Annotated in this window: 49 protein-coding genes and 1 other annotated feature (1 of these 50 cut by a window edge); of the genes, 25 read left to right on the top strand and 24 right to left on the bottom strand. The window is 63.1% G+C overall.

Annotation, left to right across the window (positions count from 1 at the left end; translation table 11 throughout):
- The 3 genes in view from HOY34_RS17850 to ggt are tightly spaced (each overlapping or abutting the next) and all read left to right on the top strand, a layout consistent with a single transcriptional unit that may run on beyond the window.
- A protein-coding gene (locus HOY34_RS17850; protein ID WP_172365364.1) for a phosphotransferase crosses the window boundary here: on the top strand, nt 1-737 show its 3' portion. 331 nt of this gene lie to the left of the window's left edge; the window shows 737 of its 1,068 coding nt (coding positions 332-1,068); its start codon lies off the left edge, out of view; it ends in the stop codon at nt 735-737.
- Complete coding sequence (locus HOY34_RS17845) at nt 737-2,053, top strand: aspartate aminotransferase family protein (RefSeq protein ID WP_216654824.1); 1,317 nt, start codon at nt 737-739, stop codon at nt 2,051-2,053. The genes HOY34_RS17850 and HOY34_RS17845 overlap by 1 nt, the downstream gene beginning before the upstream one ends.
- Nucleotides 2,050-3,732 carry a gamma-glutamyltransferase gene (gene ggt / locus HOY34_RS17840; protein ID WP_172365360.1) on the top strand — a complete coding sequence of 561 codons (1,683 nt, stop codon included), beginning with the start codon at nt 2,050-2,052 and terminating at the stop codon, nt 3,730-3,732. Before HOY34_RS17845 ends, ggt begins: the two co-directional genes overlap by 4 nt.
- 9 nt (nt 3,733-3,741) lie before the next feature.
- On the opposite strand, the gene HOY34_RS17835 is transcribed toward ggt, so the two are convergent.
- Nucleotides 3,742-4,509 carry an IclR family transcriptional regulator gene (locus HOY34_RS17835; RefSeq protein WP_301538911.1) on the bottom strand — a complete coding sequence of 256 codons (768 nt, stop codon included), beginning with the start codon at nt 4,507-4,509 and terminating at the stop codon, nt 3,742-3,744.
- A gap of 168 nt (nt 4,510-4,677) precedes the next feature.
- On the opposite strand from HOY34_RS17835, the gene HOY34_RS17830 reads away from it, so the two are divergent.
- The 9 genes from HOY34_RS17830 to HOY34_RS17790 all read left to right on the top strand — a co-directional run bounded on the left by HOY34_RS17830 (nt 4,678) and on the right by HOY34_RS17790 (nt 14,176).
- Nucleotides 4,678-5,955, top strand: a complete 1,278-nt coding sequence (locus tag HOY34_RS17830) for an ArgE/DapE family deacylase (protein WP_366926980.1) — start codon at nt 4,678-4,680, stop codon at nt 5,953-5,955.
- A gap of 68 nt (nt 5,956-6,023) precedes the next feature.
- Nucleotides 6,024-7,244 carry an ABC transporter substrate-binding protein gene (locus HOY34_RS17825; RefSeq protein ID WP_172365356.1) on the top strand — a complete coding sequence of 407 codons (1,221 nt, stop codon included), beginning with the start codon at nt 6,024-6,026 and terminating at the stop codon, nt 7,242-7,244.
- A 109-nt stretch (nt 7,245-7,353) separates the two neighbouring features.
- Complete coding sequence (locus HOY34_RS17820; RefSeq protein WP_172365354.1) at nt 7,354-8,097, top strand: ABC transporter ATP-binding protein; 744 nt, start codon at nt 7,354-7,356, stop codon at nt 8,095-8,097.
- Nucleotides 8,087-8,818, top strand: coding sequence for an ABC transporter ATP-binding protein (locus HOY34_RS17815; protein ID WP_172365352.1), 732 nt, complete (start codon nt 8,087-8,089; stop codon nt 8,816-8,818). Before HOY34_RS17820 ends, HOY34_RS17815 begins: the two co-directional genes overlap by 11 nt.
- 13 nt (nt 8,819-8,831) lie before the next feature.
- Nucleotides 8,832-9,701 carry a branched-chain amino acid ABC transporter permease gene (locus HOY34_RS17810; protein WP_172365350.1) on the top strand — a complete coding sequence of 290 codons (870 nt, stop codon included), beginning with the start codon at nt 8,832-8,834 and terminating at the stop codon, nt 9,699-9,701.
- A 51-nt stretch (nt 9,702-9,752) separates the two neighbouring features.
- A complete protein-coding gene (locus tag HOY34_RS17805; protein ID WP_172365348.1) occupies nt 9,753-10,733 on the top strand; it encodes a branched-chain amino acid ABC transporter permease in 981 nt (326 codons plus the stop codon).
- A gap of 5 nt (nt 10,734-10,738) precedes the next feature.
- A complete protein-coding gene (locus HOY34_RS17800; protein WP_172365346.1) occupies nt 10,739-12,025 on the top strand; it encodes an ArgE/DapE family deacylase in 1,287 nt (428 codons plus the stop codon).
- Entirely contained in the window at nt 12,025-13,239 is a 1,215-nt protein-coding gene (locus tag HOY34_RS17795) for a Zn-dependent hydrolase (RefSeq protein WP_216654823.1), read from the top strand. Before HOY34_RS17800 ends, HOY34_RS17795 begins: the two co-directional genes overlap by 1 nt.
- 19 nt (nt 13,240-13,258) lie before the next feature.
- Entirely contained in the window at nt 13,259-14,176 is a 918-nt protein-coding gene (locus HOY34_RS17790; protein ID WP_172365342.1) for a DMT family transporter, read from the top strand.
- Nucleotides 14,177-14,230: 54 nt separating this feature from the next.
- Here the strand turns inward: HOY34_RS17790 and HOY34_RS17785 are convergent, their stop codons facing one another.
- Genes HOY34_RS17785 through HOY34_RS17775 form a run of 3 tightly spaced genes read right to left on the bottom strand, consistent with a single transcriptional unit; the run spans nt 14,231 to nt 17,861 of the window.
- Nucleotides 14,231-15,862, bottom strand: coding sequence for a GMC family oxidoreductase (locus tag HOY34_RS17785; protein WP_172365340.1), 1,632 nt, complete (start codon nt 15,860-15,862; stop codon nt 14,231-14,233).
- Between the two features lie 13 nt (nt 15,863-15,875).
- A complete protein-coding gene (locus HOY34_RS17780) occupies nt 15,876-16,376 on the bottom strand; it encodes a sugar dehydrogenase complex small subunit (RefSeq protein ID WP_172365338.1) in 501 nt (166 codons plus the stop codon).
- A 57-nt stretch (nt 16,377-16,433) separates the two neighbouring features.
- On the bottom strand, nt 16,434-17,861 hold the full coding sequence (locus tag HOY34_RS17775; protein ID WP_172365336.1) for a c-type cytochrome: 1,428 nt from the start codon (nt 17,859-17,861) through the stop codon (nt 16,434-16,436).
- Nucleotides 17,862-18,162: 301 nt separating this feature from the next.
- Here HOY34_RS17775 and HOY34_RS17770 point away from each other — a divergent pair, with 301 nt between their 5' ends.
- Nucleotides 18,163-19,110, top strand: coding sequence for a LysR substrate-binding domain-containing protein (locus HOY34_RS17770; RefSeq protein WP_172365334.1), 948 nt, complete (start codon nt 18,163-18,165; stop codon nt 19,108-19,110).
- On the opposite strand, the gene HOY34_RS17765 is transcribed toward HOY34_RS17770, so the two are convergent.
- Together HOY34_RS17765 and HOY34_RS17760 are read right to left on the bottom strand one after the other, a co-directional pair.
- Nucleotides 19,085-20,140 (bottom strand): Ldh family oxidoreductase, encoded by a 1,056-nt coding sequence (locus tag HOY34_RS17765; protein ID WP_172365332.1) that lies wholly within the window; start codon nt 20,138-20,140, stop codon nt 19,085-19,087. The two genes, HOY34_RS17770 and HOY34_RS17765, sit on opposite strands and share 26 nt — an antisense overlap.
- Nucleotides 20,141-20,142: 2 nt before the next feature.
- Nucleotides 20,143-20,841, bottom strand: coding sequence for an RraA family protein (locus HOY34_RS17760; protein ID WP_172365330.1), 699 nt, complete (start codon nt 20,839-20,841; stop codon nt 20,143-20,145).
- Between the two features lie 210 nt (nt 20,842-21,051).
- On the opposite strand from HOY34_RS17760, the gene HOY34_RS17755 reads away from it, so the two are divergent.
- The 6 genes from HOY34_RS17755 (at nt 21,052) to HOY34_RS17730 (ending at nt 26,408) form a co-directional block, all read left to right on the top strand.
- Nucleotides 21,052-22,158 (top strand): ABC transporter substrate-binding protein, encoded by a 1,107-nt coding sequence (locus HOY34_RS17755; protein WP_366926979.1) that lies wholly within the window; start codon nt 21,052-21,054, stop codon nt 22,156-22,158.
- Nucleotides 22,159-22,215: 57 nt separating this feature from the next.
- Nucleotides 22,216-23,931 carry an ABC transporter permease gene (locus tag HOY34_RS17750; RefSeq protein WP_172365328.1) on the top strand — a complete coding sequence of 572 codons (1,716 nt, stop codon included), beginning with the start codon at nt 22,216-22,218 and terminating at the stop codon, nt 23,929-23,931.
- Entirely contained in the window at nt 23,924-24,994 is a 1,071-nt protein-coding gene (locus HOY34_RS17745) for an ABC transporter ATP-binding protein (RefSeq protein WP_172365326.1), read from the top strand. The genes HOY34_RS17750 and HOY34_RS17745 overlap by 8 nt, the downstream gene beginning before the upstream one ends.
- A gap of 18 nt (nt 24,995-25,012) precedes the next feature.
- Nucleotides 25,013-25,777, top strand: coding sequence for an IclR family transcriptional regulator (locus tag HOY34_RS17740; protein WP_172365324.1), 765 nt, complete (start codon nt 25,013-25,015; stop codon nt 25,775-25,777).
- A 78-nt stretch (nt 25,778-25,855) separates the two neighbouring features.
- Nucleotides 25,856-26,098: a type II toxin-antitoxin system ParD family antitoxin gene (locus tag HOY34_RS17735; RefSeq protein WP_172365322.1), complete on the top strand. Its 243-nt coding sequence runs from the start codon at nt 25,856-25,858 to the stop codon at nt 26,096-26,098.
- Entirely contained in the window at nt 26,088-26,408 is a 321-nt protein-coding gene (locus HOY34_RS17730; protein WP_172365320.1) for a type II toxin-antitoxin system RelE/ParE family toxin, read from the top strand. The genes HOY34_RS17735 and HOY34_RS17730 overlap by 11 nt, the downstream gene beginning before the upstream one ends.
- Here the strand turns inward: HOY34_RS17730 and HOY34_RS17725 are convergent.
- The 3 genes from HOY34_RS17725 to HOY34_RS17715 all read right to left on the bottom strand — a co-directional run bounded on the left by HOY34_RS17725 (nt 26,390) and on the right by HOY34_RS17715 (nt 29,843).
- A complete protein-coding gene (locus HOY34_RS17725) occupies nt 26,390-27,352 on the bottom strand; it encodes a 2-hydroxyacid dehydrogenase (protein WP_172365318.1) in 963 nt (320 codons plus the stop codon). The genes HOY34_RS17730 and HOY34_RS17725 overlap by 19 nt on opposite strands.
- 101 nt (nt 27,353-27,453) lie before the next feature.
- Nucleotides 27,454-28,653: an MFS transporter gene (locus tag HOY34_RS17720; protein WP_172365316.1), complete on the bottom strand. Its 1,200-nt coding sequence runs from the start codon at nt 28,651-28,653 to the stop codon at nt 27,454-27,456.
- Nucleotides 28,653-29,843 carry a serine hydrolase domain-containing protein gene (locus HOY34_RS17715; protein ID WP_172365314.1) on the bottom strand — a complete coding sequence of 397 codons (1,191 nt, stop codon included), beginning with the start codon at nt 29,841-29,843 and terminating at the stop codon, nt 28,653-28,655. The genes HOY34_RS17720 and HOY34_RS17715 overlap by 1 nt, the downstream gene beginning before the upstream one ends.
- A 112-nt stretch (nt 29,844-29,955) precedes the next feature.
- Here HOY34_RS17715 and HOY34_RS17710 point away from each other — a divergent pair, with 112 nt between their 5' ends.
- The 4 genes from HOY34_RS17710 (at nt 29,956) to HOY34_RS17695 (ending at nt 36,804) form a co-directional block, all read left to right on the top strand.
- Nucleotides 29,956-30,855 carry a LysR family transcriptional regulator gene (locus HOY34_RS17710; RefSeq protein WP_172365312.1) on the top strand — a complete coding sequence of 300 codons (900 nt, stop codon included), beginning with the start codon at nt 29,956-29,958 and terminating at the stop codon, nt 30,853-30,855.
- 74 nt (nt 30,856-30,929) lie between these two features.
- Nucleotides 30,930-30,985, top strand: a sequence feature (sul1 is cis-regulatory element that is thought to sense ions involved in sulfur or methionine metabolism; They are found in Alphaproteobacteria).
- A 24-nt stretch (nt 30,986-31,009) separates the two neighbouring features.
- Entirely contained in the window at nt 31,010-32,419 is a 1,410-nt protein-coding gene (locus tag HOY34_RS17705; RefSeq protein ID WP_172365310.1) for a SulP family inorganic anion transporter, read from the top strand.
- Nucleotides 32,420-32,592: 173 nt separating this feature from the next.
- Nucleotides 32,593-33,690, top strand: a complete 1,098-nt coding sequence (locus tag HOY34_RS17700; protein ID WP_172365308.1) for an efflux RND transporter periplasmic adaptor subunit — start codon at nt 32,593-32,595, stop codon at nt 33,688-33,690.
- A gap of 3 nt (nt 33,691-33,693) precedes the next feature.
- Entirely contained in the window at nt 33,694-36,804 is a 3,111-nt protein-coding gene (locus HOY34_RS17695; RefSeq protein WP_172365306.1) for an efflux RND transporter permease subunit, read from the top strand.
- An 81-nt stretch (nt 36,805-36,885) separates the two neighbouring features.
- On the opposite strand, the gene HOY34_RS17690 is transcribed toward HOY34_RS17695, so the two are convergent.
- The 7 genes from HOY34_RS17690 to HOY34_RS17660 form a co-directional block, all read right to left on the bottom strand.
- Nucleotides 36,886-38,322, bottom strand: a complete 1,437-nt coding sequence (locus HOY34_RS17690) for a YncE family protein (RefSeq protein WP_172365304.1) — start codon at nt 38,320-38,322, stop codon at nt 36,886-36,888.
- 101 nt (nt 38,323-38,423) lie between these two features.
- Nucleotides 38,424-40,820 carry a TonB-dependent receptor gene (locus tag HOY34_RS17685; protein ID WP_216654822.1) on the bottom strand — a complete coding sequence of 799 codons (2,397 nt, stop codon included), beginning with the start codon at nt 40,818-40,820 and terminating at the stop codon, nt 38,424-38,426.
- Nucleotides 40,821-40,986: 166 nt separating this feature from the next.
- Nucleotides 40,987-41,949 (bottom strand): FecR family protein, encoded by a 963-nt coding sequence (locus HOY34_RS17680; protein WP_172365302.1) that lies wholly within the window; start codon nt 41,947-41,949, stop codon nt 40,987-40,989.
- Nucleotides 41,946-42,449: an RNA polymerase sigma factor gene (locus HOY34_RS17675; RefSeq protein WP_172365300.1), complete on the bottom strand. Its 504-nt coding sequence runs from the start codon at nt 42,447-42,449 to the stop codon at nt 41,946-41,948. The genes HOY34_RS17680 and HOY34_RS17675 overlap by 4 nt, the downstream gene beginning before the upstream one ends.
- 249 nt (nt 42,450-42,698) lie before the next feature.
- Nucleotides 42,699-44,264, bottom strand: coding sequence for an alkyl hydroperoxide reductase subunit F (gene ahpF, locus HOY34_RS17670; protein WP_172365298.1), 1,566 nt, complete (start codon nt 44,262-44,264; stop codon nt 42,699-42,701).
- 68 nt (nt 44,265-44,332) lie between these two features.
- Nucleotides 44,333-44,896, bottom strand: coding sequence for an alkyl hydroperoxide reductase subunit C (ahpC, locus tag HOY34_RS17665; RefSeq protein WP_172365296.1), 564 nt, complete (start codon nt 44,894-44,896; stop codon nt 44,333-44,335).
- A gap of 627 nt (nt 44,897-45,523) precedes the next feature.
- Nucleotides 45,524-47,002, bottom strand: a complete 1,479-nt coding sequence (locus tag HOY34_RS17660; protein ID WP_172365294.1) for an aldehyde dehydrogenase — start codon at nt 47,000-47,002, stop codon at nt 45,524-45,526.
- 169 nt (nt 47,003-47,171) lie between these two features.
- Between HOY34_RS17660 and HOY34_RS17655 the strand changes: the two genes are divergently transcribed.
- Complete coding sequence (locus HOY34_RS17655; RefSeq protein ID WP_172365292.1) at nt 47,172-48,134, top strand: LysR family transcriptional regulator; 963 nt, start codon at nt 47,172-47,174, stop codon at nt 48,132-48,134.
- A 42-nt stretch (nt 48,135-48,176) separates the two neighbouring features.
- Here HOY34_RS17655 and HOY34_RS17650 read toward each other — a convergent pair whose 3' ends face one another.
- The 6 genes from HOY34_RS17650 to HOY34_RS17625 all read right to left on the bottom strand — a co-directional run bounded on the left by HOY34_RS17650 (nt 48,177) and on the right by HOY34_RS17625 (nt 53,991).
- A complete protein-coding gene (locus HOY34_RS17650) occupies nt 48,177-49,307 on the bottom strand; it encodes a zinc-dependent alcohol dehydrogenase family protein (protein WP_172365290.1) in 1,131 nt (376 codons plus the stop codon).
- A 15-nt stretch (nt 49,308-49,322) separates the two neighbouring features.
- Nucleotides 49,323-49,997 (bottom strand): ABC transporter ATP-binding protein, encoded by a 675-nt coding sequence (locus tag HOY34_RS17645; protein ID WP_172365288.1) that lies wholly within the window; start codon nt 49,995-49,997, stop codon nt 49,323-49,325.
- Complete coding sequence (locus tag HOY34_RS17640; RefSeq protein WP_172365286.1) at nt 49,990-50,757, bottom strand: ABC transporter ATP-binding protein; 768 nt, start codon at nt 50,755-50,757, stop codon at nt 49,990-49,992. The genes HOY34_RS17645 and HOY34_RS17640 overlap by 8 nt, the downstream gene beginning before the upstream one ends.
- Nucleotides 50,754-51,713 (bottom strand): branched-chain amino acid ABC transporter permease, encoded by a 960-nt coding sequence (locus HOY34_RS17635; RefSeq protein ID WP_172365284.1) that lies wholly within the window; start codon nt 51,711-51,713, stop codon nt 50,754-50,756. The genes HOY34_RS17640 and HOY34_RS17635 overlap by 4 nt, the downstream gene beginning before the upstream one ends.
- Complete coding sequence (locus HOY34_RS17630) at nt 51,713-52,612, bottom strand: branched-chain amino acid ABC transporter permease (protein WP_172365281.1); 900 nt, start codon at nt 52,610-52,612, stop codon at nt 51,713-51,715. The genes HOY34_RS17635 and HOY34_RS17630 overlap by 1 nt, the downstream gene beginning before the upstream one ends.
- An 80-nt stretch (nt 52,613-52,692) precedes the next feature.
- Entirely contained in the window at nt 52,693-53,991 is a 1,299-nt protein-coding gene (locus HOY34_RS17625) for an ABC transporter substrate-binding protein (protein WP_172365279.1), read from the bottom strand.
- A gap of 227 nt (nt 53,992-54,218) precedes the next feature.
- Here HOY34_RS17625 and HOY34_RS17620 point away from each other — a divergent pair, with 227 nt between their 5' ends.
- The gene (locus HOY34_RS17620) at nt 54,219-55,196 is read left to right on the top strand and encodes an MBL fold metallo-hydrolase (RefSeq protein WP_172365277.1); all 978 of its coding nucleotides are present in this window, start codon (nt 54,219-54,221) and stop codon (nt 55,194-55,196) included.
- Nucleotides 55,197-55,276: 80 nt separating this feature from the next.
- Here HOY34_RS17620 and HOY34_RS17615 read toward each other — a convergent pair whose 3' ends face one another.
- Nucleotides 55,277-56,197, bottom strand: a complete 921-nt coding sequence (locus tag HOY34_RS17615; RefSeq protein WP_172365275.1) for an electron transfer flavoprotein subunit alpha/FixB family protein — start codon at nt 56,195-56,197, stop codon at nt 55,277-55,279.
- Entirely contained in the window at nt 56,197-56,958 is a 762-nt protein-coding gene (locus tag HOY34_RS17610; protein WP_172365273.1) for an electron transfer flavoprotein subunit beta/FixA family protein, read from the bottom strand. The genes HOY34_RS17615 and HOY34_RS17610 overlap by 1 nt, the downstream gene beginning before the upstream one ends.
- Nucleotides 56,959-56,971: the final 13 nt, after the last annotated feature.

Raw genomic sequence — 56,971 nt, 5'->3', positions numbered from 1 at the left:
CTGATGGCCGGACCTCTGCGATGCGGGTGTTCAGCTGGGTTGAGGGCCAGCCGCTGGTGCATGCCCCGTCATCTGCCCTGCAGCGGCGCAATCTGGCGCTTTGCCACGCCCGGCTGACCCGCGCCTTTCAGGGCTTCAGCCATCCCGGCCAGCATCTCTGGCTGCAATGGGACAGCAGCAATATCGACCGCTGCGCCGGGCTGATCGGCGATATCGAGGGCGAGGACAACCGCGCCCGCGTCGCAGCCGTCTTGCAGGATTTCGCGCAGATCGCAAAGCCCGCAATGGCGGGGATGCGGCGTCAGGTGATCTATAATGACCTGAATTTCCACAATGTTCTGGTCAATCCGGCAGCACCCGATCAGATCACCGGCATCATCGACTTCGGCGATATCGTCACCGCGCCGATGGTCAATGATCTGGCGGTTGCGGCCTCTTACCAATTCGGCACGACCGGCGATTGCCAGGCGGCGGGTGAGTTTATCGCCGTCTGGACCCAGGCCTTGCCGCTGACTGAAGCCGAGATCGACCTTCTGCCGCTTCTGATCGAGGCACGCCTTGCGCTGACCCTGCTGATCACCTTCTACCGGGCGCATCGCTACCCCGAAAACGCCCCCTATATCCTGCGCAACAACCAGCCCGCCCGCGCGGCACTGGCGGTGCTGCGCAACCGCCCGGCAGCGGAAAACGCCGCCTGGATCCGTTCCGTCACCCATACCGCTGAAAGGACCGCATGATGAGCACCGCTGACACCGCGATGGCCAATGCCTGGATCCGTGGCGCAGCACCGCTGCCCGCAGAAACCGAACATATGATCGGAAAGCGGGAAGGTCTGCTCGGCCCGGCTTACCGTCTGATGTATCAGGAGCCGCTGCATTTCGTGAAGGGCGAAGGCGCCTGGCTGATCGCAGCCGACGGGCGGCGCTATCTGGATGCCTATAACAACGTCACCTCGCTGGGCCATTGCCACCCGCGCGTGGTTGAGGCCATCGCCACCCAGGCCGCGACGCTGGCGACAAATACCCGCTATATTCAGGACGGTATCCTGCGTCTGGCGGAAAAGCTGCTGGCGACCATGCCGTCCGAGCTGGGCCATATGATGCTGACCTGCACCGGCAGCGAGGCCAATGATCTCGCCACCCGGATCGCCTGCGCCTATACCGGCGGCACCGGCATCATCGTAACCGAGACCGCCTATCACGGCATCACCGGCACGGTGGCGCAATATTCGCCCTCGCTGGGGCCTTCGGTGGATCTGGGGCCGCATGTCGCCCTGGTGCCCGCGCCCGGCGATCCCGGCGCTGAAGGCCCCGAGGGCTTTGGCAATGCGGTTCGGGCGGCAATCGCGCGGCTCCGCCGTCACGGCATCCGGCCCGCCATGCTGATCGTTGACACGATGTTCACCTCAGACGGGGTGCGGGCGGGGCCTGCGGGCTTCCTCGCCCCCGCCGTCCAGGCGATCCATGAGGCGGGCGGGATCTTTGTCGCCGATGAGGTGCAGCCCGGATTTGCCCGCACGGGCGAGTGTTTCTGGGGCTTTCAGCGCCATGGCGTGGTGCCCGATATCGTCAGCATGGGCAAACCCATGGGCAATGGCCATCCGGTCGCGGGCATCGCCATTCGCCCCGAAGTGGTCGCTGACTTCGGCAGGAACGCCCGTTATTTCAACACCTTCGGCGGAAATTCCGTGTCCTGCGCGGCGGCGCTGGCGGTGCTGAATGTGATCGCGGATGAAAATCTCCAGGACAACGCGCAAAAGATGGGGGCGCGGATGATGGTGCGGCTTCAGGATCTCTCAGCGCGCTATCCGCTGCTGGCAGACCTGCGCGGCGCGGGCCTGATGATCGGCGCCGGGATCTGCCGCGACGGCCAGCCCGATCGCGCCGCCACCGCCCGGATCGTCAATGATATGCGCCAGGCGGGGGTGCTGATCAGCTCCTGCGGACGCGATCACAACGTGCTGAAAATTCGCCCGCCGCTGATCGTAACTGAGGCTGAGATCGACCTTTTCGCCGATACGCTCGGCACTGTTCTTGAAGGGATTGCGCAATGACCGACGGCTGGCGCGTGCGGGCTCAGGCCCCGTTTGACTGTGAAAAGCAACCGGCGCGGGCGGCGGGGGGGATGGTGGTCTCAAACCATCCGCTGGCCTCGGCGGCGGGGGCAGAGATGCTGGCGGCGGGCGGCAATGCGATTGACGCGGCGATTGCGACGCTTTTCACCCTGACCGTGGTCGAGCCGATGATGGTCGGCATTTTCGGCGGCGGCATGGCCAATATCCGCATGGCGGATGGCACCCATGTCGTGCTGGACGGGCAAAGCCGGGCACCGCTTGGGGCGCGGCCCGACCTCTATCGCCCGACGGGCCTTGGCTATGAAACCGAGGGTCGCGCCAATACCCATGGCGCAACGGCCGTTGCCACGCCCGGCACGCTGCGCGGCTGGTGCGATGCGCTGAAGCGCTTTGGCACTATGGCGCTGGCCGATGTGATGGAGCCTGCAATCCGCCACGCGAAACGCGGTTTCACCGTCACGCCCTATCTGGCCGCCTGTCTGGCTGAGGCGCTGCCCGACCTTAACGCCGATCCTGCCGCGCGTACGGTGCTGACCCGTGACGGGGCGGCCTTGCAGGCGGGCGAGCGGCTGGTGATGGCCGATTACGCGGCAACCCTGGAAGAGATCGCGGCGCAGGGGCCGGATGCCCTTTACCACGGGGCGCTTGGCGCGAAGATCATCACGGCGCTGAAGGCAGCGGGCTCGGTCATGGATCAGGGTGATCTGGCGGCGGTCGAAACCATCACCCGCGAACCCCTGCGCGGCCAGTTCCGCGGGCATGAGATTATCGGCCCGCCGCCGCCCTCGGCCGGGGGGGTGCATGTTATCCAGATGCTGAACATCCTCTCGGGATATGACCTCGCGCAGATGGGGTTTGGCAGCCCCGACGCCGCCCATCTGACCGCCGAGGCGCTGAAGATCGCCTTTGCAGATCGCGCCGTTTCGACCGCAGATCCGGCCTTTGTCGATGTGCCGGTGGCGCGGCTGATCTCGGGGGAATATGCGTCGGAACGGCGGGCGCTGATCGACCAGGGCAAGACCCGGGCCTGGGTCGCGGGCGTAAGCGCCGGGGCAGCTGAAGCGCATACCACCCATGTCTCAACGGCGGATCGCTTCGGGAATATCGTCTCGACCACCCAGACCATCAATGCGCTGTTCGGGGCGCGGATGATCATCCCCGGAACCGGGATTATTCCGAACAATTACATGGCTTTGTTCGATCCCGTTCCAGGCCGCGCCAATTCCATCGCGCCCGGAAAACGGGTGACGACCTCAATGGCCCCGACCATTGTGCTGCAAGACGGCAAGCCGCGCTATGCCATTGGCCTGCCGGGGGGATTGCGGATTTTCGGCTCGGTGATGCAGGCGCTTTTGAACCTGCTGGAATATGGCATGAGTCTGCAGGAAGCGGTCGAGGCGCCCCGCCTCTGGACCCAGGGCGATGTGCTGGAGCTGGAAGAGGGTTTCCCCGCCGAAACCGAGGCCGCGCTGCAGGCGAAAGGCTGGCAAACCCTGCGCCTGCCGCATGTCGGCGGCGGCATGTGTGCGATCCGCTTTGACGCGGACGGGATGGAGGGCGCGGCCTGCTGGCGCGCGGATGGTGTGGCCCTTGGCATGGGCGGCGGGCTGGCGCGGGCGGGCACCCGCTTTTGGCCAGACAGCCCCGCGGGGCGCTGAGCGATGCGCCTAGCCGGTTGTCGCCAGCCCCGGACCAAGCCGCAAGCCGATCGCGCTGGCGGTTTCGCGCAGCGCGGTCAGCGTGGCCTGCAGGCGCTCTGGCGGGTCGAAATCACTGCTGCCGCTGGTGACCGAAATCGCGCCGACAAAAATGCCGCCCCGGTTCAGCACCGGCACACCCAGCCCCGCCATGCCGACGTAATAGTCGTTGAAGGCCAGCTCATAGCCGCGGTCCCGGATCAGCCGGGCCTCTTCTGCCAGCCGGATCGGGTCAGTCTGCGAAAACTGGGTGAATTGCGGTTGCGGCTGCGAAAGCCAGGCGGCGCGATCCGCTTCTTGCAGATGCGCCAGGATCACGCGCGGCCCGGCGGCCATGTTCAGGGGCACCACAGTTCCTGGCGTCGACCAGGGCACATCCAGAAACACATCCGAGGCGCGCACCCGCTCGATACAGATTGCGCCCTCTGGATCGGTCAGCCAGAAGAAAGAGGTCATCTTCGTGCGCTCGGCCAGGCCCTGCAAAAACGGGGCTGCGATTTCACGAATCGGTCGCGGACCGCGCACGGCCGGCTGAAATTTAAGCATTCCGATATCCAGCCCATAGCGGCCGTCATCCTCGAAACGCTGCACCAGCCCGGTCTGACACAGCGCCAGCAGCATCCGCCGCGTGGTGTTCTTATCAAGGCCCGCGCGCGAGGCGACCTCGGTCAGGCTAAGCATCGGTTCTCTTTGGGTAAATGTTCGCAATATCGCAGCGACCCGCTCGACAGCACGCATCGGTGCGGCGTCAGTGCTGTTTGTGGAGGTGCTGGCTTTGGCGCCAGGGCCTGAATCGCTTGTCATCTGTAAAAGTATCACCTGTTGATACAGTAAATTCGCTTATTGACTTAAGAAGATCAATAATCTTTCTTCAATCTTAACGAGAATAAAACAGGGAGACTGAACGTGAACGCTGAAACGCGTGCTGCAATCCTGCGCTCTGTCGATGAGGGTTTCGACGAACAGATCGCCTATACCCAGAAACTGATCTCTTTCGCCTCGCAGCGCGGGCAGGAATTCACCGTCCAGGATTTCATCTATAATGACTTCGCCGCGCGTGGTCTGAAGATGGATCGCTTTGAGATGAATGAGGCAGAGCTGATCGCCCATGAGGGCGGCGCGCCCTTCTCAAAAGATCATTCGCGGGCGCCGATCGTGGTGGGGATCCACCATCCGAAAGAGGAAAAAGGCCGCTCGCTGATCCTGCAGCATCACCTGGATGTGGTGCCGGTTGGCCCGGTTGATATGTGGGAATACGACCCCTATGGCGGTGAGATCGTCGGCGACCGGCTTTATGGCCGTGGCTCGGGCGATATGAAGGCGGGGGCTGCGGCCAATGTCTTCGCGCTTGAGGCGCTGAAGCGGATCGGGCTGCAACCGGCGGCGACGGTCTATCTGCAATCGGTGGTCGAGGAAGAATCCACCGGCAATGGCGCGATGCAGACTTTCCTGCGCGGCTATACCGCCGATGCCTGCCTGATCCCCGAACCCGAAGAGAACAAGCTGGTCCGCGCCTGCGGTGGCGTGTTGTGGTTCGAGGTCGAGGTGCGCGGTATTCCGGTGCACGTCCGCGAGATGGGCGAAGGCGCCAATGCCATCGACGCCGCCTACCGTGTGATCACATCGCTGCGCGAGATCGAGGCGAAATGGAACGCCGAAAAAGCCAATCATCCGGGCTTTGAGGATGAACATAAGCCGATCAATATGAACATCGGCATTATCGAGGGCGGCGACTGGGGCTCTTCGGTGCCGGCCTGGTGCCGCTTTCAGGTGCGGATCTCGATCTATCCGGGCCAAAAAGCGCAGGACAAGTTGCATGAGATCACAGATCACATATCATCCTTCGCACGCAGCGACCGATTCCTGGCGCAGAACCTGCCGAAGGTGACGCAGAATGGCTTCAACGCCGAGGGCTATTACCTTGAGCCCGGCTCTGAGGCCGAGGCGGTGCTGGCCACGGCGCATGAGGCGGCCTTCGGTGCACCGCTCGAAAGCTTTACCACCCCGGCCTATCTCGATGCCCGGGTCTATGCGCTTTACAACCGGATTCCGACCCTGTGCTACGGGCCGGTTTCCCGCAATATCCACGGCTTCGATGAATATGTGAGCCTGGAGTCTCTGCGCAGCGTCACCAAATCCATGGCGCTGTTCATCGCCGACTGGTGCGGGACCGAGCCGGTCTGAGAACCGGCCCATCCGCGCTGAAATCTCCCCCGGCGCAAGATCGGGGGCAAACAGACAGGGATAGAAAAATGAAAACAAGCTTTACCAGAACACTCGGCGCCGCATTGATGGGGGCCACTCTTCTGACGGCAGGCCTTGCCTCGGCGGAAGAAATGAAGATCGGCGTTGTCGGCCCGCTGACCGGCCCGGCCGCCACTTCGGGCATTGCGATGCGCGACGCCTATCAGTTCGTCGCCGATGAGGTGAACGCCGCTGGCGGGATCGAGATGAACGGCGAGAAAGTCACCCTGAACCTGATTTTTGAGGACAGCGCCTCGCGTCCTGAAATGGGTGTTTCGGCGGCGCAAAAACTGCTGACCCGCGACAATGTCGATCTGATGATCGGCGACACTTTCGCCTCGTCGGTCACCATCGCGCTGATGGATGTGGCGGCCTCTTATGGCAAATTCGTCATGAGCGGCCAGCCGGTTTCCTCGGAAATCGCCCGCAAAGTGGAAAGCAGCCCCGAGCAATTCGCCAATTTCTGGAAGGGCAGCTGGAACTCTGACGCCTATGCGGTTGCGGTTTATGAGGCGGTTGAGGGGCTGACCGAGGCGGGCAAGTTCGATCCGGGCTCGAAGAAAATCGCTTTCGTCTTCGAGGACACCGATTACGGCAAGTCGAACGCCGAATATGCGCTGCCGCTGTTCACCGAGGCGGGCTGGAGCGAAGTCGCCCATGAGGCCGTGCCGCTGGGCCATGCCGATTTCTATCCGCAGCTGTCGAAACTGCGGGCAGAGCAGCCCGATGTGCTGGTCTCGATCTTCACCTCGGTCAATTCCGGCGTCGCGCTGGTGAAACAGATCAAGGAAACCGGCCTCGATACGCTGCATGTGGCGATCTATTACCCGCTGCGCCCCGAGTTCCATGAAGGGGTCGGCAGCGATTCCGAAGGCATGCTCTGGACGCCGATGCTGTTCGACCCGGTGAACAACGAAAAGCACAAAGCGTTGGCCGAGCGTCTGGCTGAAAAGAACATCGTGGCCAATGGCGATCACGCGCAGGGTTACTGCCAGTTCGCGCTGCTGGTCGACAATCTGAAACGTGCGGGCACCTTCGATCCGGCACAGCTGTCCGAGGCCTTCGGCACCAGCGCCTTCGACTGCTATACCGGCCGTTTCGTCTATGACACCACCAACCACAGCCCGAAAATCGGCCCCGACTTCCTGCCGGTTGCCGTGGCTCAGGTCCAGGAAGGCGTCAGCCGCGCCGTCTGGCCCGCCACTTCGGCCACCGCCGAGTTCAAGTAAGCCCTGACCGGGGCGCGGGGCTGTCGGGATCTGGTCCCGACGGCCCCCACCGCTGCTTCGCATATCTTTGCGGGGCTCTTTTCCATCCGCTGAAACCGGAGTCTGACCCATGGTGAATCTGGCCGCGAAGCCGATCCTCCAGGTCGATGCCATTACGATGCGCTTTGGCGGCATCGTGGCGATCGACAATCTCTCTCTCGACGTGAAACAGGGTCAGATCCTCGCCCTGATGGGGCCGAATGGCGCCGGAAAAACCACGACATTTCATGTGATTGCGGGTGTTCACCGCCCCACCTCGGGGCGGATCCTGTTCCAGGGGCGTGACATCACCAATATGCGCCCCGATGGCCGCTGCACGGCGGGTGTTGCGCGCACCTTCCAGATCACCCAGCCGTTCGAGCAGCTCTCAGTCACCGAGAATATCATGGTGGGCGCAAGGCCCTTCCATTCCTCGATGGCGGATCTGCGCAAGGCGTCCGAGGTTTACGCCCATAAGGTGGGCCTCGGCGACAAGCTGGATGCGCCTGCGAAGGGGCTTTCGACCGGGCAGCGCAAGCGGCTTGAACTTGCGCGGGCCATGGCGACGCGCCCGAAACTGCTGTTGATGGATGAGGTGACCGGCGGCGTCGATATGAAGTCGATCCCCGGCATCATCGACCTGGTCAAATCCCTGCGCGATGAGGGTCTGACCATCGTGCTGATCGAGCACAATATGAAGGTGATCAGCGAGCTGGCTGATGAGGCCGTCTTTATGAACCGCGGCGCGCGGATGGTTTCGGGCACGCCGCATGAGGTGGCGACCGATCCGGGCGTGGTCGAACTTTACCTCGGGGAGGCGAAAGATGGCCACTGAACCCACGCCCAAACTCATGCTCGACGTCCAGAACGTCAATGTCATTTACGGCAATTACCAGGTGCTCTGGGATGTGTCGATGCAGGCCAATGCGGGCCAGGTGATGGCGGTGCTGGGGCCGAACGGCTCGGGGAAATCCACCATCCTCAAGGCGATCATGGGCCTGACGCCGGTGCGCTCGGGCAAGGTGATCTTTGAGGGCGAAGACATCACCAACCGCCCCGCCCATGAGATGATCGAGCGCGGTATCTCCATGGTGCTGGAGCGTCGTCGCCTGTTCACCGGCATGACCGTCTATGAAAACGTCATGCTGGGGGCCTATCACAAATCGGTCCAGAAATACGCGAAAGAGCGGCTGGAATGGGTCGAAAGCCTGTTCCCGATCCTGAAGGAACGCCGCGACCAGGTGGCGGGCAAGATGTCCGGGGGCGAGCAGCAGATGGTCGCCATCGCCCGCGCGCTGATGTCGAAGCCGAAGATGCTTTTGATGGATGAGCCTTACCTCGGCCTCACGCCGCGCATCGTCGGCCAGATCGCCGAGATCATCCACAAGGTGAATGCCGAGGGCATCGCGGTGATCTTCAATGAGCAGAACGTCAAGCTGTCCTTCGGCATCTCGAACTACGGCTACCTGCTGGAAAGCGGCCGCGTGATGCTGAACGGCACCGGGGAAGAGATGATGAATTCCGACGTGATCCGCCGCGTCTACCTTGGCGAATGAAGGGGCGCTGACGATGAACCTTGCAATCTTTATTGAGCAGATCCTGAACGGGCTGATCACCGGATCGATGTATGCGCTGATCGGCTCGGGCATCGCGCTGGTCTATGGCACCATGAAGGTGCTGAACCTCGCCCATGGTGAATTCTACATGCTGGGCGGCTATTTCACCTGGTATCTGGCGGTCTCGCTGGGGATCAACCCGGCGATTGCGATCCCGGCGGCGGTGGCGATTGCCTTCTGTCTGGGCATGCTGATCCAGAAGCTGACGGTCGAATATCTGATTCTGCGCGACAACTGGGCCTTTACCACAATCGCGGCCACCATGGGCCTGTCGATCATCCTGCAAAACGCCGCGCTGCTGGTCTTTGGCGCGAATTTCAACACTGTGCCCTCTTATGTTTCGGGGGTGATGGTGCTGGGCGATATCCGCATCTCCTGGCAGCGGGTGCTGATCTTTGTCGTGGCGCTGGCGACCATCGGCTTCATGACCTGGCTCTTGAAATACACAAGGCTGGGCTGGTCGATCCGCGCCACCTCGCAGGACCGTGACGCGGCCCAGGTCGTCGGGATCCCGGTCAAGCGCGTCTATATGATCTGCTTTGGCCTCGCCGCAGCGCTTGGCGCGCTGGCGGCAGCGATGCTGGCGCCGATCAATGCGATCAACCCCTGGTCGGGGATGCCGGTTCTGCTGAAGGGCTTTGTCGTCGTGGTGCTGGGCGGGCTTGGTTCGTTCCCGGGCGCGATCATCGGCGGTTTGCTCTTGGGCGTGGTTGAGGCGGTCGGCGTGCAGCTGACCTCATCTGAGTGGCGTGACGTGATCTCCTTCACGCTGATGATTGCCGTCATCTGGTGGCGGCCCTGGGGCCTTTTCGGGAAGAAATGACATGAAAAACATCCACTTCCCCCAAACCCCCCAGCCCGAAGGAGCAAATTGATGTTCAAGCCCCTTACCCAAAAATCCTGGGCTGGCATTGGTGCGGCGCTTGCGCTTGCGCTGGTTCTGCCCCTGATCACCCGCGACCCCTATGTGATGCATGTGATGGTGCTGGTGATGATCTTCGCGATCTTCGCCTCGGCCTGGAACCTTGTCACCGGCTTTGGCGGGTTGAAAACCTTTGGCCACCACGCTTTCTTCGGCCTTGGGGCCTATGGTTCCGCGCTTTTGGCGCTGAACCTTGGCCTTTCGCCCTGGATCACGCTTTGGCTTGGCGGGTTGATTGCCGCCGCTGCCGGTTTGCTGATCGGCACGCCCATTCTGCGGATCCGCTCGATGCCGCATGTCGCCATCGTGACGCTTGGCTTTGCCGAGATCGTGCGGATCTGTATCGCCAATTTCTCGGGCCTGACGCGCGGCGAGATGGGCCTTTGGGGGATCCCGCAGTTCGAGGGCTTCACCCTGCCGGGGATCGGCAAGGTCACCTTCTCGCCCGCAGACAAAGTGTCTTTCTACTATCTGGCGCTGGCGCTGCTGGTTCTGATGATGGTGGTGATCGTGCGGCTGATGCGCTCAAAAACCGGGCTGGCGATGCTGGCCATGCGCGATGGTGAGGACGCCGCCGAAAGCCTGGGCGTCAATCTGACCCGGATGAAGCTGATGGTCTTTGGCCTTTCCGCCTTTATCGTCGGTGTCGCCGGGGCGTTTTACGCGCATTACCTCTTGATCCTGACGCCTGCCTCGGCGGTCGGCGTTGATCTAATGATCTCGATCATTGCGATGGTGCTGGTCGGTGGCCTTGGCACTTTCGCAGGCCCCTTGGTCGGGGCGCTGGTTCTGACCGTGCTGATCGAACTGATGCGCGATCTCGAGAACTATCGCCTGCTGGGCTATGGCCTGTTGATCGTGCTGATCGTGATGTTCCTGCCGCGCGGCCTTGTGACGCTGCGCGAGCGCCTCTTCCCCCGCCCGCAGGAGTAAGCCCGATGGACGCAACCACCCGTCAACGCATCCTTGATGCGGTCGATGCAGGCTTCGCCGCGCAGCTGGAGTTCACCGCCGATATGGTGCGCTTTCCCTCGATGCGCGGGCATGAGGCTGCGATGCAGCAATTCATGGCTGATCAGCTGACTGCCCGCGGCTATAGTGTCGATCACTGGAAGATCGACGTGGGTGACATCAAAGACATGCGCGGCTTCGCGCCCGTCGAGTTCGTTGATTACGCCGAGGCCTTCAACGTTGTCGGCACCCTGACCCCGCGTGAGGTGAAGGGCCGGTCACTGATCATCAACGGCCATATCGACGTGGTGCCGCCCTGCGATGAGACCCGCTGGACGACGCCGCCGTTCGAGCCCCGGATTGAGGGTGGCCGCATGTATGGCCGTGGTGCGGGCGATATGAAATCGGGCCTCGCCGCCGGGATCTATGCGATCGAGGCACTGAAATCCGCTGGCTTCCGTCCCGCCGCCCCCGTTTACCTGCAATCCGTGGTCGAGGAAGAATGCACTGGAAATGGCGCACTCGCCTGTATCCAGCGCGGCTATAAGGCCGATGGGGCGCTGGTGCCGGAACCCTTTGGCGCCTCGATCATGCGGGCTGAGGTTGGGCTGATCTGGGCCTGCATCGACATTGAGGGCGATCCGCAGCATGCCTCGGCGGCCTTCAAAAATGTCGGGGCAAATGCGCTGGAAAAGGCGATCCATATCTGGCCCTTCATGAAGCGGCTGGAAGCGGAATGGAACGCCCGCAAGGTGGATCACCCGGTCTATAAGGACCACCCGCATCCGATCCGCGTCAATCTGGGCAAGCTGTCGGGCGGCGATTGGGTGTCCTCGGTCCCCGCGAAGGCGCGGATGGAGCTGCGGATCGGCGTGCTGGAAGGCGAGGATCTGGCGAAGATCCGTCAGGAAATCGCCGACCGTCTGGCCGAGGCCTGCGCCGCTGATCCTTACCTCGCGGAACACCCGGCGAAGCTGACCTTCCACGGCTTCATGGCCGATGGTTACGTCCTGCAGCCCGGCTCGGATATCGAGGCGGCGATGGGCACGGCGCATCAGGCGGTCTTCGGCGAGCCGGTCACCTCGACCATCAGCTCGGCGGTGACGGATGCGCGTTTCTTCGGCCTTTACCAGGACACGCCTTCGCTTGTTTACGGCGCGACCTGTGGCCTGCCGCATGGCATTGACGAATATGTCGAGCTGGACAGCCTGCAGCAGGTCACCCGTGTCTATGCGCTTTTCATCGCCGAATGGTGCGGGCTGGAGGCGATCTGATGCCAAAGGTTGATGAGGCAAGGCTCTGGGCCAGCCTGATGGAAATGGCCGAAATCGGCCCGGGTGTGGCGGGCGGCAACAACCGCCTGGCCTTCTCGCCCGAGGATGACGTGGCACGCGGCCTTTTTCGCAACTGGTGTCAGGCTGAGGGGCTGGCGGTTACTGCCGACGCCTTTGGCAATCAATTCGCCACCCGCGCCGGGGCTGAAGATCTGCCCCCCCTGCTGATCGGCAGCCATCTCGACACGCAGCCGACCGGCGGGCGATTTGACGGCGTGCTTGGCGTGCTGGCGGGGCTGGAGGTGATGCGGGCGCTGAACGCAGCCGGGCATCAGACGCGCCGCCCGGTGGTGCTGGTGAACTGGACCAATGAAGAGGGCGCGATCATCCGCCCGATGATGGGGTCTGAGGTTTTCACCGGCGCGCTTTCGCTGGAAGACGCCCGCGCGATGATCGATCATCGCGGCAACCGCCTTGGCGATATGCTGGATGCTTTGCAAAACGGCGCGGGCGATCTTGCGCCCGGTTTCCCCGTGTCCGCCTATGTCGAGCTGCATATCGAACAGGGCCCGGTGCTCGAAGCCGCAGGCGAGACAATCGGCGTCGTGAAAAGCGGCATCGGCTTTCGCCGCTGGCTGCTGACCTTCACGGGCCGCGACAGCCACGCCGGACCAACGCCGATGGAGGTGCGCCAGGATGCGATGGTCGCCGCCGCCCATGCCGTGCTGATCGCCGATGCCGAGGCGCGCGCGCTTCCCGGCGGGCGCGGCACCTGTGGTCGGATCGAAAGCCCCAATGGCTCGCAGGTCACTGTGGCCTCACGGGTCGAGCTGACGCTGGATCTGCGCCATGAGGATCTGGCAGAGCTGGACGCGCTTGAGGCCCGGGTGCTGGGCCGGATCCGGACCCAGGCGGCGGCACTGAACGTCGGATTTGAGGTGGTCAATACCGCCAATTCGCCGCCTGTCCCCTTCGCGCCCGAGGTGGTCGCGGCCGTTGATGCGGCGCGGCTGAAAAACGGGTTCAGCGGGCGGCAGATGGTCAGCGGTGCGGGGCATGACGCCTGCAATATCGCGCGGGTGCTGCCTGCGGGTATGATCTTTGTCCCCTCGGTGGATGGCATCAGCCACAATGAGGCCGAATATACCGCGCCCGGCGATTGTGCGGCGGGCGCGCAGGTCTTGCTGGATACGGTGATCGCCCTGGCAGGGTGATACCATCCCCTGGGTGGAGATGACGAATATGCTGGGTCGGGCGACAAATCCGGTCATCATCATTCTGATCGCGCTGTGCTGGGGGCTGAACTGGCCTGCAGTCCGCCTTGCGCTGCATGAGATCCCGCCCTGGACGCTGCGGGTGATCGGCATGGGGGCGGGCTCGCTGTTTCTGTTCAGCCTTGCGGCGCTGACATCGCGGCCGTTGCGAATGGCGCGGGCCGATTGGGGCGTGGTGTTCCTGGCGGGGTTTCTGTCGATCACCGCCTTCAACATCCTGCTTTCATTCGCGCAGCTTGCCGCGCCCACCTCGCGGGCGGTGATCGTCACTTTCACCATGCCGTTCTGGACGGTGCTATTTGCGCGGATCATCCTGGGCGAGCGGCTGGACCAGCGCCGCCGGATCGCGCTGGCGGTTGGCGGGGCTGGGCTGATCTGCCTTGGCTGGCCGCTGATCATGGCGGGCAGCTTCGGCTATGGGCTGATGCTGGCGCTGCTGGCGGGGATCTCCTGGGCGCTTGGCACGGTGGTGCTGAAGCGCTTTCCGGTCACCGCGCCGCCGATGACGGTCACGGCCTGGCAGCTGCTGGCGGGGGCGCTTGCCGCCCTCTGCGGTGTGGCCCTTTTCGAGCCAGCGGTCTTGCGCGAGGGCCTTGATCTGACGGCGCTGCATGCACCCACCTGGGGCGGGCTGGCACATCACATCCTGTTTTCGCAGGCGCTGGCCTATCTGCTTTGGTATGCGCTGCTGGCACGGATGCCCGCCGGGCGCGTCAGCCTGGCCACATTGCCGGTGCCCGCGATTGGCAGCATCAGCTCGGTCCTTTTGCTGGGCGAGCGCCCTACCCCTGCAGATGTCCTGGGCCTGATCCTTCTGACGCTTGGCGCGGCCATCGTCATGTTGCCCGCGCGGCAGACCGCCAAAGGTCAGCCATAGGGCGGCACGGTGCCTGCGCCCAGGGGATGCAGGCACCGTAAGGTCGGATTGCGGTCAGATCTCTTTCAGGATCTCTGCTGCGATCCGCACGCTCAGCGCCGCCCCGGTCAGGGTCGGGTTTACGCAGGACGAGGAGGGCATCACGCTGGTTCCGGCGATGAACATATTCTTGTGGTCATGCGTCCGGCAATCGCGGTCAACGACCGAATCCGCCGGATCATCGCCCATTATCGTGGTGCCCATGATATGCTGGCGGTTCTGGAAGCCCTCATCGACGGAAACCACATCGGCATCCAGCAACTCGGCAATCCGGTAGAGGTCTTTCAGCCCCTGTTCCTTGCCCGCATGCCAGTAATCATCAACATCATACCAGATCGCAGGCACCGGAATGCCAAGCGCGTCCTTCTTCTCGGGATGCGGCGTGACGCGGTTGTTGGGGTTCGGCAGGGTCTCAAAGTCGATCGCCCAGTTCAGCGAACGCGCCGACTGGCGCTTGATCTCGGCGTCGAGTTCCGAGCCCATCAGCCCCTTTGCCAGCAGCTTCTGCGTGGTCGAAAGAACCGGAGTCGTATTGCGGACCTTGATCTTATATTGCGGGAAATCACGGCGGAAATCGCCGTCGCGGTTGTTCACATAGGTCAGCAGCTGGGTCGGGCCCTGGCCCGGCCAGTAATCCTCTTTGGCCATCACATTCATCGAAATGCCGGTGTGGTCCATCAGGTTGCGGCCAACCTGGTCTGAAGAGTTCGCAATCCCGTTCGGGGCATTCTTCTGCTTGTTCAGAAGCATGATCTTGGGGCTTTCGATGGCATAGGCGGCCATCACATAGCGCGCGGCGGTCAGCTTGTGTTCCGACCCATCGGGGCGCTTGTACCAGATCGCCGAGATCTGCCTGTCATCACCCACGTCGATCTTATGGACAACCGCATTGTCCAGCACCTGGGCGCCGTAGCCCTCGGCCTCATCAATGCTCATCGAGCCGTCATATTTCGCGGCAATCGGGCAGACCGGGTTACAGGCGTTGTTCCCCGCACAGATCGGGCGCTTTTTCCACGGCACGGTGGCACGGGCCGAGGCCTCCAGCACCGGGTTGAAGCCGCCAGGCGTCAGCCGGTCCATCAGCTTTTTCATGAAATGGCTCGGCTTCAGCCCCGGCATCGGATAGGGGGCCGAGCGCGGCGGATAGGGCGCGCCGCCTTTGCCGCTTTCGTCCTGGCCATCGGTGCCGGTGACGCCGATATCCATCTCGGCCTGAAGATACCAGGGCTCCAGCTCATCATAAGAGATCGGCCAGTCGCGGCCGCGGCCGTATTTCGACTTCAGCGCGAAATCATTGGGGATCATCCGCCAGAGCGCCGAGCCGAAGTGCCAGGTCGTTCCACCCACCACCCGCAGGTAAGAGGTGTTGAATTTCACCGGCCCCATCTGCTGCAGATAATCGCCATAGGTCGAGGGAGAATGCGGCAGGCTGGGATAGGGCGAGCCCACGCCCTGCAGCTTCGCATTGGCCAGCGACAGTTTCACCGGCGCATTGCGATAGGTCTCGACGATATCGCGGCGTTTCACGCGCGGACCGGATTCGAGGATGATGACCTTTTTCCCGGCCTTGGCCACGCGGGCGGCAATGATGCCCCCCATCACGCCCGAGCCGATGACGATGACGTCTGCGTCAAAATCTGTTGCCATTTTTCGCGCCCTCTTACTTCGTCACGCCGGGAATGATGTCGGGGCCCCAGGTATGGGGGCCGGGACCATAGGTCGGAACCGGGATGTAGGGATTGGTGGGCACATACATCAGCGCATCGGCGTAGGCGATCAGCTCGGCCACCTCGGGTTCGCCCACCACGCCCAGATACCAGGCCGAAACGATCTTCAGCGCCGAGGCCTTCAGATCATCCGACAGATCCGGTGCGGCCAGAAAGGCATCCATATCGGCAAAGCCGTGCTGGTCGATAAAGCCCTGCAGCGCCGTGATTTCCCCATCAAGATCGGGGTTGTGTTTCGCCAGCGCCACCAGATAGCGCGCGCTCAGCGTCGGGTTCAGGCTCTTTCCGGTCAGGAAGGTCGAAAGTTTCAGAAAGGCGTCATCCGTGGCGGCAAGCGCCGGATTTGCCACGACACCGGGGGCAAGGGCGGCCAACGCAAGCACGGCGGCGCTGCCTTGCAAAAGCGCGCGGCGGCTGATCTGGGACGTGTTCATAGGGCTCTCCGCTCAGGCGAGAAAATTCTGCTGGTCACTGTTTTGTTCACCATCGGATCAGGCAGCCTGCCGCCGCCGTATCAGGCGCAACACGCCCCAGATCGCCAGAAGGAAAACGACGACCCCCACCGCAGCCGCATAGGGCGTATAGGGCGCGAGTTTGACGATCAGCGGTTTCGGCCCGCCGTTGCGCAGTTCAGTCACCTGGTCTGCCGTGACCTTCACCGCCGGATTGCCGAAGGTTGCGAAAACATAGTTCGAGACATCGGCGATTTCCTGATCGCTCAGGCTTTCGGTCGGATAGGCAGCGGGGCCAAAGCCCGGCATCATGGTGGCGACGCCGCCCGCATTGCGGTGCACGCCCTCAACGATGGTGGCGATCAGATTGTCAGGACGATCCGCGCCCGTAACCGCATTGTTGTAAAGCGAGGGGTAATCTTTCGCGCCCTGGCCGTTCACGCCGTGGCAGGCCGCGCAGGTGCCCGAAAACAGCCGGAAGCCCGGATCATCCGCGCCTGGTGCGCCGCGCAGAACCGCCTCGGTTTCATTCGGCGGCGCGTAATCAAAGCGCGAGACCGTCTCAGCCGAGCCAATCGCCGGCACCGATTGCACATAGGTGACGATGGCATTGATGTCGTCATCGGTCAGGTGCTGGAAGCTGTGCTCGATCGCCTCAGCCATCGCGCCCCCGGCCTGGGATTTGCCGATCACATTGCCGGTGCGCAGATACTGCGTCAGATCATCGCGCGACCAGCTGCCGATCCCGGCAATCTTATGCGGCGTGATATTCGGCGCATACCAAAGCCCAAGCGAGCCGCCCGCATAGGTCTGGCTGGCATCTTCGCCCATCAGCGCATTGCGCGGCGTGTGGCAGGTCGAGCAATGCGCCGGGCCCTCGGCGAGATAGGCGCCCCGGTTCCATTCCGCGCTTTGCGTCGCATCGGGCTGAAAGCGGGTCCGGTCGAGAAACAGCATATTCCACCCCGCCATCGAGGCGCGGACGCTGAAAGGGAACTCCAGTTCGGTCTTTACATTCGGCTTGTCGACCGGGGTGACCTCATGGATGAAATAGGCGTAAAGTGCCGCGATATCCTCATCGGTGATCTTCGCGTAAGAGGGGTAGGGCATCGCCGGGTAAAGGTGGCTGCCGTCTTTCGCGATCCCGTCCCGCACAGCGCGGGCGAATTCCTCTTCGCTCCAGTTGCCGATGCCGAATTCTTTCGAGGGGGTGATATTGGTCGCCCAGATTGCGCCCATCGGCGATTGCACGGCATAGCCGCCCGCGTATTTCTCGCTGCCGCCAGGTGCCGTGTGACAGGCCACGCAGTCGCTGGCGGTTGAGAGATAGCGGCCGCGCTCGATCAGCGTCTTATCTGCATCCTGCGCAAATGCCGCGCTGCCACCAGCGGCCAGCGCTGCAACTGCGATCATGCCGCGAAAGGCGTTGCTTTTGCGCGGCTCAGGGGCCCCGATCTTAAGGCGCATAGGTCTCGACCTTCCACATTTCGTGAAATCTAACCCCAGGGTGGCCCTGGGGCAGTTCTTCCCGATAGTGGACGAAACATCCATCTGCGGCTTAGCTTCGCGGGCATGGCGCGGCGGTTTTGCTGCCAGAATGTTGATCTTGCTGCGTATTAGTCCCAACAGACAAGGCCGCAAAATCAGGCCATCTGTCGCAGGGGCATTTCGTCGCACATCGTTATCATCGTGATAAGAGGCGCTTCAGGCGTTGTAAATTTACGTTATATGGATACATCATTCACCAAATGTGTAATCTGGGTGCGATATGAAGATCAGCCTCACCAATGCGGCCCTGTTCCTGTCGATCCTGGAGGCGGGCAGTCTGACCACGGCTGCGGCACGCAACAACCTTGTCGCGGCGGCGGTCAGTGCACGGATGAAGCGGCTGGAAGGCGACCTCGGCCTGACGCTTTTTGAGCGCGACCGCTATGGCATGCGCCCGACCCTGGCGGGCCTTGCGCTTGAGCCCCACGCCCGGCGCATGGTTGATACCGCAGGCCAGGCCGAGGCCGCGATGCAGTCTTTCCGGGGTGAGATGATCGGCCAGCTGCGGGTGCTCAGCAACAGCAATATGCTGTCAGAGCATCTGCCGCGCCTGTTGGGACAGTTCCTCGGCCGCTACCCCGATATCACTGTCGAGGTCGAAGACCGGCCCAGCCTGGAGGTGGTGGATCTGTTGCGCCGCGGGCTTTGGCACATTGGCGTGGTGGCGGCCTCGGCGGATCGTTCAGGGCTTGAGGCATTTCCCTTCGTTGCCGACAGGCTGGTGGCGGTGGTGCCGCCCGGGCCAGAGGATGACGAGGCGGTCAGTTTCGCCACGCTTTTGGGCCGGGGGATGATTGGGCTGCCCGAACATGCCGCACTGGCGCAGTTCATGCGCCGCACCGCGACCGAGTTGGGAATAAAGCTGCAGATGCGGCTGCGGCTTCCCTGCTATGCGACGCTATGCGAGGCGGTGGCCGAGGGCGCGGGCAGCACCATCATGGCCGAGAGCGCGGCCCGCCGGTTTGCCTCTGGTGTTGCTGGTGGCGTGAACGGGGCCCCCTCTTGCCGGATCGTGCCGCTGAGCGATCCCTGGGCGCAAAGAGAGCTGTATATCTGCAGCCGGGCCGAAGCGGAATTGCCCGCCCCGGCCCGGCAGTTGCTGGCGCATTTCCGCGATTATGCAGAGCGCCAGGCGAGTGGGGTCAGCCCTGAAGTCCGGCCCAGCTGAGGCCAAGGCGCGCGCCCTCGGCGGCCAGCTCGTCGCGTACCACGTCGGGCAACGAGATACCGGATTCAAGCCGCTTCCGGCGCAGCCCGGCCTCGATTTCGCCCGGCAGGTAGATCTCTTCGACGCCCTCGGCCTTTGGCACCGCCTTAACCGAGGCGATATAGGCATCCATATTGCCCAGGAAATCATCGACCGCCCCGAAGGCAGAGATATCGATCGCGCCAAAGTAATGGCTGACCGGGTTTGCCTTGTCGGGGTTTGACGCCATATCCAGCAGCTGCGTCGAAAGGCGTGAATTGGCCAGAACGCCGCTGAGCACCTCGATCATCCCCGCAATTGCTGACCCTTTAGGCCCGCCAAAGGGCAGCAAGACGCCTGCCAGCGCCTCTTTCGCATCGGTGGTCTGGCCGCCATCCCGGGTCAGGGCCCAGCCCTCGGGGATCGGCTCGCCCTTTTTGTTGGCGAGGATGATCTTGCCGCGTGCGACAACACAGCTGGCCATGTCGAAAACGAAGGGCAGCGATGTGCCGGCCGGGATCGCAATGCTTGAGGGGTTGGTGCCATAGACCGGCGCTCGCCCGCCCCATGGCGCAACCCGCGCAGCCCCGTTCGAGCCGGTGAAGCCGATCATCCCATGGTCCAGCGCCATGCGCGAGAAATAGGCGGCGGCGCCATAATGGTCGGAATTGCGCACCACCACAAAAGAGGTGCCCGCCTCACGCGCCTTGCGGATCGCCAGCTCCATCGCGCGTTTCGCGGTGACCTGGCCCATGGCGTGATGGCCATCGACCAGCGCGGTGGCGGCGCGTTCCTGGACCACCTCGGTCCGGGCGACGGGTTGCAGCCCGCCCTGACGCAGGCGGTTCAGATAGGTGACAGTGCGGCTGACGCCATGCGATTCAACGCCGGTCAGATCGGCCTCGACCAGCGAATCGGCGACAAGCAGCGCGTCTTCCGCCGGAACGCCCGCGCCCTCGAAGAGGGTGGCGCAGATCTGGCGCAGATCATCTGCCCTGATGGTGATGGCCATGTTCAGCGCTCCTGATAGGTGGTGTCAAAGAAGGTGAAGCCCAGTTTTTCCAGCGCTTCATCCGAATAGGCCGAGCGATCCCAGCTGTCCGCCTCAATCGCCGCGCGGGTTTTCAGCTCTTTGTCCAGCTTGCCCTGGGCGCGTTTCAGGATCTCGGGGGCTTCTTTCGGCGGGATGATCAGCACCCCATCCTGATCGCCCAGCACGATATCGCCGGGGTTCACCACCACGCCGCCACAAGAGATCGGCACGTTGATCTCGCCCGGGCCATTGCGATGCGGCCCACGCGGCGTGACGCCACGCGCGTAAACCGGGAAATCCATCTCGGCAATCGAGGCGCGATCGCGCATCGCGCCATCAACCACCAGCCCCGCGAGGCCGCGCTTTTGCGCCCAGAGCACCATATTCTCGCCGCTCAGCGCGGTGGTCAGATCACCGCCATCCTCGACCAGGATCACATCGCCCGGCTCTGCCATATCCAGCGCTTTGTGCAGCAAGAGGTTGCAGCCCGGACGGGCGCGAACCGTAAAGGCCACGCCTTTCATGGGGGCGGTATTCCAGGGCCGGATTGCCGCGTCGAGACAGAACATCCTGCTCATCTCATCGGCGACATTGGCGACAGGGATCTCGGCAAGGGCGGCCACCAGCTCGGGGTTGGCACGCGGGAGACGGCGATAAATGCGAAGCCCGACGGGGGACATGTTCTCTCCAAAATAGATCAGCGGTTCTATTATTGAACCAAGATCGCGGCTGTCAACTGGCCAATATCAGGCTTATTAGGCCCGTAATTTCAGAAAAATATGTAGAAACCAGAATGCCGGGCGCGTTTTGCTTGACAGGCCTGTTCTGTTTTAACTATCCGATATGCGGGATTCTGCACCACAGGATTCCACCCAGAGGAGGAGAGAACCGTGAAACACTGCACCTGGAGGATCGCCCTCGGGGCGATGGGCGCGCTTATGACCGGCCTTTCGGCCGGGGCGCAGACGCTGCCCGATTACTATCCGTCCGACTACAGCGAGATCGTCGAGGCCTCGCGCGGCGAGGCCGGGCTGATGATCTATTCCAACCTCTCGGCCGAGAATGCCGGCCCGATGGTGGCGGGGTTCCAACAGGCCTATCCCTGGATTTCGGTCGAGATCATGGATCTGGCCGCAGGCACGCTGCATTCCCGCTGGGAGGCCGAGGCAGGTAGCTCTGCCCGCACGGCGGATCTGCTGATTTCAACGGCGGTGGATCGCTGGGTTGATTATGCCGCCCAGGGCAAGCTGATGGACTACCAAAGCCCCGAGGCCCCGCATCTGCCCGAATTCGCCCTGCCCGGAGGTGGCATCTATGTGATGTCGACCGACCCGATGGTGCTGGTCTACAACACGCTGCTGACCCCGGCCGAGGACGCGCCCACAGGTGTGGATGATATCGCCCGCCTGGCTGCGGCCGATCCTGGCACCTATGCCGGGCGGCTGACCACCTATGACCCTTTGCGCAACGCCTTTGGCCTGTCGATCTGGTATGCGGCGATGCGCGACAAGGGCCAGGGGCTCTGGCCCGCGCTTGACGTGATCGGCCCCCAGATCCGGGGCGAGAATTCCGGCGGGGCGCAGCTGGATAAGGTGGCGACCGGGGAATATATCGCCTCGATCTATGTCTCGGGGATTGCGGTTTTCCCGCGCCAGCAGCAAAGCGGCGGCGAGATTTACGGCGTCACCTTCCCCGATGACGGCACCCCGATTGCCTTCCGCGGCATGGGGATTCCCACCGTCTCAGCCAATCCCAACTCGGCGAAGCTGTTCCTTGACTACGCGCTCTCATCAAAAGGCCAGACCGAGCTGGGCAAAGGCGGCGTCACCCCCTACCGCGATGACGTGCCCGAGGCCGAGATCCCCTTCTACACCTTCCAGTCGATCGCCGAGCTGGTTGGCGCGGAAAATCTGGTTCTGATCAATTTCGACAGCGGCATGGCTGCGGGCGTTGACGCCTTCACCGCGCGCTGGAAACAGGCAACCGGCGAGAAGTAACGCCCCGCGCCGCCGCTTTCGCAACGGCGGCGCTGCCCGCATCTTCAGGAAATCTCAATGACCCAATCCGTAACCGGCCCGGCCGAACGGACGATGGACAAAGGCGCGATGATCCAATGGAGCATCACCGCCCTGACCGTTGTTCTTGTTCTTGGCCCGCTGCTGCCGATTTTCGTCCAGGCTTTCTCGGCAAAGCCGATCTATGAGGCCGATCCCGGCCGCACCCTTGATAATTTCACCACGCTGCTGGGATCGTCTTCGTTCCATGACACGCTGTGGAACACGCTGGTCTTTGGCGTGATCACGGCGCTGGTGGCGCAGCTGTCGGGGGTGATTACGGCAATCATGGTCTCGCGCACCAATCTGCCGGGGCGCCGTGTGATCGGTGAGATCCTGATCTGGCCGCTTTTGGTCAGCCATCTGGTGATCGCCTTTGGCTGGTTCACCATGTATGGCCCCTCGGGCTATGTCAGCCTCTGGATGCGGGCCAACCTGGGGTTTGTGCCCTGGAACCTCTATACGGTCGAGGGCATGGGCGTGATCGCGGGCCTGTCGCAGGCACCGCTGGCCTATCTTCTGTGCCTTTCCTCACTTTCCAAGGCCAATGCCCAGCTGGAAGATGCCGCCCGCAGCGTTGGTGCGGGGCCTTTCACCGCGCTGATGCGGGTGACGCTGCCGATGATGCGCCCGGCGATCATCTATTCCACCGTGCTGAATTTTGTGATCGGCATCGAGATGCTGTCGATCCCGCTGATCTTCGGCGTGCCGGCACGGATCGAGACACTGACGACCTTCCTTTACAATCAGGGGATCAATGCGCCCTCGGGCCCCGACTATGGGATCGTGGCGGCGGCGGCAGTGATCCTGTTGTTCGCGGTTTCGGGGCTGGTCTGGCTGCAGGGCAGGCTGATGAAGAACCGCGACCGCTTTGTGACGGTGGGGGGCAAGGCCTCACGCCCGGCGGTGATTGATCTGGGGCGCTGGCGCTGGCCCGCCTTTGTGGTGATCGGCGGCTTTGTCTTTACCACGATCATTCTGGTCTTCCTGGGCGTTTTCATGCGGGCAGGCGTCACCATTCTGTCGCCGCTGGTGCCGATTGCCAAAGTGGCGACCTGGGACAATTTCTCGGTAATTTTCGATCACGCCAATTACACGCGCTCGATCTGGAACTCGCTTCTGGTGGGGATCATCGGCGGCGTGGTGGGCACGGCTGCGGTAACGCTGATCGCGCTGGTCGCGGTGCGCTCTTCCTTCCGCCACGGCCGCAAACTGGAGCATGTCGCGCTTTTCCCGCGCGCCGTGCCCGGGATCATTGCCGGGATCGGGTTTTTCTATGCGGTGATCTGGGTGCCGGGGCTGGATGCGTTGCGCGGCACGATCTGGATCCTGATCCTTGCCTTCACGGTGCGCTATATCCCGGTCGGCTTCAGCGCCCTTGCGCCGGCACTTGGCCAGATCTCACGCGATCTGGACCGCGCGGGCTATACGGTTGGCGCCAGCTGGTGGCAGGTCTCGACCCGGATCGTCATTCCGCTGCTGAAACCTGCGATGTTCTCGTGTTTCGCGCTGCTCTTCATCCACTTCTTCAAGGAATATGTCAGCGCGGTTTACCTCTTCCAGCCCGGCTCTGAGATCATCGGCACCTCGATGCTGTCTCTCTGGGCGCAGGGCAACAGCGGCGCGGTCTCGGCCCTTGCCACGATCCAGATCGCCCTCACCGCCACCTTCGTCATCATTGCCCGCAAACTTATGGGAGTTCGCATCTATGGCTGATCTCAAAATCTCAAATCTGGTCAAGGCCTTCGGTGCGGTGACGGCGGTGGACAATGTCTCGCTGACCGTGAACGAGGGCGAGTTTGTCACCCTGCTTGGCCCCTCGGGCTGTGGCAAATCGACGACGCTGGCGGCGATTGCGGGGCTGGACAGGCCGACCTCGGGGCGGATCTCGCTGGGCGATAAGGTGCTTTTTGACGGGGCGACCAATGCTTTCCTGCCACCAGAGCGACGCAATATCGGGCTGGTGTTCCAGTCTTACGCGCTTTGGCCGCATATGAGTGTGGCCGAGAACCTGGCCTTCCCGCTGAAGCTGCGCCGCATCGATCGGGCAGAGCGGTCGCGCCGCATCGAAGAGGCGCTGGATCTGGTCGAGATGACCGCCTTTGCTGACCGCTATCCGTTCGAACTGTCCGGCGGCCAGCAGCAGCGGGTGGCGCTGGCCCGAACCATCGTCTACCGGCCCAGCATCCTTTTGCTCGATGAGCCGCTTTCGAACCTTGATGCGAAGCTGCGCGAGCGGGCGCGGATCTGGCTGCATGATCTGCAACGCAAACTGGGCGTGACCGCGATCTATGTCACCCATGACCAGGCCGAGGCGCTGTCGCTTTCCGACCGGATCGCGGTGATGTCGGGTGGCCGGGTCGTGCAACTCGGCACCCCGAAAGAGGTGTTTGAAACCCCGGCCACGCCCTTCGTCGCCGATTTCATCGGGTCAAGCAATTTCCTCACCGTTCAGGTGGAAAACCGCGACGGCGGGCCTGCCGGGGTGCTGGGTGACGGCCAGGCGATTGCCTTGCCCGAGACCGCAGCCGCCTTGGCGGGTGAAAGCCGCCGCATCGCAATCCGCCCCGAATGGCTGCGGTTGCGCCCGTTTGAGGATGCCCGTCCGGCCTCGGTTCTGAGGGGCCGGATCACCGGGCGTGACTATCTTGGGGTGCGCACGCTTTATACTGTCCAGGTTGGCCAGGACAGTCTGCGTGTCGAGACCGATGAGGCGATTTCCGGCGAGGAGGTCAGTGTCTACCTTCCTGCGGCGCAAACCATTGTTTATAATATCTGACCAGCAAGAGGGCCTGAGATGACCGGTGACGATGGCAAGAACGGTGGCGTGGCGGCGGTAGACAGGGCACTGTCATTGCTTTCCGCCTTTGGCGCGGGGGATAACAGCCTCTCGCTGACCGAGCTTGCCGCGCGCACCGGCCTTTACAAAAGCACCGCGCTCAGGCTGCTGAACTCGCTGATCCAGGCGGAATATATCTCGCGTGAGGGGGATGAATACCGCATCGGCCGCGAGATTTTCCGCCTGGGCGAGATTTACCGCCGCTATCACGGGCTGCGCGAGGCGGTGATCCCGGCGATGCAGCGGCTGGCGGATGCGACCAATGAAAGCGTCGTGCTGCATGTGCGCGAAGGCGATCATCGCGTCTGCCTGCACCGGATCGAGACCAAACAGCTGTTGCGCTTTGTGATCCGCGAGGGCGACAGCCTGCCTTTGACCGTGGGCGCGGCGGGGCGGGTTTTGCTGGCGTTTTCAGGCAGCTCCGGTGCGCCCTATGATACGATCCGCGACGATTTTTTCTATGCCTCGGTGGGCGAGTTAAGCCCCGATATCGGCGGTATCGCCGCGCCGGTCTTTGGCCCGGGCGGGGCGCTTCTGGCGGCGATTGCGGTCTCTGGCCCGGCCTCGCGGATCACCCCCGACTTCATCGGCAAGACCCGGCCTCTGGTGCTGTCAGCGGTTGCCGAGGCCACCAGCGCCTGCGGCGGCGATCCGGCAGCGCTGCGGCTGGCCGAGCGGCTGGCGGTTCTCTTGCGCAAAGAGGCCGCCGCTATCCAGGGCTAAGCCTGCATCCGCTTGCGTGATGGCAATCTTTGCCATACTGTCGGGATCAGATCCCCCGCGACCCAAAAGGACGCCACCATGGGCACGATGAATATCTCGCTTCCCGATCCGATGAAAACCTGGGTCGAAAGCCAGACCCGCGAGGGTCGCTATGCCAATTCCAGCGATTACATCCGCGATCTGATCCGCCGCGACCGTCTGCGCCAGGAGGCCGAGGCCGAATTGCAGGCCGCGGTGGACCTGGCGCTCGACAGCGGCCCGGCCGAAGTGCTGGACCGCACGGCTTTCAAAGCCGCATTGCGCCAAAGCCGTGGCGGATAAGACCGGCTGGCGATTGCGCCCGGCCGCCCGCGAGGATCTGGCGCAGATCTGGCAGCAGGGCGCTGCGACCTGGGGGGCAGACCGCGCCGACGCCTATCTGGACTCGCTTTTCGGGGTGTTCGACCTTTTGGCGGGGTTTCCGGAAATGGCGCGGCTGCGCCCCGAGTTCCGCCCGCCCCTGCGCATTCACCCGAGCGGCCGCCATCTGATCCTTTATCTCGGGGCAGAGCAGGCGGATGCGCCGGGGATAGAGATCCTGCGCCTGCTGCATGACAGGCAAAGCCTGCTGGCCTATCTTTCAGCAGGCTGAACAGCGCCAGTTTTGCGTATAATATCGGGCTGGCCAAAATGCCGGGTCAGCGCATCCACCACATGATCGGCCATGGCCTGGCGGGTCTGGGTGGTTGCAGATGCTATATGGGGCGTCAGGATCACCCTGGGATCGGCGATCAGCGCCGCAGGAACGCGGGGCTCATCCGCGAATACATCCAGCGCGGCCCCGGCGATCCGGTTGTTTTGCAAGGCTTCGATCAGTGCCGCCTCATCGACCACGGGCCCCCGCGCGATATTGATAAGATAGCCTGCAGGGCCAAGCGCCCCCAGCACCTTATCATCAATCACATGACGGGTTTCGGGGGTCAGCGGGCAGCACAGGATCAGCATATCCACCGCGCTCGCCAGTCTTTGGGCGTCGGGGTGGAAGGCATAGGGCAGATCCTTGCGGCTGCGGCTGCTATAGGCGATGCGTGCGCCCAGGGCCTGCAGTCGGGGGGCCAGCGCCATGCCGATCGTGCCCAGTCCGAAAATGCCGATATCCATCCCGACCAGCGACCGGCTCAGGGCCAAAGCGCCGCCATCGGCCCAATGCCCCTGGCGCAGCCAGCCATCGGCCTGCACGATGTTGCGGGTCAGCGAAAGGGCAAGGCCGACGGCCAGATTGGCCACCTCTGCCGCCAGCACATGCGCGCTGTTGGCGATGATGATCCCCCGCGCCCTGGCCGCCGCGACATCCAGATTATCAAGCCCCGCTGAATAGCTGGAGATGATCTGCAACCCCGGCATGGCGGCCAGAAACTCTGCATCCACCCTGGTTTTGCGCAGGGTCATGCCCTCGATACGCGGGCCATGCAGGGCCAGAAAGGCGCTCTGCTGATCGCGGCCTTCGGGCAGCGGCAAAAGCGTGAACCGGGCGGCCAGCTCTGCCTCGGTTGCGGCAGGCAGCTTTGCGGCATGCAAAATCACGGGCTTTGGCATCGGCATTCCTTGTGTCCTGGGGCAGGATCTGCCGGGACTGCGGTCCGCGCAAGGGTGCGAAGCAACACCATGGATAAAATGCGGGTGACCGCAGCCCGTGCTCAGGGTCTGCTCGCGCCACCTGCCTGCCCATAGCCCCCCGCCTTCCCATAGCACCGCGTCAGCCAGACGGTCAGCATTGCAGAGCCCAGCAGCGCCAGCAGCGCGGGCGCAAAAGCGCTGACGCCAAACCGCTCCAGCAGCAGGCCGCCGACAATCCCGCCCCCGGCAATCGCGGCGTTCCAGGCGGTGACCAGCATGGATTGGGCAACATCTGCGGCCTCATCTGCCGCCCGGGCCAGCGCGGTCTGCAGCAGCGTCGGCACGCCGCCAAAGGCCAGCCCCCAAAGCGCCACCGCTGCGATGATCATCCCCGGCGCATTGCTGCCAAAGCCGATCATCAGCGCCGCCGCGCCAAAAAGCAGGATGCTGGCCAGCGTCAGGCTGCGCAGATGCCTGTCAACCAGCAGCCCCACGGCCCAGATGCCCGCCAGGGCGGCCAGCCCGAACTCCAGCAGCACCAGATCCGTTCGCGCCGCCATCCCCGCATCGGCCAGCAGCGGCGCGATATAGGTGTAAAGGATGTTATGGGCCAGCACATAGCTTAGCACGACATAAAGCACCGGGCGGACGCCTGGCATGACAAAGGTTCGCGCCAGTGACTGGCGGTGCCCGGCGCTTTGCCCTGCGAAATCCGGCAGGTCCAGGCGCACCCACAGCATGATTGCCAGGGCCGCCAGGCTCATGACGCCAAAGCACAGCTGCCAGCCAATCATCTGACCAAGAAAAGTGCCCGCCGGAACCCCCAGCGACAGCGCAAGCGGCGTGCCGACCATGGCAACGGCAATGGCGCGGCCTTTCTGATGCGCGGGCACCATGCGCGCCGCATAGCCTGCCAGCAAAGCCCAGAGCAGCCCCGCCGAGACCCCCGCCAGAAAGCGGGCGGCCATGGTCAGCGCGAAGCTGGGGGACAGCGCGGTCACCGTATTCGCCAGCGCAAAGCCCAAAAGCGCGGCCAGCAGCAGGGGCCGCCGCCGCATCTGCTGGGTGGCCGCAGTCAGTGGCATCGCTGCCAGCAGCGACCCGAGGGCGTAAATCGTCACGGTCTGACCGATCCAGGCCTCAGAAACGGCGAGGCCGCGGGACATCTCGGGCAGCAGGCCTGCGGGCATCGCCTCGGTCACGATGGTGACAAAGGCCGCCGCCGCAAGCGCCAGCAAGGGGCGCAGAGGCAGCGGGGTCTTTGGCGGGGTGCTGTGCATCAGTTCACCTCAGTCGCGGCATAGACCGCATCGCGCAGATCGGTGACGAAACGGCCCGACATGCCCTCATAAAGCGTATTGGTCAGCGCGATCACGCAAAGCCCGCGTGCGCGGTCCAGGAACCATGAGTGACCATAGGCCCCGCCCCATCGCCAGGTTCCCGCTGTCTCTGGCGAGGCGGCGATCTGCGGCTCGCGCAGCACCGAAAAGCCAAGGCCAAAGCCAAATCCGGGGGCTGCGGGCAGGATCTGCCCCCCGGTCTGATCGCGCCCCATTTCGTCCACCAGCTCTGCGGGCAAAAGGGGCGCACCGCCCCGGCGCAGGGTTTCCAGCAGGCGCAAGAGATCGCCCGCCGTTCCCGCCATCCCGCCGCCGCCCGAGGGAAAAGCCGCCGGATCGAAAATCCGCGCCGGGCTATAGCGGATGCCGATTGTGCCCTCAAAGGGCGCGACCACCTCGCCCTCGGCCAGCGGATGGGGGGCGGGCGTGTCAGTGACATAGGCGGTGGCAATGCGTTGCGGGTCGCGGCAGGTGAAGCCGGTATCCGCCATGCCCAGGGGGTCTGTAACCAGCTGCTGAACGGCGCTTTCCAGCGGCAGGCCCGTGATGGCGGCGATCACCCCGCCCAGCACATCGGTGGCAAGCGAATAGCCCCAGCCCGTGCCCGGCGCATAGCTCAGCGGCACCGAGGCGATCCGGCTCAGGTTCTTATCAAGGGTGATGCCTGAGGCATCCATCCCGTCAGAGACGCCCGCGCGGGCCAGCGGGCCATTGCCGTCAGCCTCAAGAAAGCGATAGCCCAGGCCCGCCTGGTGGCTGAGCAGATGGCGCGGGGTGATCCGCGCCGCCTTGCCATCGGCCAGCCGAAAGCGCAGCTCTGGCAGATAGTTGGTGATATCTGCATCAAGGCCCAGCCGCCCCTGCGCCACCAGCACCATGGCCGCAGCCGAGACAATCGGCTTGCTGACCGAGGCCAGCCGGAAAATGCTGTCCACCAGCATAGCCCGGCGGGTTTCACGCTCGGCCCAGCCAGCGGCCTGCTGATGGATGATGCGGCCCTCTTTCGCCACCAGAACCACGGCACCGACCAGCCTTTGGCTGTCAGTGGCGTGCTGCACAAGAGAGGCGACGCCCGGAATCTGCGGCTCTGATTGCGCCGCAGACAGGGGGATCGGAAGGGGGGATGTCATGGAAATTGCTCCGCCAGGGGTTGGGGCCTGACAGTTATGGCGCTGAACATTAAAGAAAAAGTGGGGTTAATTTCCGATCTGAACGGACATTTGTGTCCGCAATGGGGGGCTGATGGACGGTCTGAATGGTATTGGTGTTTTCGTGCAGGTGGCTGAGCTGCGCAGCTTTGTGGCGGCGGGGCGGGCGCTTGGCATCTCGGCCTCGGCGGTTGGGAAAAGCATCGCCCGGCTTGAGGATCGGCTGGGTGTGCGCCTTTTCCACCGCAGCACCCGCAGCGTGACCCTGACGGCCGAGGGCGGGCTGTTTCTGGAACGCTGCCGCCGCATCCTTGCCGAGGTCGAGGCCGCCGGGCAAGAGCTGTCACAGGCTGCGACCACCCCGCGCGGGCGGCTGCGGGTCAGCCTGCCCCAGGTCAGCCCGCTGATGCTGCCGGTGCTGGGTGATTTCATGCGCCACTACCCCGAAGTGGCGCTGGATCTGGATTTCACCGACCGCCTGGTCGATGTGATCGAAGAAGGCTTCGACGCCGTGATCCGTACCGGAGAGCCGGCAGATTCGCGGCTGACCGCGCGGCGGCTGGGCCGTTTCAAAAGGTATCTGGTGGCCTCACCCGGCTATCTGGCGCGCCATGGCAGGCCCGAACGCCCCGAGGATCTGGCCGCCCATATCTGCCTGCATTACCGCTTTCCCAGCAGCGGCAAGCTGGAACAATGGCCCTTTCAGCGCGCAGCCGATGCGCCGGATCTGCAGCTGCCGATCTCGATGACCTGCAACAATATGGAGACGCGGGTCTGTTTCGCGCTGCGCGATCTGGGCGTGGCCTGGCTGCCCGAATTCGCCATTCGCCCGCATCTTGCCTCGGGGGCTTTGGTGCCGATCCTGGCCGATCACCTGGACAGCGAAGGCCTGTTCTATATCCTTTGGCCTGCAAGCAAACACCCCTCGCCCAAGGTGCGGGCGCTGGTTGATTTCCTGTCAGCCCAGCTTTTTGCGCCTGAGGGGGCCGGGTAACCACCGCTGCAGACCCGCGGTGGCACGCTCGCTCTTGGCAAATGCGGGCGGCGCGGGTAATGGGGCGACAATCTCATGGACCCGGTGAAAGACCGGGTGGCTATTCCGGCCGCCGATCCGCCGGACCACGCTTCATCACGCGTAATTTCCCATCATGATCAGCGTCCGGCACTATCTGCGGCAGTGGCAGGACAATCCTGCCCGTGAAATTCTGGCGGGGGCGGTGGCGACTTTCGCGCTGATCCCCGAAGTCATCGCCTTTTCCTTCACCGCAGGCATCGACCCTGCGGTGGGGCTTTACGCCTCTTTCGTGATCAGCATCGTGATCGCGGTCTTTGGCGGTCGCCCGGCGATGATCTCGGCGGCGGCGGGATCGGTTGCCATGGTCGTGGCGCCCCTGGTGCGCGAGCATGGGGTCGAATATCTCTTTGCGGCGGGGTTGCTTGCGGGCCTCTTTCAGATCCTGTTCGGCTTTGCCCGGCTGGCGACGCTGATGCGCTATGTCTCGATCTCGGTTCGCACGGGCTTTGTCAATGCGCTGGCGGTGCTGATCTTTGCGGCGCAGATGCCGCATATCCTGAACGCGGGCACGACGGGGCTGGCGGTGATGGCGGCGGGGCTGGCGATCATCTGGCTTGCGCCGCGTGTCACGACGAAAATCCCGGCCCCGCTGATCTGCGTGGTGATCCTTAGCCTGGTCTGTTCGGGGCTTGGCCTTGGCGTGCCGCGTGTGGCGGATCTGGGCACCCTGCCCGATGGGCTGCCTGCCTTCCACCTGCCCGCCGTTCCGCTGGATCTGTCGCTTCTGAACATCATCTTTGTCCCGGCTTTGGCGATTGCGATGGTGGGGATCTTGGAAAGCCTGATGACTGCCGGGGTCGTTGATGACCAGACCGGGACGCCCTCGAACAAGAATGCCGAGGCGCGGGGCCTGGGTCTTGCCAATGTCGCGGCCAGTCTGTTTGGCGGCATCGCGGGCTGCGGCATGATCGGGCAAACGGTGTCCAATGTGAAATATGGCGGGCGGGGGCGGCTGTCGACCATGGCGGCGGGCGGGCTTTTGCTGCTGCTGATGGTGGCGGCAGGCGATGTGATCGGCCAGGTGCCTGTCGCGGCGCTGGTTGCGATCATGGTCATGGTCTCTGTCGATACGCTGGACTGGGGCTCGCTAAGGCGGTTGCGCCGCACGCCCGCGCTGTCCAACCTGGTGATGCTGGCCACGGTGGGCGTGACGATCGTCAGCCACAACCTGTCGCTGGGCGTGCTGGTCGGGGTGGTGATGAGCGGGATGTTCTTTGCCGCCAGGGTTGCCGCGCTGCAAAAGGTGCGGCGCGAGGGCGACCTTTACATCGTCACCGGGCAGATCTTCTTCGCCTCGGCCGATGCCTTTATCGAGGCCTTTGATCCCAGCGACCATGACGGCCCGGTGACCCTTGATCTGACGGGTGCGAAGCTTTGGGACATCACCGCGCTGGCCGCCGTCGAAAAGGTGCGTGAGCGGTTTCAGCGTCACAATCTGGCCGTCACGGTCAAAGGAGATCTGCGGATCAACGCCGCCCCCTGACCCCTGGCGCGACGCGGTTTTTGCGCCCGCCGGGAAATGCGCTATCATAGGCACAGGCAGGGCTGTGGTCTTATCCAACCTGCACCCGGATCACAAACAGGTGGAATATGGCAGCGAATGACAGGCCCGGGGCGGCAGATGCAGCAGGGCGGGGCCGATGGGCTGTCTGGCTGGTGCTTATCGCAATCGCCGCCGCCGCTGCGTTTTTCATCCTGCGGCCTGCAGCGCCAGGGTCTGACGATGCGGTTGTGCCAGAGGATGGCGCATCCGGCATGGTCATGCAGCTTTTGCCCTCAGAGCTTTATACCGTCGCGCCCGGCACCCTCAGCGATACGGTGCAGGTGACCGGATCACTGGTGCCCGCGCGCGCGCTTTCGATCCCGGCAGAGGTCTCGGGGCGCATCGACAGCGTAAAATTCCGCGTCGGTGAGCAGGTGGCCGAAGGGGCCGAACTGGCCACCATCGATGTCGAGACCCTGCGCAACCGCCTGGAACAAAGCCGCGCCACCGCCGAGGCGACCCGCGCCCAGCTGGTGCTGGCCGAGGCACAGCTGCAGCGCACCACCGATCTGGTGCGGCGCGGCGTGTCCTCGACCTCGGCGCTGGAGGCGGAATCCGCCAATCTCAGCCAGGTCGAGGCCAATTACACCGCCCTGCTGCGCCAGGTCGAAACCGCCGAGGATGAGCTGTCAAAGGCCCGTATCATCGCGCCTTTCGCGGGGGTGATCTCGGCCCGCTCGGTCGATCCGGGCACCTATGTGACAGTGGGCACGGAACTTTTGGGCCTTGTCGATATGACCGCGCTGGATCTTGAGGGCGGCGTGCCTGCGGTGCATGCGCCCAGGCTGCGGGTTGGCCAACGGGTTGATCTGGTGGTCGATGGCCTGAGCGACCACCGCTTTGAGGGGGTGATCGACCGGATCGCCCCCGTGGCGGTTGCGGGCACCCGGGTGCTGCCGGTCTTCGCGCGGATCGAAAACGCCGACGGGCTGCTGAAGGGCGGTATGTTCGCCTCTGGCACGCTGGTTCTGGCCGAATCTGCCGATGGGATCGGCATCCCCGCCGACGCCCTGCGAGAGGATGAGGATGGCAGCTATGTGCTGAAAATCACAGGGGATCAGGCCATTCGCCAGTCTGTCGAAGTGGTGCGCAGCTGGAACCGGGGCCGCCTGGTCGAGATCTCTTCCGGCCTTGCCCCCGGCGACACCATCGTCGCGCTGAAGATGGAGCGTCTGCAGCCTGGCGCCACCGTCTCGCTGGTCGGGCGCTAAGCGATGTTTCTGACCCGCATTGCCGTTCGCCAGCCGGTTTTTGCCACCATGATCATGGTGGCGATCTGTGTGATCGGACTTTTCTCTTACAGCCGCCTGCCGATTGACGAGCTGCCCGAGATCGATTTTCCGGTGGTGGCGGTGGTGACCTCTTACCCCGGCGCCACGCCCGAAGCGGTGGAAAAAGACATCATCGAGCCGATTGAGGACTCTGTCTCGACCCTTTCCGGGATCGATACCATCACCTCGACCGCGCAGACCGGGTCGTCGATGGTGCTGATCCTCTTTGATCTGGAGGTCGACAGCGCCACCGCCGCCCAGGACGTGCGCGACCGCGTCTCGCAGATCGCAGGCAGCCTGCCCGATACCGCCAGCGACCCGCGCATCCTGCGCTTTGACCCCTCAGAGATGCCGATCCTGTCGATTGGTGTGTCCTCGGCCACCATCAGCGCGGGCACGCTGACCACGATTGCCGAGGATGAGATCTCGAAGCGCATCTCGAACATCCGGGGCGTTGGCCAGGCCAGTGTGGTGGGCGGCCTGCCCAATGAGGTGCAGATCCGCCTTGATCCCCTGCGCCAGACCGCGCTGGCGGTGGGGGCGGTGCAGGTGACCTCGGTGCTGCGCGATGCCAATGTCGATCTGCCGGCGGGCGAGGTGACGGATGCCTCGACCAGCCAGTCGGTCCAGGTCGAGGGGCGGCTTCCGGATCTGGCGGGGTTTGAGGATCTGATCATCGGCCAGCGCGGCGGCTTTCCGATCCGGCTGGGCGATCTGGCCATGGTCGGCACCGATCTGGCCGAGCCGGAAAGCCTTGCGATGATCGACGGGCGCCGCGCCATCACCATCGACGTGCTGAAAACGCAAGGCTCGAACACCGTCGCCGTGGCCGAGGCGGTGCGCAAAGACATCGCCGCAATGCAGGCCGACCCCTCCTATGAGGGGATCGAGATCGCGCTGATCCGCGACAATGCCGTGCCGGTGGAACAGAGTTTCGCCGCCGTGCAAAGCATGCTGATTGAGGGCGCGGTGCTTGCCACGGTGATCGTGTTCCTGTTCCTGAATTCCTGGCGTTCGACGGTGATCACCGGGCTGACGCTGCCGATTTCTATCATCGGGACGATGGCTGCGGTCTATTTCATGGGCTTTACGCTGAACATGATGACGATGATGGCGCTGTCTTTGTCGATCGGCATCCTGATCGACGATGCCATCGTCGTGCGCGAAAACATCATGCGCCACCTGCATATGGGCAAAAGCCACGAACAGGCGGCGCTGGATGGCACCAATGAGATCGGGCTGGCGGTGCTGGCGACCACGCTCTCCATCGTCGCGGTCTTTCTGCCCGTCGCCTTCATGGAGGGGATCCTTGGCCGCTTTTTCCTGCAATTCGGGGTGACGGTCTCGGTTGCGGTGATGATCTCGATGTTCGTCTCTTTCACACTGGATCCGATGATGTCGGCGGTCTGGTATGATCCGGCCTCGGAGCCCAATGCGAAACGCGGCCCCATTGGCCGTGCCGTGGCCCGGTTCGACACCTGGTTTGAGGGGCTGGTCACCCGCTATCGCGGCGTGCTGACCTGGGCGCTGACCTGGCGCAAGACCACGCTGGCGGCGGCCGGGCTGACCTTTATCGGCGGGCTGATGCTGTTTCCGTTCATCGGTGCGGAATTCTCGCCCGAGTCGGACAATTCCGAGGTGCAGATCGAGATGGAGCTGCCGGTCGGCACGCCCCTTTTGCGCAGCGAGGCCAAGATCGCCCAGGTCGATGCGGTTCTGCGCCAGTTTCCCGAGGTGATCGGCACCTATGCGACCGTCGGCTCCAGTGGGGCGTCCGGGCAGAACAAGGCCACGATCACCGCCCGCCTTTCCGCCCCCACCCTGCGCCAGCGGGATCCGACCGCGCTTGCCGCGCCGATCCGTGCCGCATTGCAGCAAATCCCCGGGGCGCGGTTTCGCGTCGGCGCGGGGGGCGGCATGGGCGGCGGGGTCAGCGCCCCGGTCGAGGTGAAGCTGTTCGGCCCCGATCTCGATATGCTTAAACGCCTGGCGGATGAGCTGGCGGAAAGGCTGGAAGCGGTGCCGGGCCTTGTCGATGTGCGCACCTCTCTGGATGATCCGCAGCCGACGCTGGGGATAGAGGTGCATCGTGAGGCGGCCTCGGATCTGGGGGTCACGCTGTCGCAGGTTGGCCAGGCGCTGTCGCCGATGATCGCGGGCGAGACCGTCTCGGAATGGACCGCGCCGAATGGCGACAGCTATGATGTGGTGGTGCGGCTGCCCTCGGAATACCGTGAGGATATCACCAGCCTCAGCAGCCTGCCGATCACTGCCACGGCCGATGGCAGCGGCATCGTGCGCCTCGATCAGATCGCCACGGTCCAGCCTTCGCAAAGCGCGGGAGAGATCACGCGCGAAGACGGCAGCCGCTCGGTCAGCGTGACGGCCGGGCTGGACGGGATCGATGTTCTGACCGCGAGCACGGGCATTCAGGCCGCCCAGGATGGGCTGAACCTGCCGCCGGGCTATCGGATCGGCACCGGGGGGGATGCGGAAAGCATGATGGATTCGGCCGTTTCGGCGCTGGTCGCGCTATTGCTGGCGGTGATCTTCATTTACCTGGTGCTGGCCTCGCAATTCGGCAGCTTCCTGCAACCGTTTGCGATCATGTCCTCTTTGCCGCTGGCGCTGGTTGGGGTGATGCTGGGGCTGTTGATTGGGGGCAGCACGCTGAACATTTTCTCGGTGATCGGCTTTATCATGCTGATGGGGCTGGTGGTAAAAAACGCGATCCTGCTGGTCGACAACGCCAACCAGCATCGCCGCGCAGGGATGGAGGTTCGCGCCGCGCTGATCGAGGCTGGTGCCACCCGTTTCCGCCCCATCGTCATGACCACGCTGGCGATGATCTTCGGGATGATCCCGCTGGCGGTGAATATGCATGGCGGCACCTCGCAGAATGCGCCGATGGCGCATGCGGTGATCGGGGGGCTGATCTCGTCTTCCATCCTGACGCTGGTCGTGGTGCCGGTTCTGCTGACCTATATCGACGGGTTCCAGCGTCGGATCCGGCCCTGGCTGCCCCGCGCGCCTGACAGCCATAGTGCCCGATGACCCGCGGCCCGCACCGCTTGCATGTCTGTGGCAAAGCCTTCCGCCACAGACATGCTGCGCAGCATTTGCGCAGCGAAACGCTTAGTCCGCTTTGATCAGCCGGGTGATCCGGTCGGCATTCGGGTCGCTCGGATCGTCGCCCCGGTTCACCACAAAGACCCCGCCTTTGCCGTCATGGATCAGGTGATTTGGCTGCGGCGCGACATCCAGATTGGCGACAATATGTCCCTGATCGTCTGCGGCCACGACGCTGTGCGCCCCGCGATTGGCAACCCAGGTCAGCCCGGTCACCGGGTCGAAAACCACGTTCAGCGGCCCCGCGCCGACGGGCAGACGGCGCAGGACAGCGCCACTGTCCTCATCCAGGGTGATCAGCTCGTCAGAGCCCTGGGCCGCCACAAAGATCTGCCCGGCCTTAGGGTCATAGCTGACGCCGATTGCGCTGCGGGCGCCGGGCACCGGGATCAGCCGCTCGACCTTGCCGGCCTTTGCATCGATCACCGCCACCTCTGACGTGGTCAGGCTGACGGTAAAGATGCGCCCGCTTTCCCGATCAGGGTGCAGGCTGGCCGGAGAGAAGGGGTTGCGCGAATTGGCCGAAAGGATCGGCAGCATCGGCAGCTGCGCGAGCGTTTTGCCGTCAAAGCGCATCAGCCCCGGCATTCCCACCAGCGAGATATAGACAATACCATCCAGCGCCACCACAGCGCGCGGATGCGCGGCAAGGCCTGGCTCGAACTGTTTCAAAAGCCGCAGGTCGTTTTGGGCATAGACTGCGACCGTGTCATGGCGGGTATTCGTCACCCAGATCGTGCCGTTCACATCGTCCACCCCCAGGCCGTAGACGCCGAAAAGCCCGCCATCGGGCGCCTTTGGGGGCGTGGCGCGGGCGGTGACCGCCAGGCTGTCGGGATCAAGCTTCAGGATCTCTGATTGCGCGATGGGCGGATAGCCTGCGGCAGAGGTCACAAACAACGCCTGGCTGGCCTGGCTATAGGCCGACTGGTAAAGCCCGGGTGAAAGCTTTTCGGAAAGCCGGGTGAATTTATCCGCGCCTGACAGCGGCAGTTCGGGCGAGATCCTGAAATCGATGATGCTGGCATGGGCGGGATTGGTGGTGCTGAGGACGACCGGATACACGCCGACGGGCGCATCCTTTGGGATGGTCAGGGTCACTGCGATATTGCCCTCGGCATCGGCGACCAGTGGCTCTGGCAGGAAGGGCACCAGCCCCTGTGAGAACATCACTGTCTGACCCGGCCGGAACTTCCAGCCCTGGACCCGGATCTTCGCGCCGGGCACAAAGGGCTTTGTCGGGTCATCCAGGTTTTGCGCCCAGATCCCGCCCTGAAAATCGGGGTCGGTGGGCGCAAGGGTAATGCCCTGGGTTTCGATCTGGGTTTCGGGCCCGGCTTCGGACGGTGTTTCAGCGGCGGCCCCGAAGGGGGCAAGCAAAAGCAATGCGGCAAGGGCCGCCCGGGGCAGCGCCATCTTACCTGCGGACAACAGGGGGTTCATGCCTGGATCTCCTTGAATTCTGTGCAGAACGTCTTGCGTTCAGGGGGGGCAGGCGCGCGGGGGCGGCGCCTGGGCTGTGGATATGGGCTGGCCAGGCCGCCTTAAAACCGCCGGGTAAGCTGCAGGCCGAAGCTGCGTTCATCACCGATGCTGGCGCTGTTGCCGCTGACAGAGGTCAGATATTTCTCATCCAGCAGGTTTTTGGCGTAGATGGTGAATTCAAACCGCTCATCGCGGTAGCCGGCCTGGGCATTGACGATGGTGTAGGAATCGACCGCATTGGCGGGCAGGTTACGCACATCGCCCTTGCTGTAATAGCCCTCGGTAAAGGCCACATCACCGCCGACAAACCAGCCGGAATCGTGGCGATAGATGCCGCCCAATGAGGCGGTAACGGCGGGGGCCTCGGGGAATTCATTCCCGATCAGGCTGCTGCCCTCAAAGATGCCCTCATCAAAGCGGGTGCGGATCAGGCCCAGACCGCCAAACATCTCCAGCCCGGAATCGAAGGCCCATCTGGCCTCGATCTCGGCACCATAGGAATGCGCCTTTCCGGTGTTGATATTATAGGTATAGGCCATGCCCAGCATCCCCGGCACCGCCACCGGAACCTGCATATCGGTGTAATCATAGTAAAAGAGATTGCCGCTGATCTGCAGCCGGTCATCCAGCCATTTGGAACGGTAAGCCATCTCATAGGCCCAGAGGCTTTCGGGTTTCACCTCATTCAGCGTGGTGGTGCCGACGATGATTTCGGAAAAACCGGGCCGATAGCCCTTGCTGGCGGTCAGCGCCAGGTTCTGGTTCTCGCTCAGCTCGAAGGCCAGCCCCAGGCGCGGCAGGAAGGCGGTGCTGGACGAAGAGCTGACCTCATCCAGCGTGGCATGCAGGAAGGTGCCGGGCAGCACATCGCCGCGATAGGTGGCCGAGACCCTGTCATGCACCAGCCGCGCCCCGGCCAGCAAAGTCCAGCGGTCAGCGAACTGGTAGCGGCTGTCGGCGTAAAGCGCCAGCGAGGTATTGGTGCTGTCGCGCTCGATGATCTGGAACGGAATGGCGGTGCCCGTTACGAAGAGATCATAATCGGTCTGGCCCGTGCTGTGGTTCTTCGACTTGCCCGCATAGACGCCGACCACGCCCGAGAAGGCGCTTTCCCCGGTGCCGAAAGACAGGGTGAAATCCTGCGAGATATCCTGGATGTGGCGGGTCTCATCGCGCCACCATCCGGCCTGGGCGGCAGGGGTGGTGATCCCGACGGTGGTGTCAACGAAGGTGGTCAGCGATTGCAGCGTCAGATCCGCGCCGATCTCATATTTCAGATCGGCGATATAGCGCTCGACCACGGTATCGCGGAACTCGGTGGCAGTGCTGGCATAGCGGCGGTCGAAGTAATCGGGCCCCAGCACCAGATTATGGGCGGGCTTGTCATGGGTGCGGCTGGCTGAGAACAGCGCCGTAAAGCCGGGCATATCGCTGGGCGTGAACAAAAGCTTGCCGCGAAATTCCTCGAATTCCTCTTCCCCATGCGAGGCATAGCCAGGATCGGCATAGGTGATGTCGTTCTTGCCGCGCATGACCTGGCCAGACAGGCGGAAGGCCAGCTGATCCTCGACAATAGGGCCGGTGACCGCGAAAGCACCCGAGCGCATATTGGCGGTATCGGCCCCGGCGCGGATGCTGGCCTCTGGGGTAAAGCTGGGATCTTTGGTTTTGATCACCACCGAACCCGCCAGCGCATTGCGGCCCTGCAGGGTCGATTGCGGCCCGCGCAGCACCTCGATCTGCTCGACATCCCAGATGCCGCGCGTGCCGGCCCGGGTGGCCTCATAGTTCTGCTGTGCGCCATCGACGGTGACCGAGATCACCGGGTCAGAGCGGTTGGGCTGCGTGGTGCCCTCGGCATTGATGCCACGGATCACGATGCCCGTTGCGCCATCCCGCTCGGTGATGCGCACATTCGGAGAGCTGTTCAGCGCCTCATCCAGCATCGGCCTTGCGTAATCGTCCAGATCCCCGGCGGTGACGACGGCCACGCTGGAAAAGGTGTTGAACTGGTCACGCGCGAATTTCTCGCCCTGCAGGACAATCGTGCCCAGCGGGGCAGCACCTTCCGCCCCGGCCTGATCCAGGCTGCTGTCAGGCTTTGAGATCACGACATTGCGTTCGCCTGCGAAGGAATAGACGAGGTCCGATCCCTGCAGGATCTGCGCCAGCGCCGCCTCACGGCTGAGCGCGCCGCGCAGCCCGGGCGAAGACAGCCCCCCTGCGATCGAGGCCTCATAGGAAAGCTGGGTGCCCGATTGCGCCCCAAAAGCGGCCAGGGCGCGGTTCAGCGGGCCCGCGGGGATATTGAACTCGGTCAGCTGCGCATCCTGCGCCATTGCCGGGCCCGCCCGAAAACCGATGCCCGCGGTGATTGCGGTGGTTGCCAGCAGTATCGCCAGCAAGGCCCGATGGCTGATTTTGCAAAACTCGTCAGCAGGAGAGGCACGCCCCATGTCAAATCCACTTCGATTGATGTCAGTTGGATGGGCTGGCGTGCCTGCATGCTGGGTAAAGCAGCCCCTGATATTCTTTACGAACGGGGCCTGCATTTTTTCAGAAATTTTTGACCGATCTGACGGACGCGTCAGGGTGGGCGCCAGAACAGGCGGCAGCGCAGGCCTAGACGGGTGAGATAACGATCAGAAAAGGCGTGACTTTTCTGACTTTCGCCCCAAAGGGCCGCACGACCGCCTCAAGCGCTGAAAACGGGTCATTCAGGTCGAACACACCACTGACCGCCCGTGATCCCAGCCAGGGATCTGCCAGCACGACATGGCCATCCTGCCAGCGGGCAATCCGCGCGACCAGGGCGGAAACCGCCTCGTTTTCGGCGATCAGCATACCGCTTCGCCATGAGGCGATCTGTTCCGGGTCGCGCTGGCCCCGGTTTGGGGTGATGTTTTCGGGGGCCATGGTGACCCAGTCACCCGCAGCCAGCAGGTCGGGGCTGTCCCCCTGCCGGGCCTGAACCGCGACCTGGCCATGATCGACCGAGACCTGCACGAACCCCGCATCGAGGCTGACGTCAAAGGCGGTGCCAAGCGCCGTCACCGCGACCTGATCTGCCACAACCGAAAAAGGGCGGGCGGTATCGGGCGCGACATCGAAAAAGGCCATGCCCTGCAAAAGATCAATGCGGCGGCCAGAGGCTGTCATCTGCACCGCAATCGCGCTGTCAGGCCCCAGGGTAACGATACTGCCATCGGGCAGCCCGATCTGGCGCTGCTCGGCGCTGGCGGTGATATGATCGGCCCGTGCCCGCAAAATCAGATCCGGGATCACCCAGGCCCCTGCCGCGCCACCCAGCCCCAGCAGGCCCGCCAGGGCAAAGGTGCGGCGGCTTATCAGCGGCGCACCGTTTCGCTGCTCGTTCAGCACTTTCCCGGTCATGCCATGGATGGCGGCCACCCTGGCCCAGGCCGCCTGATGATCCGGCCCGCGTGCGATCCAGCTGCGCACCATCTCAACCGCGACAGGATTGGCGGGGTCATTTTGCAGGCGGATCGCCAGATCGGCGGCCTCGCGAAACAGCAGCCGCTCGGGTGCGGGGCTGTGGTCGGGGCCGGAAACGGGGTTGCTCATTTCCCCGCAAGCCGCTGGTCGAGATGGTCATAGGCATCGCGGATCAGCGCCCAGACGTTGGCGGTCGATAGGCCCAGATTTTTGCCAACCTCGGCCATGGTCATCTCGCCCAGGCGGTGCAGCTCAAAGGCGGTGCGCTGGCGCTCGGGCAGGTCCGCAAGGGCTGCCTCTACGATTGCAAGCTGCTCGCGGCCCGTGACAACCGCCTCGGCCGAGGGCGCGGGATCGGCTATCTCTGTGAAATCCGCGTAAGACAGGAACAGACGGTTCGCCAGCCGCTCTTTGCGCTGATGGTCGATCCTGAGATTGCGGGAAATACGATACAAATAGGCGGCGGGGTTATGCGCCTCAGACCGGGGGACGGGCTGGGCGTTCAGCACCCGCAAAAAGGTGTCCTGGGTCAGATCGGCCGCCGTGTCATGGCTAAGCCCACCGCGCCGCAACGAGCGGGCGATGTCACGCGCATGCCTGAGGAAAAGATTGTGAATGTCCCAGCTCATCCCTGACCCCGACCGCTTGGCCCCCGACCGCTTAGACTCCTGTCGCAAAGCGCAGCGGCGACGATCCGCGTCAGAGGCAGGCTGAAAGGCTAGTGCCCTGGTCAGAGGCCGTTCAAGATGGGATGCGGGTTTCTTTGTAAATTTGTCAGCTTTGATGCGAAATCGCCGCAACACCATTGGCATCCGGCCAAAACGGCCCTGCCTTGCCTTCCGGTGCGGGCCCGGAAAGGCAAGGCGCGGCGGCAGGGTTCAGGCGGCCTTTTCGGCGACCGGCAGCCGGATCAGGTGGTCGAAAGCTGCAAGACCTGCCCGCGCCCCTTCGCCCATGGCGATCACGATCTGCTTATAGGGCGCGGTGGTGCAGTCTCCGGCGGCAAAGACACCCGGCAGCGAGGTTGCACCATGCGCATCGACCACGATCTCGCCCCTCGGGCTGAGCGTGATGGTGCCTTTCAGCCAGTCGGTATTCGGCATCAGACCGATCTGGACGAAGATCCCCTCCAGCGCGATCTCGCGGATTTCGCCGCTGTTGCGGTCCTCATAGGCCAGTCCGGTGACCTTGCTGCCATCGCCTTTGACCTCGGTGGTGCGGGCCTCGGTCAGGATGGTGACGTTTTTCAGGCTGCGCAGCTTGCGTTGCAGCACCTCATCGGCGCGCAGGGTTTTATCGAATTCGATCAGCGTCACATGGGTCACAAGGCCCGCCAGATCAATCGCCGCCTCGGCGCCTGAATTGCCACCGCCAATCACCGCGACGCGCTTGCCTTTGAACAGCGGGCCATCGCAATGCGGGCAGAAGGTAACGCCTTTGGCGAGGTATTTCTCTTCGCCCGGCACGCCCATTTTGCGCCAGCGTGCCCCGGTCGACAGGATCACCGAGCTGGCCGTCAGCGCCGCCCCAGAGGCCAGGGTGACGCGGAAACCATCTGCCACCTGCTCCAGCCCGGTGGCGGTCTGGGTGTTGAAAATATCGACCTCATATTCGCGCACATGGGTTTCCAGCGCACGGGCCAGCTGCGGGCCTTCGGTATGGGGGACCGAGATCAGATTTTCGATCGACATCGTATCCAGAACCTGGCCGCCGAAACGCTCGGCCACGACGCCGGTGCGGATGCCTTTGCGCGCGGCATAGATCGCTGCCGCCGCCCCCGCCGGGCCGCCGCCCACCACCAGCACCTCATAGGGGGCCTGGGCCGCAATGCCCTCAGCCGCGCGGTTCGCCGCCCCGGTGTCGATCTTTGCAAGGATCTGTTCGGCATCCATCCGGCCTGCGCCAAACAGCTCGCCATTGAGGAAGATCGTCGGCACCGACATCACCTGACGCGCATCGACCTCTGCCTGGAACAGCGCGCCATCAATGGCCACATGCTCGATCCCGGGGTTCAGCACCGCCATCAGGTTCAGCGCCTGCACCACATCGGGGCAGTTCTGGCACGACAGCGAGAAATAGGTCTCAAAGCGGAAATTGCCCTTCAGCGCCCGGATCTGGTCCTGGATCGCCTGCTCGACCTTTGCCGGATAGCCGCCGGTCTGCAAAAGCGCCAGCACCAGCGAGGTGAACTCATGCCCCATCGGCAGGCCCGCGAAGGTCAGGCTGATGTCATGGCCCGGCGATGACAGCGCGAAAGAGGGCACCCGTTGGGCATCGCGCCCTTCAACGACGGTGATCCTGTCAGAAAGCCCGCGAATATCCGCGATCAGCGCCAGCATATCACGCGATTTCGCATCATCGCCTGCGAAAGTGGTGATTTCAACCGGGCGCACGAGGCGCTCAAGATAGCCCTTCAGCTGGGTTTTCATATTTGCGTCAAGCATCGGGGCATCCTTTCCGGCAGGGTTTGTCAAAGGGGGCGAGCCTGGCCGCCCCCCTCAGGGATCAGACCTCAGATCTTGCCAACCAGATCAAGCGAGGGCGCGAGGGTCTCTTCGCCTTCCTGCCATTTGGCGGGGCAAACCTCGCCCGGATGGGCGCGGACATATTGCGCGGCTTTGATCTTGCGCAGCAGGTCTTCGGCGTTGCGGCCAATGCCTTCGGCGGTGATCTCAAAGGCCTGGATCACGCCATCGGGGTCCACGATAAAGGTGGCGCGGTCTGCAAGGCCCTCGTCCTCGCGCAGGACGTTGAAGTTGCGGCTGATCTGATGGGTCGGATCGCCGATCATCGTGTATTGGATCTTGCCGATGGTGTCCGAGCTGTCATGCCAGGCTTTATGGGTGAAATGGGTATCGGTCGAGACCGAGAACACCTCGACGCCGCGCGACTGCAGTTCGGCATAGTGGTCGGCAACATCGCCAAGCTCTGTCGGGCAGACGAAGGTAAAGTCAGCCGGGTAAAAGAAGAAAACCGCCCATTGGCCGACAACATCGGATTCGGTGACTTCGATGAATTTTCCCTGCCGGAAGGCCTGGGCTTTGAAAGGCAGGATCTTGCTGTTGATGATGGCCATTTCATGTTTCCTTGTTCTTGCGATCGCAGGTCTTGAAGTCGCAGCTTCTGAATTCGCACAGGCTGCTGCCTGTTTTTGGCTCGGCCGATAACGCCGGCACCAGAGCCGCCCCTTGCCCCGTCTGGGGTGGGCTTTCGGGAATGCCGCGCAGCACTATGAATTTATTCAGATATTCTTCAATAGCTTACCCATGCAGCTTTTGCATGGCGGCCTTTCGCTATGCGCATTCCACTTGTGGCTGTCGGGGATTTTGCGCGGCCTGTCTGGCCGTTTCCCAGCCGGGGCTTCGGCCAGTATCCGGCAGGCTTTAATGGCTCTGCGTATGGCCCTGCCCCTTAGGGCTGTGGGTCGTCGCGTCTGGCCGTGCTGATACGCCATCAGCCCGGTCTGCGGCTGACAGCGCCAATGCGGCAGTGCCGTAAGGCGGCGCCTGTGGAACCTCATGTTTTGCCCGGCCGATGGTCGGCTGGTCTTGCTTCGTGCGTGACGCCTTCATTCGGAACCAGAGCCGGAACGCGGTAATCGGGATCGGCGCTGATCCGCCCGGGATCATCCTGCCAAAATGAAAAGACACGGGGCCAGCGGCCCCGTGTTTGTGGACTGTATCGCAAGGCCGTCCGGCGGGGATCAGCGCATGGTGAAGGGATTGGCCGGAGGCGCGTCACTGGTATTGATCCAGACGCTTTTGGTCTCAAGAAATTCCTTGATCGAGTCCATGCCGCTTTCGCGCCCAAGCCCCGAGTTTTTGATCCCGCCAAAGGGCATCATATAGCTGACGGCGCGATAGGTATTGACCCAGACCATCCCCGCCCGCAGCGCCTTTGTCATCCGCACGGCGCGGCCGATGTCTTTGGTCCAGACCCCGGCGGCCAGCCCATAGATCACATCATTGCCGATGCGGACGGCCTCGGCCTCATCCTCGAAACCGATCACCGACAGGACGGGGCCGAACACCTCTTCCTGGGCGATCCGCATGTCATTGGTGACATCGGTGAAGATGGTCGGCTCGACGAAATTCGCCTGGTCAAGGCCGGGGCCGCTGGCGCGTTTGCCACCCAGCACGCAGCGTGCGCCCTCGGCTTTCGCAATGTCGATATAGGACATGATCTTGTCGAATTGCGGTTTCGTGGTGACCGGGCCGACATGCACATCCGCCTGCATCGGATCGCCGATCCGCGCCTGGGTCGCCAGCGCCAGCAGCTTTTCGAGGAAAGCCTCACGGACCGAGTTCTGCACCAGCAGCCGCGATCCCGCGACACAGGTCTGCCCGGTGGCGGCAAAGATCCCCGAAATCGCCCCCGCCGCCGCCTGATCAAGATCGGCATCGGCAAAGACGATATTGGGGGACTTGCCGCCCAGTTCCAGCGAGACGCGTTTCAGCCCCTTTGCGGCCGCCTGATAGACCGCCGCGCCGGTGGCATCGGATCCGGTGAAGGTGACTTTGTTCACGTCACGATGCGCAACCAGCGGCGCGCCGACGTCCTGGCCAAAGCCCGTCACAACGTTGAACACGCCATCCGGGAAACCCGCCTCTTTGGTAAGGGCCGCGAATTCCAGCGTGCTGGCCGAGGTGAATTCGGAGGGTTTCAGAACAACGGTGCAGCCCGCCGCCAGCGCCGCCGCGCATTTCCAGGCAACAAACAGCAAAGGCGAGTTCCAGGCAGTCAGCGCCGCCACCACGCCCAACGGCTCGGATGTGGTGTAGGTCAGCATATCGGGCTTGTCGATCGGCACCACCGCGCCCTGGATCTTATCGGCCAGACCGCCAAAGTAATACCACCACTCGGAATTATAGCGGACCTGGCCGATCATCTCGGCATAAAGCTTGCCGTTATCGCGGACCTCGATCTCGGCAAGACGCTCGGCATTGGCCAGAACCAGATCGCCCAGACGCCGCATCAGCTTGCCCCTGGCTGAGGCAGTCATCCGCCCCCATTCGCCGCCAAGCGCTGCCTTTGCCGCCGCGACCGCCGCATCGACATCAGCGGCAGAGCCCCGTGCGATCCTGGCCCAGACCTCGCCGCTATAGGGGTTTTCGCTGTCGAACCAGCCGCCATCCGCTGCATCGCAAAAACGGCCATTGATGAACATCTGATAGGTCTGCATTGCGGACTCCCCCATGACTTTGCGGCGCAGAATCCTGAGGTGATGGCCATATGTCAAATATGTTGAAGTTCTCATTGCTATAACAAACCGCTATCGCGAAAGACGGAATTGCCAGCCTGCGTGCAAGAGTATAAACTTATGGCAACCCTCGCAGTATGGCGGAAATGATATGGATATCCGGCAGCTCCGCTATTTCGTCGCCATTGCCGAACAGGGCTCGATGACGCGGGCGGCCTCTTTTTTGCATGTGGCGCAGCCCGCCCTTTCCCTGCATCTGCGCAATATGGAGGAAGAGCTGGGCGCGGCGCTGCTCTACCGCTCTTCGCGCGGCGTCTCGCTGACCGAGGCCGGCCATATCCTTTTGCGCAACGCGCGGGTGATCATCAATCAGCTGGCACTGGTCGAGGATGAGATCCGCGGCCAGGAAAGCGACCCGGCGGGCGAGGTGCGCCTTGGCCTGCCCGGCACGATCAGCCAGATCCTGGCCGTGCCGCTGATCACCGCCGCGCATAAGCGTTTCCCAAAGATCAAACTGCAGGTCTCAGACGCGATGAGCGGCTTTGTCCTCAGCTGGATCCGCGAGGGGACGGTCGATCTGGCGGTGCTTTATGGCAAGGATGAAAGCCACGGCATCCGCACCCAAAAGCTGATTGAAGAGGAACTGCAGCTGCTCGGCCCGACCAAAGGCGAATTTGAGGGCCAGCCGGCCTCGGCCGATGGGTCGGTGCGTTTTGCCGATGCGCTGGAATTGCCGCTGATCCTGCCCAGCAAGGGCCATGGGCTGCGCGATCAGCTGATCCGCACCGCCGATATGCTGGATCTTGACCTCAACACCACGATTGATGTCGATTCCTACAGCAATATCAAAAGGCTGGTCGAAGAGGGCCTGGGCTTTTCGATCCTGCCGAAAAACGCCATCGCCGCCGAGGTGGCCGATGGCCGCCTTCGCTGCCACAGCTTTTGCGAGCCCCCGGTGCGGCGCAGCGTCTATCTGGCGCATTCGCTGGAACGCCCGATGACCAATGCGGTGAAGGCCATTCACAGCGTCACCCGCGACACGCTGCGCAAGCTGGCCCGCGATGGCAGCTGGGTCGGCGTCGAGGTGATCGAGGATCAGGACCAACGGCTCTGAACCCTTTGCCCCCGCCCTTTGCGGGGCGGGGGCAAGAGGTATTCACATCGTGAAGTCAATCACCTGGCGGATCGCTTCGCCCCGGTGCAGGCGGTCAAAGCCTTCGTTGATCTCGCTCAGATGCAGGCGGTGTGTCATCAGCTTGTCCACGGGCAGCCTGCCGCGCTGGAACAGCCCAAGGAAGCGCGGAATGTCGCGCGAGGGCACGCCCGAACCCAGATAGCTGCCGCGCAGGGTGCGCTCTTCGGCCACCAGCGTCAGGGGCGAGATGTTCAGCACCGCCCTGGGATTGGTCAGCCCGGCTGAGATGGTGGTGCCGCCACGCCGCGTCAGGCGGAAGGCCGATTCCAGCGCCCGCGCCGATCCGGCAAATTCCAGCGCCGCATCGACACCGCCCTGGGTGGCCTCTTTGATCTTTTCGGTCAGATCGGGGTCGGCGGCATCAAAGCAATGCGTCGCGCCCAGGTCTCTGGCGAATTCCAGCTTTGAGGCGAGGGTATCGACCGCGATGATCGTCTCGGCCCCGGCCGCCGCCGCACCAAGGATCGCGGCAAGGCCCACGCCACCCAGACCCACCACGGCCGTCCGGCTGCCCGGCTGCACCGCGCCCATGTTGAAAACCGCGCCCGCCCCCGTCAGCACCGCGCAGCCCATCAGCGCCGCGATCACCAGCGGCACATCATGGTCGACCTTCACAAGGCTGCGGCGCGAGATGACTGCATGGGTCGCGTAGCTCGACACCCCGGTCATATGATAGACCGTCTCACCACCGCGCGACATGCGGGTGCCACCGCCCAACAGCTCGCCCTTGCCGTTCGAGGCCGCGCCCGGCTCGCAAAGCGCGGGACGCCCGGCCTGGCAGGGGCCGCAATGGCCGCAGGACGGCACAAAGACAAAGGCCACCTTGTCGCCAGGCACCAGATCGGTGACACCTTCGCCGACCTCTTCGACGATGCCCGCGCCCTCATGGCCCAGCACCATCGGCACCGGGCGCGGGCGGTCGCCATTGATCACCGAAAGATCCGAATGGCACAGCCCCGCCGCCACCACGCGCACCAGCACCTCGTCGCGGCGCGGGCCTTCAAGGTCGATCTCGCAGACCGTCAGGGGCTTTGTCTCGGCATAGGGACCGGCGCGCCCGATCTCTTCCAGAACCGCTGCAGTGATTTTCATAGCTGTGCCCTTCCCTTATGCCGCCGCCACTGTTGCAACATCGCTGTCGATCCTGCCGCGTTCCACCGTCACCATACGCGAGGCAAAGCGCCGCAAAAGGCCCGGATTGGATTCGGTGATGATGATCGCCAGCGTCGGATCGATCTCGCGCAATTTGCCAAGCGCCTCGGCGTAGCGGTTGGCCAGCACCGGGGCGAGACCCTGAAACGGCTCGTCCAGCATCAAAAGCCGGGTCGAAAGCATCATCGCCCGGCCAAGCGCCACCATCTTGCCCTGCCCGCCCGAGACCGAACCCGCCGGGCGCGGGCCCAGCGTTTCCAGCTCTGGCATCACCAGATAGATGCGGTCCAGCCGCCGCTTCGTCTCGGCCTCATCCAGACCCGCGACCCGCGCGGGCAGAAGGATGTTTTCCGTGATGGTAAAGCGCGAAAAGAGCCTGCGGTCCTCGGGGGCATAACCGATCCCAAGCGCCGGGCGCTGATGGGGGGCGATGTCGAAAAGGTTGCGGCCTTCAAACGTGATCGCGCCGGTGCAGCTGGTGAACCCCATGATCGAGCGCAAAAGCGTGGTCTTTCCGGCCCCGTTGCGCCCGACAAGCGCGATGGTTTCCGCCGGATCGACGTTCAGAGAGATGTCGCGCAGGATCGGGATCCGGTCGATCGAGGCGTCTACCGATTTGAGGTTAAGCATGTTCACCGCTCCCGATCACGTTGCGGATGACGTCGGGGTCGTTCAGCACGGTCTTTGGCTCCCCGGTCATCTGGATGATGCCCTGCGCCCAGACCGCAACGCGGGTGGCGTAAAGCCCGACCATCTCCATATCATGTTCGACAAAAACCGAGCTGACCCCCGCTTCGCGCAGCGCCTTCATCAGGGTTTCCATCACACCGAATTTGTCCGCCGTCGCCACGCCCGAGGTGGGCTCGTCCATCAGAAGAACCTCGGGCTTAAGCGCCAGCGCCACCGCGATATCGACCAGCTTGCGCTTGCCCTCGGGCAATTCCGACGCCAGCCGGTCGCGCACATCGGCGCAGCCGACCATGTCGAGCAGATGCTCCATCTCGGCCCGTTCCGGGATCCGCATCAGGTTGCGCAACAGCCCCCAGTGCCTTTCGCGCACCGAGGCCGCCAGCAGCATATTCTCCAGCACCGTATGGCCGGTGAAAAGCTGCGGGATCTGGAAGGCGCGGGCCACCCCCATGCGCGTGATGCTGCGCGGCGGTCTGCCGGTGATCTCGCGCCCGTTCAGCGTGACCTTGCCGGCATCGGGTTTCAGATAGCCGGTGCAGATGTTGAGAAAGGTGGTTTTCCCCGCCCCGTTCGGCCCGATGATCGCCAGATGCTCGCCCTTATACAGCGAGAGGTTGATGCCGTCGGCGGCGATGATTCCGCCAAAGCGCAGCTTCAGCCCCTCGGCCTGCAACAGCAATGTGCCTTTATCCGTGCTCATTTCTGCACCTCTTCGCCGGTTTTGCCTTTGCGCAGGAAGACCCGTTTCCACAGTTCCACAAGGCCGCCCGGCGCCCAGAGGATGATCACGATCAGCGTAATCCCAAGGATCAGCTGCCAGCTGTCATCCAGCACGGCCGCCGCGAATGTGCGCACCGCCTCGAAGATCACCGTGCCCGAAAGCGCGCCCGCCACATGGCCCGGGCCCCCAAGCACCGCGATGAACACCAGTTCCGCCGAGCGCGACCAGAAAGCATGTTCCGGCGTCGCCAGCCCCTGCACAGTGCCCAAAAGCACCCCGCCAAGCCCGCAAAGCACCGCCGAGATCACATAGCCCGTCAACAAAACGCGCCGCGCCGAAAGCCCCAGATATTCCAGCCGCGTCTCATTGGTCTTCAGCGCGCCAAGCGCCTGCCCCAGGGGCGAGCGCAGATAGCGCCAGACCAGCCAGAAGCACAGCGCAACCATCGCCAGCGTGACATAGAAGATCACCAGGTCGAACTCGGCGCGTTTGAATTCCATCCCCATCAGGGTTGGGCGGCGGATGCGCAGCCCGTCAGAGCCGCCGGTGATGTGGAAGGCCTTCTCAAGCCCCGAATAGAGCACCATCGAGAAGGCAAGGTTGATCATGCCAAAGAAGATGCCGCGATAGCGGGTGACGAAAAGCCCGACCAGCAGCCCCGCGATCAGCGAGGAAATCGCCGCCGCAAGGATCACCAGCATGATGTCGATATTGCGGAATTCGGCGGTGATATAGGCCGCCGTATAGGCCCCGATGGCGAAATACATCGCATGGCCGAAGGAAACCTGATCGGCGCGGATCAACACCAGAATGCCCAGAACCGCGAGACTTTTCGCAAGGCAAAGGGTGAAGAAAACCACGGTCGAAGGCGCACCGACCGGCACCAGCGCCAGCACGATCAGCGCCACAATGGCAGCAATAAGCCCTTTGCTCATCAGATTTTCCTCACGGTTTCTTTGCCGAAGAGGCCATTGGGGCGCACCAGCAGAACAAGGACCATGATGAGATAGGGCATCACGACCTCGATTTCGGGGGCCAGATAGACCGCGAAAGAGCGCGCGATGCCGATCATCAGGGCGGAAACGGCGGCGCCTTCGATCTGGCCAAGGCCGGCGGTCGCCGCAACGGCGAAGGACAGGACGATCATATTCGCGCCCATCCCCGTCACCAGAGATGTGGTCGGCGTGGCCAGCGCTCCGCCAAGGGCCGCGAAACTCGCGCCGATGACAAAGGTCACGAAATAGACCCAGGTTGCATTGATCCCGATGGAAGAGGCCGCCTCACGATCCTCGGTCACGGCAAGGATCTGCGCGCCCATCGTGGTATGACGCAGGAAATAGCGCAGGAAGACCAGCACGGCGATGGCCGCCAGCGGCAGGAAGGCCACCTGGTAAAGCGTGTAATTCACCCCCGCCAGCGAGACATTGCCCAAAAGCGTCAGCGGCGTATCCAGGAAATAGGGCTGCACGCCCCAGATCATCCGCTGCAGGTTTTCCAGGATCATGAATACCGCAAAGGTGATCAGCAGCTGCAGGATCGGCTCTTTGGTGTAGATCCGGCTCAGAAGAAGCCGCTCGATCAACCCGCCAAGGATCACCCCCACCAGGATCGCCGAGACGATCAGCGCCGGAAAGGTCAGCCAGGGGTTATAGCCATTGGCCACCAGCCAGGTGCCGATGGTTGCCGTCACATAGGCACCGATTGCGTAAAGGCTGCCATGCGCGATGTTAAGAATGCCAAGAACGCCAAAGATCAGCGTCAGGCCGACGGCCACCAGAAACAGCAAAGCCGCATAGGCGATGCCATCCAGCAGCGCCAGAAGGATAATATCCATAGGCCAAAGCTCCGCTTTTGCCGGTTTCGTCAGATCGGAAAGGAAACCGGGCAGCCTTTGGCGCCCGGCCCCGACCGGGCTTAGTCAAAGGTGGTGGGGTTGATTTCGGCCAGCTTGCCGGCCTCGAATTGCGAGATCCACTCGATCGAGTTCTCGCCCACCGGCGCGATCAGGTCGGCACCGTCATAGATGGCGATGTCTTTCAGCACCTTGAACGGGAATTCGCTGCTGGAAGTGGTCACGCCGATCAGCTGCGCCTCGATGGCCTGGTTGTCCTCACGCACCACCAGCGGGCGGCCAAAGCCCTGGAATTCCAGCCCATTCATCGCCTCGGCGATCTGGTCTTTCTCGGGCCATTCGCCGCCGTTTTCCGCGATGGCTTTGGCATAGACCGCCTCAAGCGCGGCGAAGGCCTGCACCATGTGGTAGACCGAATAGATCGGATAGCTGCCGGTTTTCGCTTTGAAATCCTCATTGAATTTCACGAAATCGGGGTTGTTAATCTGCTCGGGGTGGCGGAAATAGTGATCGCCGCGACCGCCGATGATGACGCCCTCAGGCAGGGTTGCGCCCAGGCGTTCGACCGAAGATTCGCCAAGGCCAAAGATGAAGGTCGATTGCTCGAAAAGGCCACGTTGCTGCGCCTGGCGCACGAAAGTGTCCAGATCGCCGCCCCAGGACATCGAAAGGATGACATCGGGCTTCAGCGCCTGGAGACGCGAAACCTCGGCCGAGAAATCCGCCGCGCCAAAGGCGGGGAACAGCTCTGCCACAACCTCGACATCAGGACGCTGCGTTTTCAGCGCGGTCAGGAAGATCTCCCAGCTGTCACGACCGAAAGCATAGTCCTGGTTCACCACCGCGATGGTTTTGAAATCAGGCTTGTACTTCAGCAGATAGGCGAGCGGCGCCAGCGTTTCCTGGGTGGCATTGGCCTGGGTGCGGAAGACATAATCATAGTCGTCATCTTCGAGGATGCGCTGCGTGCCGCAGTCCCACATGAAGTTGATGACCTCAAGATCCTCGGCCAGCGGCGCGATCTTGTTGCACACGCCCGACGAGACCGAGCCGAACATGATATCGGCGCCCACATCCTCGACCTGGCGGCGGTACTCGGTCAGCACGGTTTCCAGCCCCGCGCCCTCATCAATGAAGCTGATCTTAACGGGCACGCCCTCGATGCCGCCGCGTGCATTCAGGTTCTCGGCCAGCATCTCGGCAGCGGCGCGCGCCGGCACCCCAAAGACCGAGGCCGCGCCCGATGTATAGGTCGTGATCCCGATCCTGATTTCGGCGGGTTTTTCCTGGGCCGTCGCGCTATTGGCGAAAAGCATCGCAGCCGCGACAAGGGCCCCTTTCAGGTATCGCTGTGTGTTCATCTTCTACCTCCCAATGCCGCATCTCCACATACGACGACGAGAAGAATGACAGAGGCCGGCCCATCACTACAAATTTAGAATAATGCTGGCATCTATAACTTCGTGATATGGCTAAAGCTGGCGATATCGCTTTTGTATCGGAGGCATCCATATTTTGAATTTCTCGCGCGGGTTAAACGCTCGCTAGCCTCAGCCCGGGACAGGAGGGTCCCAGGAGGAGACGACCTATGAAATCACCCTATATTTCACGCAGATCGCTGATGATCGGGGCGGGCGCATTGTCTATGACCCCCATGCTGGCGAGCGGCGCATTGGCCGAGGCGCCCCAGCTCGGCACCCAGATTCCTGGCTGGTATCGCTTTAAGATCGGCGAAATCGAGGCGACAATCATTTCGGACGGCTTGCTGAACCTTGGCTCGGCCAATGATCAGTTCCCGGCTGCGCCGCAAGATCAGATCGCCGAAATCATGAAGGCCGAGTTCCTGCCCGTCGAGCCGATGATGCTGGAGCAGAACTGCATCGTGCTGAACCGGGGCGGGCGGCTTGTGCTGATCGACAGTGGCATGGGCAAGGATGAGATGTTCGGGAATGGGGCTGGCCGGTTGCTGCGCAATCTGGCGGCGGCCTCGATCACACCGGAACAGATCGACGATATCGTGCTGACCCACGCCCATCCCGATCATTGCTGGGGCCTTGTCGGGGCTGACGGATCCCCGCTTTTCCCCAATGCGATGCTGCATCTCTCCCAAGTGGATTTTGACTTCTGGACCGATGAAAGCAAGCTTTCAGCCGAGGGCTTTCTGCCCGCCTTCGTTGCAGGGGCGCGGCGCAATCTGCTGCCTTACCGCGAGCGGATGAATTTCGTCAGCGACGGCAAAGAGGCGCTGCCAGGGATCACCGCCATCGCCACCCCCGGCCATACGCTGGGCCATATGTCCTATATCATCAGCTCAGGCGATGAAGCCTTCCTTAACGTAGGCGATGTCTGCCATCATTATGCGCTGCTTTTCGAAAATCCCGGCTGGGAATTTGCCTTTGACACCGACCCGGGCCTGGCCGCAAAAACCAGGCTGCGGCTGTTCGACATGGCCGCGACTGAAGCCCTGCCGATGATCGGGTATCACTTCCCCTTCCCCGGGCTTGGCAATATCCGCCGCGCGGGCAGCGCTTATGAATATGTACCGATAGCGCTCAGTCACGGATAAAAGCTTCTGGCGTGGCCCGGAAAAGGCATGAAAAGAGAAAGGGCGCGATTGCAGCGCCCTTTTATGCGCCCTGAACAGTTTCAGAGCTTTTCCGTCAGCTCTGGCACGAGCGTGAACAGGTCCCCGACCAGGCCATAATCGGCGACCTGGAAGATCGGGGCCTCTTCGTCCTTGTTGATCGCCACGATCACCTTTGAATCCTTCATCCCGGCAAGATGCTGGATCGCACCCGAGATGCCAACGGCGACGTAAAGATCCGGGGCCACAACTTTCCCGGTCTGGCCAACCTGCCAGTCGTTCGGGGCATAACCCGAATCCACCGCCGCGCGCGACGCGCCAACGGCCGCGTTCAGCTTGTCGGCAAGCTTCTCGATCACCGCGAAGCTTTCTTTCGAGCCGACACCACGCCCACCCGACACGACGATCTTCGCCGAGGTCAGTTCAGGGCGATCAGAGGCTGCGACCCGATCCTCAACGAAAGAGGAAAGGCCGTCAGTCGCCGGGCCATTAACCGCATCAACCGCCGCAGAGCCGCCAGCATCTGCAGCCGCGAAGGCAGCTGTGCGCACCGAAAAGACCTTCTTCGCGTCCGAAGATTTCACCGTCTGAATCGCGTTGCCAGCGTATATTGGCCGCTCAAAGGTTTCAGAATCGATAACGGCGGTCACATCCGTGATCACCATCACATCCAGCAAAGCCGCGACGCGGGGCAGAATGTTCTTGGAAAACGCGGTCGCAGCGCCCGCAATATGGCTATAGTCGGCGGCGATCGAGACGATCAGCGCCGCGACAGGCTCTGCCAGCCCATGCGCAAAGCCCGCATCAGCAGCATGGAGCACCTTCGAGACGCCGCTCAGTTTCGCCGCCTCTGCTGCGGCTGCCGCCGGGCCGGGCACCAGGAGGTGAACGTCCCCCAGCGATTTCACCGCCGTTAGGGCTTTGGCAACCGAATCAGTGGCAAGCTGGCCTTCGTTCACATCAGCAATCAGGAGAACGGTCATCAGATCACCCCCGCTTCATCTTTAAGTTTCGCCAGCAACTCGTCGACCGAGGCCACGCGCACGCCCGCTTTGCGGCCGGCAGGCTCGGTGGTTTTCACGACGGTCAGGCGCGGAGTGATGTCAACGCCATAATCAGCCGGGGTCTTCACCGCCAGCGGCTTGGCCTTGGCTTTCATGATGTTCGGAAGGCTTGCGTAACGCGGTTCATTCAGGCGCAGATCGACGGTGACGACCGCCGGCAGCTTCACCTCAATAACCTGCAGACCGCCATCAACTTCGCGGGTTACGCGGGCCTTGTCGCCCTCGATCACCAGCTCTGAGGCGAAAGTCGCCTGTGCCTGGCCCAGCAGTGCCGCCAGCATCTGGACGGTTGCGTTCATATCGTTGTCGATGGCCTGTTTGCCCGCCAGCACCAGGCCAGGGGCCTCTTCTTTCACCACGGCCGCCAGCAGTTTTGCCACGGCGAGCGGCTCGATATCGGTATGCACATCGGTCGATGCCTCGATCAGGATCGCGCGGTCGGCGCCCATCGCCAGAGCATTGCGCAGCGTTTCCTGCGCCTGCTTCACACCGATCGAGACCACCACAACCTCGGTCGCAACGCCTTTTTCTTTCAGACGGATCGCCTCTTCAACCGCGATCTCATCAAAGGGGTTCATCGACATCTTAACATTGGCGAGATCGACACCCGAGCCATCCGCCTTAACGCGGACCTTCACGTTGTAGTCAATCACCCGTTTGACAGGCACAAGGACCTTCATGCGGCAAATCTCC

This window comes from Pseudogemmobacter hezensis, from assembly GCF_013155295.1.
Classification (GTDB): domain Bacteria; phylum Pseudomonadota; class Alphaproteobacteria; order Rhodobacterales; family Rhodobacteraceae; genus Pseudogemmobacter; species Pseudogemmobacter hezensis.
This window is presented reverse-complemented; position numbering and strand designations above follow the sequence as displayed.

What these genes read in the sequence shown, in the direction of transcription:
- HOY34_RS17775 (WP_172365336.1), bottom strand. Translation starts at nt 17,861, where the DNA reads ATGCGCCTTAAGATCGGGGCCCCTGAGCCGCGCAAAAGCAACGCCTTT.
- HOY34_RS17720 (WP_172365316.1), bottom strand. Translation starts at nt 28,653, where the DNA reads ATGCACAGCACCCCGCCAAAGACCCCGCTGCCTCTGCGCCCCTTGCTG.
- HOY34_RS17835 (WP_301538911.1), bottom strand. Translation starts at nt 4,509, where the DNA reads ATGCGTGCTGTCGAGCGGGTCGCTGCGATATTGCGAACATTTACCCAA.
- ggt (WP_172365360.1), top strand. Translation starts at nt 2,050, where the DNA reads ATGACCGACGGCTGGCGCGTGCGGGCTCAGGCCCCGTTTGACTGTGAA.
- HOY34_RS17615 (WP_172365275.1), bottom strand. Translation starts at nt 56,197, where the DNA reads ATGACCGTTCTCCTGATTGCTGATGTGAACGAAGGCCAGCTTGCCACT.
- HOY34_RS17655 (WP_172365292.1), top strand. Translation starts at nt 47,172, where the DNA reads ATGGATATCCGGCAGCTCCGCTATTTCGTCGCCATTGCCGAACAGGGC.
- HOY34_RS17645 (WP_172365288.1), bottom strand. Translation starts at nt 49,997, where the DNA reads ATGCTTAACCTCAAATCGGTAGACGCCTCGATCGACCGGATCCCGATC.
- HOY34_RS17710 (WP_172365312.1), top strand. Translation starts at nt 29,956, where the DNA reads ATGGACGGTCTGAATGGTATTGGTGTTTTCGTGCAGGTGGCTGAGCTG.
- HOY34_RS17765 (WP_172365332.1), bottom strand. Translation starts at nt 20,140, where the DNA reads ATGGCCATCACCATCAGGGCAGATGATCTGCGCCAGATCTGCGCCACC.
- ahpF (WP_172365298.1), bottom strand. Translation starts at nt 44,264, where the DNA reads ATGCTTGACGCAAATATGAAAACCCAGCTGAAGGGCTATCTTGAGCGC.
- HOY34_RS17810 (WP_172365350.1), top strand. Translation starts at nt 8,832, where the DNA reads ATGAACCTTGCAATCTTTATTGAGCAGATCCTGAACGGGCTGATCACC.
- HOY34_RS17695 (WP_172365306.1), top strand. Translation starts at nt 33,694, where the DNA reads ATGTTTCTGACCCGCATTGCCGTTCGCCAGCCGGTTTTTGCCACCATG.
- HOY34_RS17705 (WP_172365310.1), top strand. Translation starts at nt 31,010, where the DNA reads ATGATCAGCGTCCGGCACTATCTGCGGCAGTGGCAGGACAATCCTGCC.
- HOY34_RS17640 (WP_172365286.1), bottom strand. Translation starts at nt 50,757, where the DNA reads ATGAGCACGGATAAAGGCACATTGCTGTTGCAGGCCGAGGGGCTGAAG.
- HOY34_RS17725 (WP_172365318.1), bottom strand. Translation starts at nt 27,352, where the DNA reads ATGCCAAAGCCCGTGATTTTGCATGCCGCAAAGCTGCCTGCCGCAACC.
- HOY34_RS17800 (WP_172365346.1), top strand. Translation starts at nt 10,739, where the DNA reads ATGGACGCAACCACCCGTCAACGCATCCTTGATGCGGTCGATGCAGGC.
- HOY34_RS17790 (WP_172365342.1), top strand. Translation starts at nt 13,259, where the DNA reads ATGACGAATATGCTGGGTCGGGCGACAAATCCGGTCATCATCATTCTG.
- HOY34_RS17610 (WP_172365273.1), bottom strand. Translation starts at nt 56,958, where the DNA reads ATGAAGGTCCTTGTGCCTGTCAAACGGGTGATTGACTACAACGTGAAG.
- HOY34_RS17690 (WP_172365304.1), bottom strand. Translation starts at nt 38,322, where the DNA reads ATGAACCCCCTGTTGTCCGCAGGTAAGATGGCGCTGCCCCGGGCGGCC.
- HOY34_RS17715 (WP_172365314.1), bottom strand. Translation starts at nt 29,843, where the DNA reads ATGACATCCCCCCTTCCGATCCCCCTGTCTGCGGCGCAATCAGAGCCG.
- HOY34_RS17620 (WP_172365277.1), top strand. Translation starts at nt 54,219, where the DNA reads ATGAAATCACCCTATATTTCACGCAGATCGCTGATGATCGGGGCGGGC.
- HOY34_RS17635 (WP_172365284.1), bottom strand. Translation starts at nt 51,713, where the DNA reads ATGAGCAAAGGGCTTATTGCTGCCATTGTGGCGCTGATCGTGCTGGCG.
- HOY34_RS17740 (WP_172365324.1), top strand. Translation starts at nt 25,013, where the DNA reads ATGACCGGTGACGATGGCAAGAACGGTGGCGTGGCGGCGGTAGACAGG.
- HOY34_RS17675 (WP_172365300.1), bottom strand. Translation starts at nt 42,449, where the DNA reads ATGAGCTGGGACATTCACAATCTTTTCCTCAGGCATGCGCGTGACATC.
- HOY34_RS17820 (WP_172365354.1), top strand. Translation starts at nt 7,354, where the DNA reads ATGGTGAATCTGGCCGCGAAGCCGATCCTCCAGGTCGATGCCATTACG.
- HOY34_RS17625 (WP_172365279.1), bottom strand. Translation starts at nt 53,991, where the DNA reads ATGAACACACAGCGATACCTGAAAGGGGCCCTTGTCGCGGCTGCGATG.
- HOY34_RS17825 (WP_172365356.1), top strand. Translation starts at nt 6,024, where the DNA reads ATGAAAACAAGCTTTACCAGAACACTCGGCGCCGCATTGATGGGGGCC.
- HOY34_RS17805 (WP_172365348.1), top strand. Translation starts at nt 9,753, where the DNA reads ATGTTCAAGCCCCTTACCCAAAAATCCTGGGCTGGCATTGGTGCGGCG.
- HOY34_RS17630 (WP_172365281.1), bottom strand. Translation starts at nt 52,612, where the DNA reads ATGGATATTATCCTTCTGGCGCTGCTGGATGGCATCGCCTATGCGGCT.
- HOY34_RS17680 (WP_172365302.1), bottom strand. Translation starts at nt 41,949, where the DNA reads ATGAGCAACCCCGTTTCCGGCCCCGACCACAGCCCCGCACCCGAGCGG.
- HOY34_RS17785 (WP_172365340.1), bottom strand. Translation starts at nt 15,862, where the DNA reads ATGGCAACAGATTTTGACGCAGACGTCATCGTCATCGGCTCGGGCGTG.
- HOY34_RS17735 (WP_172365322.1), top strand. Translation starts at nt 25,856, where the DNA reads ATGGGCACGATGAATATCTCGCTTCCCGATCCGATGAAAACCTGGGTC.
- HOY34_RS17660 (WP_172365294.1), bottom strand. Translation starts at nt 47,002, where the DNA reads ATGCAGACCTATCAGATGTTCATCAATGGCCGTTTTTGCGATGCAGCG.
- ahpC (WP_172365296.1), bottom strand. Translation starts at nt 44,896, where the DNA reads ATGGCCATCATCAACAGCAAGATCCTGCCTTTCAAAGCCCAGGCCTTC.
- HOY34_RS17770 (WP_172365334.1), top strand. Translation starts at nt 18,163, where the DNA reads ATGAAGATCAGCCTCACCAATGCGGCCCTGTTCCTGTCGATCCTGGAG.
- HOY34_RS17815 (WP_172365352.1), top strand. Translation starts at nt 8,087, where the DNA reads ATGGCCACTGAACCCACGCCCAAACTCATGCTCGACGTCCAGAACGTC.
- HOY34_RS17745 (WP_172365326.1), top strand. Translation starts at nt 23,924, where the DNA reads ATGGCTGATCTCAAAATCTCAAATCTGGTCAAGGCCTTCGGTGCGGTG.
- HOY34_RS17750 (WP_172365328.1), top strand. Translation starts at nt 22,216, where the DNA reads ATGACCCAATCCGTAACCGGCCCGGCCGAACGGACGATGGACAAAGGC.
- HOY34_RS17780 (WP_172365338.1), bottom strand. Translation starts at nt 16,376, where the DNA reads ATGAACACGTCCCAGATCAGCCGCCGCGCGCTTTTGCAAGGCAGCGCC.
- HOY34_RS17760 (WP_172365330.1), bottom strand. Translation starts at nt 20,841, where the DNA reads ATGTCCCCCGTCGGGCTTCGCATTTATCGCCGTCTCCCGCGTGCCAAC.
- HOY34_RS17650 (WP_172365290.1), bottom strand. Translation starts at nt 49,307, where the DNA reads ATGAAAATCACTGCAGCGGTTCTGGAAGAGATCGGGCGCGCCGGTCCC.
- HOY34_RS17845 (WP_216654824.1), top strand. Translation starts at nt 737, where the DNA reads ATGAGCACCGCTGACACCGCGATGGCCAATGCCTGGATCCGTGGCGCA.
- HOY34_RS17685 (WP_216654822.1), bottom strand. Translation starts at nt 40,820, where the DNA reads ATGGGGCGTGCCTCTCCTGCTGACGAGTTTTGCAAAATCAGCCATCGG.
- HOY34_RS17795 (WP_216654823.1), top strand. Translation starts at nt 12,025, where the DNA reads ATGCCAAAGGTTGATGAGGCAAGGCTCTGGGCCAGCCTGATGGAAATG.